Origin of the sequence: Cryptosporangium arvum DSM 44712 (genome assembly GCF_000585375.1) — a bacterium.
GTDB classification, from domain to species: Bacteria; Actinomycetota; Actinomycetes; order Mycobacteriales; family Cryptosporangiaceae; genus Cryptosporangium; species Cryptosporangium arvum.
Genome location: NZ_KK073874.1, coordinates 8,987,467 through 9,042,173 on the forward strand (window position 1 = coordinate 8,987,467; position 54,707 = coordinate 9,042,173).

57 protein-coding genes, 1 pseudogene and 1 riboswitch (2 of these 59 only partly in view) are annotated in these 54,707 nt (G+C 71.0%); of the genes and pseudogenes, 24 read left to right on the forward strand and 34 right to left on the reverse strand.

What is annotated here, in order from left to right:
- Together CRYAR_RS41360 and CRYAR_RS41365 are read right to left on the reverse strand one after the other, a co-directional pair.
- A protein-coding gene (locus tag CRYAR_RS41360; RefSeq protein WP_035859149.1) for a permease prefix domain 1-containing protein crosses the window boundary here: on the reverse strand, positions 1-928 show its 5' portion. The gene continues 47 nt to the left of window position 1, outside the view; only the first 928 of its 975 coding nucleotides appear in the window; its start codon is at positions 926-928; its stop codon lies beyond the left edge, outside the window.
- Entirely contained in the window at positions 925-1,269 is a 345-nt protein-coding gene (locus CRYAR_RS41365; RefSeq protein WP_035869963.1) for a PadR family transcriptional regulator, read from the reverse strand. Before CRYAR_RS41365 ends, CRYAR_RS41360 begins: the two co-directional genes overlap by 4 nt.
- 94 nt (positions 1,270-1,363) lie before the next feature.
- Here CRYAR_RS41365 and CRYAR_RS41370 point away from each other — a divergent pair, with 94 nt between their 5' ends.
- Positions 1,364-2,014, forward strand: a complete 651-nt coding sequence (locus tag CRYAR_RS41370) for a 50S ribosomal protein L11 methyltransferase (RefSeq protein ID WP_169745161.1) — start codon at positions 1,364-1,366, stop codon at positions 2,012-2,014.
- 79 nt (positions 2,015-2,093) lie between these two features.
- A pseudogene (locus CRYAR_RS51155) lies at positions 2,094-2,955 on the forward strand (alkaline phosphatase); the annotation flags it as partial.
- A gap of 43 nt (positions 2,956-2,998) precedes the next feature.
- Here CRYAR_RS51155 and CRYAR_RS41380 read toward each other — a convergent pair.
- From CRYAR_RS41380 to CRYAR_RS41400, 6 genes are all read right to left on the reverse strand, one after another.
- Positions 2,999-3,715, reverse strand: a complete 717-nt coding sequence (locus tag CRYAR_RS41380; RefSeq protein WP_035859154.1) for a hypothetical protein — start codon at positions 3,713-3,715, stop codon at positions 2,999-3,001.
- Positions 3,712-4,203 (reverse strand): RNA polymerase sigma factor, encoded by a 492-nt coding sequence (locus CRYAR_RS41385; RefSeq protein WP_035859157.1) that lies wholly within the window; start codon positions 4,201-4,203, stop codon positions 3,712-3,714. Before CRYAR_RS41385 ends, CRYAR_RS41380 begins: the two co-directional genes overlap by 4 nt.
- Before the next feature lie 51 nt (positions 4,204-4,254).
- Positions 4,255-4,887 carry a class I SAM-dependent methyltransferase gene (locus CRYAR_RS41390; RefSeq protein WP_211247896.1) on the reverse strand — a complete coding sequence of 211 codons (633 nt, stop codon included), beginning with the start codon at positions 4,885-4,887 and terminating at the stop codon, positions 4,255-4,257.
- A gap of 123 nt (positions 4,888-5,010) precedes the next feature.
- Positions 5,011-5,391, reverse strand: a complete 381-nt coding sequence (locus tag CRYAR_RS41395; protein WP_035859162.1) for a PPOX class F420-dependent oxidoreductase — start codon at positions 5,389-5,391, stop codon at positions 5,011-5,013.
- A 19-nt stretch (positions 5,392-5,410) separates the two neighbouring features.
- Positions 5,411-5,539 carry a hypothetical protein gene (locus CRYAR_RS50525; RefSeq protein WP_281174669.1) on the reverse strand — a complete coding sequence of 43 codons (129 nt, stop codon included), beginning with the start codon at positions 5,537-5,539 and terminating at the stop codon, positions 5,411-5,413.
- Positions 5,536-5,913 carry an NUDIX hydrolase gene (locus CRYAR_RS41400; protein WP_035859164.1) on the reverse strand — a complete coding sequence of 126 codons (378 nt, stop codon included), beginning with the start codon at positions 5,911-5,913 and terminating at the stop codon, positions 5,536-5,538. The genes CRYAR_RS50525 and CRYAR_RS41400 overlap by 4 nt, the downstream gene beginning before the upstream one ends.
- 48 nt (positions 5,914-5,961) lie before the next feature.
- On the opposite strand from CRYAR_RS41400, the gene CRYAR_RS41405 reads away from it, so the two are divergent.
- Positions 5,962-6,717 carry a DeoR/GlpR family DNA-binding transcription regulator gene (locus CRYAR_RS41405; RefSeq protein WP_035859166.1) on the forward strand — a complete coding sequence of 252 codons (756 nt, stop codon included), beginning with the start codon at positions 5,962-5,964 and terminating at the stop codon, positions 6,715-6,717.
- Positions 6,718-6,818: 101 nt separating this feature from the next.
- On the forward strand, positions 6,819-7,556 hold the full coding sequence (locus CRYAR_RS41410) for an alpha/beta fold hydrolase (RefSeq protein WP_035859168.1): 738 nt from the start codon (positions 6,819-6,821) through the stop codon (positions 7,554-7,556).
- On the opposite strand, the gene CRYAR_RS41415 is transcribed toward CRYAR_RS41410, so the two are convergent.
- The 3 genes from CRYAR_RS41415 to CRYAR_RS41425 are packed head-to-tail and all read right to left on the reverse strand — an operon-like array spanning position 7,553 to position 9,719.
- Entirely contained in the window at positions 7,553-8,746 is a 1,194-nt protein-coding gene (locus CRYAR_RS41415) for an RNA polymerase sigma factor (RefSeq protein WP_211248078.1), read from the reverse strand. The genes CRYAR_RS41410 and CRYAR_RS41415 overlap by 4 nt on opposite strands.
- Positions 8,743-9,087: a YciI family protein gene (locus CRYAR_RS41420; RefSeq protein WP_035859172.1), complete on the reverse strand. Its 345-nt coding sequence runs from the start codon at positions 9,085-9,087 to the stop codon at positions 8,743-8,745. Before CRYAR_RS41420 ends, CRYAR_RS41415 begins: the two co-directional genes overlap by 4 nt.
- Positions 9,084-9,719 (reverse strand): SRPBCC family protein, encoded by a 636-nt coding sequence (locus CRYAR_RS41425; protein WP_051571745.1) that lies wholly within the window; start codon positions 9,717-9,719, stop codon positions 9,084-9,086. Before CRYAR_RS41425 ends, CRYAR_RS41420 begins: the two co-directional genes overlap by 4 nt.
- 69 nt (positions 9,720-9,788) lie before the next feature.
- On the opposite strand from CRYAR_RS41425, the gene CRYAR_RS41430 reads away from it, so the two are divergent.
- Complete coding sequence (locus tag CRYAR_RS41430) at positions 9,789-10,268, forward strand: cupin domain-containing protein (protein WP_035859173.1); 480 nt, start codon at positions 9,789-9,791, stop codon at positions 10,266-10,268.
- Here the strand turns inward: CRYAR_RS41430 and CRYAR_RS41435 are convergent.
- Entirely contained in the window at positions 10,265-11,686 is a 1,422-nt protein-coding gene (locus CRYAR_RS41435) for a carboxylesterase/lipase family protein (RefSeq protein ID WP_051571747.1), read from the reverse strand. The two genes, CRYAR_RS41430 and CRYAR_RS41435, sit on opposite strands and share 4 nt — an antisense overlap.
- 212 nt (positions 11,687-11,898) lie before the next feature.
- Between CRYAR_RS41435 and CRYAR_RS41440 the strand changes: the two genes are divergently transcribed.
- The gene (locus CRYAR_RS41440; protein ID WP_035859176.1) at positions 11,899-12,270 is read left to right on the forward strand and encodes a hypothetical protein; all 372 of its coding nucleotides are present in this window, start codon (positions 11,899-11,901) and stop codon (positions 12,268-12,270) included.
- Here the strand turns inward: CRYAR_RS41440 and CRYAR_RS41445 are convergent.
- Complete coding sequence (locus CRYAR_RS41445; protein ID WP_035859178.1) at positions 12,257-13,531, reverse strand: DUF1479 domain-containing protein; 1,275 nt, start codon at positions 13,529-13,531, stop codon at positions 12,257-12,259. The genes CRYAR_RS41440 and CRYAR_RS41445 overlap by 14 nt on opposite strands.
- Positions 13,532-13,627: 96 nt before the next feature.
- Here CRYAR_RS41445 and CRYAR_RS41450 point away from each other — a divergent pair, with 96 nt between their 5' ends.
- Positions 13,628-14,908, forward strand: coding sequence for an ROK family protein (locus CRYAR_RS41450; RefSeq protein WP_035869971.1), 1,281 nt, complete (start codon positions 13,628-13,630; stop codon positions 14,906-14,908).
- Here CRYAR_RS41450 and CRYAR_RS41455 read toward each other — a convergent pair.
- Together CRYAR_RS41455 and CRYAR_RS41460 are read right to left on the reverse strand one after the other, a co-directional pair.
- Entirely contained in the window at positions 14,892-15,206 is a 315-nt protein-coding gene (locus CRYAR_RS41455) for a DMT family transporter (protein WP_035859181.1), read from the reverse strand. The genes CRYAR_RS41450 and CRYAR_RS41455 overlap by 17 nt on opposite strands.
- A 14-nt stretch (positions 15,207-15,220) precedes the next feature.
- A riboswitch (guanidine-III (ykkC-III) riboswitch) is annotated at positions 15,221-15,289 on the reverse strand.
- A gap of 18 nt (positions 15,290-15,307) precedes the next feature.
- The gene (locus tag CRYAR_RS41460; RefSeq protein WP_035859186.1) at positions 15,308-15,757 is read right to left on the reverse strand and encodes a MarR family transcriptional regulator; all 450 of its coding nucleotides are present in this window, start codon (positions 15,755-15,757) and stop codon (positions 15,308-15,310) included.
- A 60-nt stretch (positions 15,758-15,817) separates the two neighbouring features.
- Here CRYAR_RS41460 and CRYAR_RS41465 point away from each other — a divergent pair, with 60 nt between their 5' ends.
- Positions 15,818-16,204: a tautomerase family protein gene (locus tag CRYAR_RS41465; protein ID WP_035859189.1), complete on the forward strand. Its 387-nt coding sequence runs from the start codon at positions 15,818-15,820 to the stop codon at positions 16,202-16,204.
- Here the strand turns inward: CRYAR_RS41465 and CRYAR_RS41470 are convergent.
- From CRYAR_RS41470 to CRYAR_RS41495, 6 genes are all read right to left on the reverse strand, one after another.
- Positions 16,194-16,715, reverse strand: coding sequence for a mycothiol transferase (locus CRYAR_RS41470; protein ID WP_157018503.1), 522 nt, complete (start codon positions 16,713-16,715; stop codon positions 16,194-16,196). The genes CRYAR_RS41465 and CRYAR_RS41470 overlap by 11 nt on opposite strands.
- Positions 16,715-17,446 (reverse strand): VOC family protein, encoded by a 732-nt coding sequence (locus tag CRYAR_RS41475; RefSeq protein ID WP_051572391.1) that lies wholly within the window; start codon positions 17,444-17,446, stop codon positions 16,715-16,717. Before CRYAR_RS41475 ends, CRYAR_RS41470 begins: the two co-directional genes overlap by 1 nt.
- 40 nt (positions 17,447-17,486) lie before the next feature.
- Positions 17,487-19,208: a GAF domain-containing SpoIIE family protein phosphatase gene (locus CRYAR_RS41480; protein WP_035859196.1), complete on the reverse strand. Its 1,722-nt coding sequence runs from the start codon at positions 19,206-19,208 to the stop codon at positions 17,487-17,489.
- Between the two features lie 40 nt (positions 19,209-19,248).
- Positions 19,249-20,406 (reverse strand): serine hydrolase domain-containing protein, encoded by a 1,158-nt coding sequence (locus tag CRYAR_RS41485; RefSeq protein WP_035859199.1) that lies wholly within the window; start codon positions 20,404-20,406, stop codon positions 19,249-19,251.
- A gap of 63 nt (positions 20,407-20,469) precedes the next feature.
- On the reverse strand, positions 20,470-21,402 hold the full coding sequence (locus CRYAR_RS41490) for a PDR/VanB family oxidoreductase (protein WP_035859202.1): 933 nt from the start codon (positions 21,400-21,402) through the stop codon (positions 20,470-20,472).
- Positions 21,403-21,404: 2 nt separating this feature from the next.
- The gene (locus CRYAR_RS41495; RefSeq protein ID WP_035859205.1) at positions 21,405-21,872 is read right to left on the reverse strand and encodes an MOSC domain-containing protein; all 468 of its coding nucleotides are present in this window, start codon (positions 21,870-21,872) and stop codon (positions 21,405-21,407) included.
- Positions 21,873-21,922: 50 nt separating this feature from the next.
- Here CRYAR_RS41495 and CRYAR_RS41500 point away from each other — a divergent pair, with 50 nt between their 5' ends.
- The 5 genes from CRYAR_RS41500 (at position 21,923) to CRYAR_RS41520 (ending at position 25,898) form a co-directional block, all read left to right on the forward strand.
- A complete protein-coding gene (locus CRYAR_RS41500; protein WP_051571749.1) occupies positions 21,923-22,606 on the forward strand; it encodes a FadR/GntR family transcriptional regulator in 684 nt (227 codons plus the stop codon).
- A 126-nt stretch (positions 22,607-22,732) separates the two neighbouring features.
- Positions 22,733-23,662, forward strand: coding sequence for an acetamidase/formamidase family protein (locus CRYAR_RS41505; RefSeq protein ID WP_035859208.1), 930 nt, complete (start codon positions 22,733-22,735; stop codon positions 23,660-23,662).
- 17 nt (positions 23,663-23,679) lie between these two features.
- Complete coding sequence (locus CRYAR_RS41510; RefSeq protein WP_051571751.1) at positions 23,680-24,135, forward strand: DUF4396 domain-containing protein; 456 nt, start codon at positions 23,680-23,682, stop codon at positions 24,133-24,135.
- Between the two features lie 3 nt (positions 24,136-24,138).
- The gene (locus CRYAR_RS41515; RefSeq protein ID WP_035859212.1) at positions 24,139-24,756 is read left to right on the forward strand and encodes a hypothetical protein; all 618 of its coding nucleotides are present in this window, start codon (positions 24,139-24,141) and stop codon (positions 24,754-24,756) included.
- On the forward strand, positions 24,753-25,898 hold the full coding sequence (locus CRYAR_RS41520) for a PrsW family intramembrane metalloprotease (protein WP_035859215.1): 1,146 nt from the start codon (positions 24,753-24,755) through the stop codon (positions 25,896-25,898). Before CRYAR_RS41515 ends, CRYAR_RS41520 begins: the two co-directional genes overlap by 4 nt.
- On the opposite strand, the gene CRYAR_RS46630 is transcribed toward CRYAR_RS41520, so the two are convergent.
- On the reverse strand, positions 25,875-27,341 hold the full coding sequence (locus CRYAR_RS46630) for an alpha/beta hydrolase fold domain-containing protein (RefSeq protein WP_051571753.1): 1,467 nt from the start codon (positions 27,339-27,341) through the stop codon (positions 25,875-25,877). The genes CRYAR_RS41520 and CRYAR_RS46630 overlap by 24 nt on opposite strands.
- 90 nt (positions 27,342-27,431) lie before the next feature.
- On the opposite strand from CRYAR_RS46630, the gene CRYAR_RS41530 reads away from it, so the two are divergent.
- Positions 27,432-28,136: an endonuclease/exonuclease/phosphatase family protein gene (locus CRYAR_RS41530; protein ID WP_035859218.1), complete on the forward strand. Its 705-nt coding sequence runs from the start codon at positions 27,432-27,434 to the stop codon at positions 28,134-28,136.
- Here CRYAR_RS41530 and CRYAR_RS41535 read toward each other — a convergent pair.
- Positions 28,085-28,984, reverse strand: a complete 900-nt coding sequence (locus CRYAR_RS41535; protein WP_084701644.1) for a serine/threonine-protein kinase — start codon at positions 28,982-28,984, stop codon at positions 28,085-28,087. The genes CRYAR_RS41530 and CRYAR_RS41535 overlap by 52 nt on opposite strands.
- 165 nt (positions 28,985-29,149) lie before the next feature.
- Here CRYAR_RS41535 and CRYAR_RS41540 point away from each other — a divergent pair, with 165 nt between their 5' ends.
- The 3 genes from CRYAR_RS41540 to CRYAR_RS41550 all read left to right on the forward strand — a co-directional run bounded on the left by CRYAR_RS41540 (position 29,150) and on the right by CRYAR_RS41550 (position 31,697).
- Positions 29,150-29,986: an oxygenase MpaB family protein gene (locus CRYAR_RS41540; protein ID WP_051571756.1), complete on the forward strand. Its 837-nt coding sequence runs from the start codon at positions 29,150-29,152 to the stop codon at positions 29,984-29,986.
- Positions 29,987-30,114: 128 nt separating this feature from the next.
- The gene (locus CRYAR_RS41545) at positions 30,115-30,495 is read left to right on the forward strand and encodes a YciI family protein (protein WP_035859220.1); all 381 of its coding nucleotides are present in this window, start codon (positions 30,115-30,117) and stop codon (positions 30,493-30,495) included.
- The gene (locus CRYAR_RS41550; protein WP_035869991.1) at positions 30,492-31,697 is read left to right on the forward strand and encodes a sigma-70 family RNA polymerase sigma factor; all 1,206 of its coding nucleotides are present in this window, start codon (positions 30,492-30,494) and stop codon (positions 31,695-31,697) included. The genes CRYAR_RS41545 and CRYAR_RS41550 overlap by 4 nt, the downstream gene beginning before the upstream one ends.
- Here the strand turns inward: CRYAR_RS41550 and CRYAR_RS41555 are convergent.
- Positions 31,661-32,722 carry a glycoside hydrolase family 6 protein gene (locus CRYAR_RS41555; protein WP_051571758.1) on the reverse strand — a complete coding sequence of 354 codons (1,062 nt, stop codon included), beginning with the start codon at positions 32,720-32,722 and terminating at the stop codon, positions 31,661-31,663. The genes CRYAR_RS41550 and CRYAR_RS41555 overlap by 37 nt on opposite strands.
- A 1,493-nt stretch (positions 32,723-34,215) precedes the next feature.
- Between CRYAR_RS41555 and CRYAR_RS41565 the strand changes: the two genes are divergently transcribed.
- Together CRYAR_RS41565 and CRYAR_RS41570 are read left to right on the forward strand one after the other, a co-directional pair.
- Positions 34,216-34,935 (forward strand): hypothetical protein, encoded by a 720-nt coding sequence (locus CRYAR_RS41565; RefSeq protein ID WP_035859225.1) that lies wholly within the window; start codon positions 34,216-34,218, stop codon positions 34,933-34,935.
- Between the two features lie 44 nt (positions 34,936-34,979).
- Positions 34,980-35,552, forward strand: coding sequence for an arsenate reductase/protein-tyrosine-phosphatase family protein (locus CRYAR_RS41570; protein WP_035859228.1), 573 nt, complete (start codon positions 34,980-34,982; stop codon positions 35,550-35,552).
- 26 nt (positions 35,553-35,578) lie between these two features.
- On the opposite strand, the gene purD is transcribed toward CRYAR_RS41570, so the two are convergent.
- The 4 genes from purD to CRYAR_RS41590 all read right to left on the reverse strand — a co-directional run bounded on the left by purD (position 35,579) and on the right by CRYAR_RS41590 (position 40,266).
- A complete protein-coding gene (gene purD, locus CRYAR_RS41575) occupies positions 35,579-36,820 on the reverse strand; it encodes a phosphoribosylamine--glycine ligase (RefSeq protein ID WP_035859230.1) in 1,242 nt (413 codons plus the stop codon).
- A 22-nt stretch (positions 36,821-36,842) separates the two neighbouring features.
- Positions 36,843-37,283 (reverse strand): hypothetical protein, encoded by a 441-nt coding sequence (locus tag CRYAR_RS44410; RefSeq protein WP_051571761.1) that lies wholly within the window; start codon positions 37,281-37,283, stop codon positions 36,843-36,845.
- Positions 37,284-37,434: 151 nt separating this feature from the next.
- Complete coding sequence (locus tag CRYAR_RS41585) at positions 37,435-38,769, reverse strand: aspartate aminotransferase family protein (protein WP_035859233.1); 1,335 nt, start codon at positions 38,767-38,769, stop codon at positions 37,435-37,437.
- Positions 38,770-38,781: 12 nt separating this feature from the next.
- The gene (locus CRYAR_RS41590; RefSeq protein ID WP_035859235.1) at positions 38,782-40,266 is read right to left on the reverse strand and encodes a CoA-acylating methylmalonate-semialdehyde dehydrogenase; all 1,485 of its coding nucleotides are present in this window, start codon (positions 40,264-40,266) and stop codon (positions 38,782-38,784) included.
- A 96-nt stretch (positions 40,267-40,362) separates the two neighbouring features.
- On the opposite strand from CRYAR_RS41590, the gene pdxR reads away from it, so the two are divergent.
- Positions 40,363-41,811, forward strand: coding sequence for a MocR-like pyridoxine biosynthesis transcription factor PdxR (gene pdxR / locus CRYAR_RS41595; protein WP_035859238.1), 1,449 nt, complete (start codon positions 40,363-40,365; stop codon positions 41,809-41,811).
- Here the strand turns inward: pdxR and CRYAR_RS41600 are convergent.
- From CRYAR_RS41600 to CRYAR_RS41615, 4 genes are all read right to left on the reverse strand, one after another.
- Positions 41,801-42,859 (reverse strand): hypothetical protein, encoded by a 1,059-nt coding sequence (locus tag CRYAR_RS41600; RefSeq protein WP_035859242.1) that lies wholly within the window; start codon positions 42,857-42,859, stop codon positions 41,801-41,803. The two genes, pdxR and CRYAR_RS41600, sit on opposite strands and share 11 nt — an antisense overlap.
- The gene (locus CRYAR_RS41605; RefSeq protein WP_051571763.1) at positions 42,856-43,920 is read right to left on the reverse strand and encodes a transporter substrate-binding domain-containing protein; all 1,065 of its coding nucleotides are present in this window, start codon (positions 43,918-43,920) and stop codon (positions 42,856-42,858) included. Before CRYAR_RS41605 ends, CRYAR_RS41600 begins: the two co-directional genes overlap by 4 nt.
- A gap of 63 nt (positions 43,921-43,983) precedes the next feature.
- Positions 43,984-45,102 carry a low temperature requirement protein A gene (locus tag CRYAR_RS41610; RefSeq protein ID WP_051571764.1) on the reverse strand — a complete coding sequence of 373 codons (1,119 nt, stop codon included), beginning with the start codon at positions 45,100-45,102 and terminating at the stop codon, positions 43,984-43,986.
- 86 nt (positions 45,103-45,188) lie between these two features.
- A complete protein-coding gene (locus tag CRYAR_RS41615) occupies positions 45,189-46,475 on the reverse strand; it encodes an adenylosuccinate synthase (RefSeq protein WP_035859243.1) in 1,287 nt (428 codons plus the stop codon).
- A gap of 99 nt (positions 46,476-46,574) precedes the next feature.
- On the opposite strand from CRYAR_RS41615, the gene CRYAR_RS41620 reads away from it, so the two are divergent.
- A complete protein-coding gene (locus tag CRYAR_RS41620) occupies positions 46,575-47,405 on the forward strand; it encodes a diacylglycerol kinase family protein (protein WP_211247897.1) in 831 nt (276 codons plus the stop codon).
- Positions 47,406-50,272: 2,867 nt separating this feature from the next.
- Positions 50,273-51,202 carry a MinD/ParA family ATP-binding protein gene (locus CRYAR_RS41625; RefSeq protein WP_211247898.1) on the forward strand — a complete coding sequence of 310 codons (930 nt, stop codon included), beginning with the start codon at positions 50,273-50,275 and terminating at the stop codon, positions 51,200-51,202.
- Here the strand turns inward: CRYAR_RS41625 and CRYAR_RS41630 are convergent.
- The gene (locus CRYAR_RS41630; protein ID WP_051571770.1) at positions 51,167-51,913 is read right to left on the reverse strand and encodes a TetR/AcrR family transcriptional regulator C-terminal domain-containing protein; all 747 of its coding nucleotides are present in this window, start codon (positions 51,911-51,913) and stop codon (positions 51,167-51,169) included. The two genes, CRYAR_RS41625 and CRYAR_RS41630, sit on opposite strands and share 36 nt — an antisense overlap.
- 158 nt (positions 51,914-52,071) lie before the next feature.
- Here CRYAR_RS41630 and CRYAR_RS41635 point away from each other — a divergent pair, with 158 nt between their 5' ends.
- Positions 52,072-53,559, forward strand: a complete 1,488-nt coding sequence (locus CRYAR_RS41635) for an MFS transporter (protein WP_084701656.1) — start codon at positions 52,072-52,074, stop codon at positions 53,557-53,559.
- Between the two features lie 32 nt (positions 53,560-53,591).
- On the opposite strand, the gene CRYAR_RS41640 is transcribed toward CRYAR_RS41635, so the two are convergent.
- Positions 53,592-54,014 (reverse strand): DUF3151 domain-containing protein, encoded by a 423-nt coding sequence (locus CRYAR_RS41640; RefSeq protein ID WP_035859246.1) that lies wholly within the window; start codon positions 54,012-54,014, stop codon positions 53,592-53,594.
- A gap of 158 nt (positions 54,015-54,172) precedes the next feature.
- On the opposite strand from CRYAR_RS41640, the gene CRYAR_RS41645 reads away from it, so the two are divergent.
- Positions 54,173-54,707: the beginning of an LOG family protein gene (locus tag CRYAR_RS41645; RefSeq protein ID WP_157018505.1), read on the forward strand. The gene runs 548 nt beyond the window's last position; only the first 535 of its 1,083 coding nucleotides appear in the window; it begins with the start codon at positions 54,173-54,175; its stop codon lies off the right edge, out of view.

The following is a 54,707-nucleotide window of genomic DNA, read 5'->3' on the forward strand; positions in this document are numbered from 1 at the left end:
GGGCCCGCTCGGCCTTCAGCCCGGTGTCGATGATGTCGAAGCCGGTACCGAAGATCACCGACACGACGACGATCCGGGTGAGCCACATACCGGGGTTGTCGATCTCGCCCCAGTTGAGGCTGTCGATGTACTCCGGGTTGAAGAACTTGTCGCTGGCCAGCAGCCACACGACCGGGACAGCGACGGCCAGCGCGAGGACGGCGTTCACCGCGGTCACCGCATGGGTCCAGGCGGCCAGCCGGTAGACCCAGAACGCGTACGCGATCTCCAGCACGAACAGCACCAGCAGGTACGGCCACCAGAACGACCAGTTCGCCGGATCGAGCACCGGCTCGGCCGTGAACGTGAACTGCTGCAGGACGAGCGCGGCGATGACGAGCACCGGCCACACGATCAACCCGGCCAGCTCCGCGATGCCCATCGAGCGGGGCTCGTACTTCGGCAGCGCGGCCGGCGTCCATTCGTCGGTCGCGAGCTCTTCCCTCCCGACGCCGGTGCGGTCCAGGATCCAGAACACGCCCGTGGTCCAGAACAGCATGTGGGCGGCGATCGTGAGCGTCGCACCGATCGAGGTGCCGATGATCCGGCCGATGTTCGGGTCGGCGACCGCCTGGATGCCGGCCAGGACGACGACGACGATCGGCAGGACGATCGTGTAGAGCATCTTCATGATGCCCCGCCAGACCGGGTACAGGTCCGGGCCGAGCAGGTACTGCGGCCGGTCGGCGTACTGATCCGCCAATCGGCGTGGATCTCCTAACTCCCGCAGGGTGGCATCGACCGCGGCGTCGTGGTCTTCGCCGGCTTCGATGCGGGCGTCGACGGCGTCGTCGATCGAAGCGCGCAGTTCGCGGTCGATGTCGGTGCGCTGCTTCTCCGGGACGTGGCGGACGGCGGTGAAGACGTAGCGGTCGATGAGCGTGTTCATTCGGGGCTCCCGAGTTTGTCGAGGTCGGTGATGGCGGAGTCGAGACGGGACCACTCGGTGCGGAGGGTGTCCGCGATCGCGTCGCCGTCGGAGGTGGTGCGGTAGAACTTGCGCGGCCGGGCCTCGTCGGTGTTCCAGGAGCTGGTCAGGAGCCCTTGGGACTCCAGACGCCGCAGCAGCGGGTAGAGCGTGTTGGCCTCTACCTCGAACCCGGCCGCGCTCAACGTTTCGAGCAGCGAGTACCCGTAGCCCGGCTCCCGCAGGACGGTGAGGCTCGCAACGACGACCGTGCCGCGGCGCAACTCCTGCAGGTGGCTGGAGAGTGTCGCGTCGCTTGTCATGTCACTCACCATAGTGTGTCTCACACACTATTACAACGGGCACTTCGTTTTATCGAGATGCGGCTGCGGACGGGGCTCTGTGAGGATGGCGCCGATGACTCTCTCGATCCTCGACTGGCAGGGCTGGCGAGACGTCGCCGCGACCCTGTCCGTCGCCCCCGGCGTCCATGAACCTTCGGCTTTCTCGGCCCTGCTGGCCAGCACGTTGTCCGACGTCGAGGGCAAGACGCTCGTCGACGCCGGCAGCGGAGCCGGGCTGATCGCGATCGCGGCGCTGCGGTACGGGGCGCGCCACGTCGTCGCGGTGGACTCGGACGCTGCCGCGCTCGCCGTGACGGCCGAGAACGTCGAGCGGGTCGGTGGGCCCGACGCCCGCGCGCGGTTGTCGCTGTGGCAGGCCGACTTCGCCGAGCTGGGGCTGCTGCGCGCCGACGTGCTCGCGGTCAACCCGCCCCAGCGCCCCACCGCGGTGCTGGGCGGCGTCGAACCGGGGCAACGCCACCTGCACGTCGGCGGCGGTGACGACGGGCTGCAGACGATCCGGCTCGTGCTCCGGCACGCCCGCTGCTTCGAAGTACGCACCACCGCGGCCGACGTCCTGCCGGTGACCGCCGCGCTCGCGATCGACGGCTGGGCCCCGCCGGAGCGTCTGACGCAGGCCACGCTGCCGATGCACCCGGCGTGGGAGCCACTCACCGGCAGCCGCGAGGCGCTCGTCAACGTCTGGTCGCTGCCGGCCACATGATTGGTCGGCTCGGTTGCCGCAGGCGTAGTCGTGGCGGTCGGTACGGCCGCCCTCACCACCGGCGCGGCCGACGCCACGCCGGGGCACCGGTCTGGTCACGACCGCGCAGGTCACCGACGCGAGCCCGGCGGCGTGGTTCTCGAACACCGCCGACCGTGGGCAGCAGGACGACATCGCCCGTCAGTACCTCCAGGTCACCGAGCCCGACGTGATCCTCGGTGGTGGCGAGGACTGGTGGCTGCCCGCCGGCACCCCCGGCGCGTTCCCCGACAAGCCCGCCGAGGACCCCACCGAGGCCAGCAAGGGCACGAAGGGCAACCTGATCGAGGCGGCGAAGAAGAGCGGCTACACGTACGTCACTTCGGCCTCCGCGCTCAAGTCCGCCCGGGGTGACAAGCTGCTCGGCCTCTTCTCCAAGGGGGATGTTCCAGCAGAAGGAAGAGGGCAAGGGCGACGTCTACCAGCCGGTCGTGCCGCTCGCCGACATGACGACGAAGGCGCTGTCGACGCTCTCGAAGGACAAGGACGGCTTCTTCCTCTTCGTGGAGGAGGAGGGCGTCGACGAGTTCTCGCACGAGAACAACGGCACGCAGATGCTCAAGTCGATGGCCGAGCTCGAGAAGGCCGTCAAGGTCGCCAAGGCCTATGTGAACGAGCACCCCGACACGCTGCTCGTCATCACCGGTGACCACGACTGCGGCGGCGCCACGGTCGAGGCCGCGGAGGACACCGCGGACGAGTCGGGCGACGGCATCTCCAAGGAAGACGGACCGTTCGCGATCGCCGGCAGCCAGCACAAGTTCGTGATCGACTGGACGACGAGCGGCCACACCGGCGTGAACGTGCCGGTCACCGCGTCGGGCCCGTACGCGTCGTCGTTCACCGGCGAGCACGCGAACACGTACGTGCACGAGGTGCTCGCGAAGATCCTCACCAAGTGACGCCGGGCGGGGCACGCCTTCCGAGGGCCGTGCCCCGCTCCGGTCATCTCGCCGGACCGGGCGCGATCTGCTCGCCATCCCAGCGGACGTTCACCTTCGTCGCGCCGTCGTCGAACTCCAACCGGATGGTCCGGCCATCGAGCGCGAGGCCGGTGAGGTCCTTCGTGTCGCTCGGCTCACTCGTCTGCAGCCCGGGACCGGCAACCGTCAGGTCCGGCAGGTCACCGGTGAGGACCACGAGCCACGCCCGGCTGGTGCCACCGCCCTCTCCGACGCAGCCGAGCTCGGCGACGTAATCGGGGCGGTCGTCACCGGTGACGTCTCCGCGCACCGGCCTCGGGGCGTCGCCGATCCAGTAGCTGAACACCGTGTCCAAGCGGTCGACGAACGCACTGGCTTCCTTGAACGACACGGTCGGACCGCCGCAGCTGTCCTCCGGCAGCGCGGAGAAGTCGATCGTGACGTCGTCGAGCGGGCCGGCGGGTGTCTTGGTGGGCGTCGGCGGGGGCGAGGCACTGCTGGAAGACGGTGCCACCGCGGGCACCAGCCGGTGTTCGGGCTCGCCCCCGCGGAACAGACCCGCACCCAGCGCGACGAGCAGCACGAGCCCGCACGCGATCGCCGCCCGCCGCCGGCGCCGACGCCTCGTGACGATGGCGCGCACCGCCGCCCCGTCCCCGGTCGGGTAGGTCGGCACCGCGCGATACCGGTAGGCCGCGAACTCCGCCGTCATGCGGGTGTCGCTGTCGTCGATGCTCACTGACTCGCTCCTTCCCGCTGGTCGAGTGCCGTGGCCAGACGCGTCCGGCCGCGGTGCAACCACGACTTGACCGTCCCGACCGGCACCCCTTCCCGAGCCGCGATCTCGTCGACGCCGAGGTCGGCGAGGTAGTGCAGAACGACGACGCGGCGATGGGCGTCGGGCAGCGTGGCCAGCGCGCTGACCAGGTCCACCCGGCCGGGATCGGGGGGTGGCACCACCTCGGTCCGGTACCGCAACCGGTGCGTCAGCGCGGTACGCAGCCGACGCCAGCGGCTGATCGCCAGCCGGTGCGCCACCATGTGCACCCACCCGGCCGGGTTGTCGTAGCTCGACACCTGTGACCAGCGATTCCAGGCACGGCAGAAGGCCTCTTGGGCGATGTCCTCGGCCTCGGCCCGGTCACCGAGGTACAGCGCGATCTGCGCGGCGACGATCGCGTAGTGCCTGGTGTAGAACTCGTCGAACTGCTGCTCGGCGGATGCCATACCTCGTGCACGCGTGGCCCGGCGGCCAGGTTGCACCCCGGTGAAAGTTGATCAGCGGCGCGCGAGCGCGTACCGGAACCGATTGTGGAAACGGTAACCACCGGATTCGGTGCGGAACGGCCGCGCCGCTTCGACCACCAGCGGGGCCGAATCCGGGTCCTCCCCGAACAGGATCGCGGCGACCAGCGCGTTCTCGTCCGGCACCTCGAACGGCACGTCGATCAAGCCGGATTCGACGACGTCCGCACCGACGTCGGCGAGCAGCTCGGCCAGCCCGTCCGGCAGCCGCAGCTCACCGTCGATACCGGGCTCGTCGTTGAGCGCGGCGTCGATGGCGTCGAGTTCGTTGCCGGAGCGTTCGGCCCAGTTGGCCACGGCGACCCATCCTCCGGGCGCGGCGACCCGCAGCAACTCGGCCGCGGCGGCGTCCGGGTCGTCGGCGAACTGCAGCGCGTTGATCGCCGTCACCACGTCGAACTCGCCGTCCGGCCACGGCAGCGACTCCGCGTCGGCGAGCCGCACGTCGGCCTCCGGCGCGGCCCGGCGGGCCAGGTGCACCATCCCGTCGGCGGGGTCCACACCGGCCACTCGCACGCCGCGCCCGGCGAGCTCGGTCAAAAACTCACCACTGCCGCATCCGACGTCGAGCACGCGCGAGCCCGGGCCGACGGCAGTGGCACGCACGAACAGCTCCCGTACCGGGGCCGCGAACGACCCCCACCACCGCGCCCATTCCTCGGCAACAGGCGACCAGTCTTCCCCCACCCTTCAGACCTTATCTCCGAAGGCGTAACGGGTTCTCAGGTGTCAGAGCGTAACCACGACACCGATCATCGGCGGGCGCCGCATGCGCACCAGGCGTGCGAACGCGTTGCCGATGCGGGACATCAGGTAACGGTCAGCGAGCAGCTTCCGCGCCCGCGCCGTGCCGGTGTCGTCGAGCAGGCGCGCGGTGCCGGACGCCGTGGGCGCGCCCGGCGCGATCTTGCCCCGCACGTCGCACGCCACGACCTCGACCTGCGGGTTGTTGCGGATCCGCTTGACCTTCCACGACTCCGCCTCGGTGACGATCCACAGTTCACCGTCGTGCGGCACCTGCCAGACCGGGGTCGCCACCGGGGTGCCGTCTTTGCGGTAGGTCGTCAGGCTGATGTGTTTGCTACGCGCGATCTCTTCCGCGGCGGTCATTCCACCAGGGTACGGCCAGTCAGCGCAGCCACCACTGCGGACTCGTCAGCACGATCGGCAACTGCCGGTCGGCCCCGCCACGCCGGTGGCGACCCCGGTAGTGCTGCCGGGCGGCCGCGCGTTTCGCCGCGATCGATCGTCGGGTCACGCCGCCACCCCCGGCACGTCTTCGAGCTGGAACCACACCGGGAGGCCACGGTCGCGTGCGATCGCGACGTCCTGGTCGGCGCCGGTGGAGGCACCGGGGAGACGCAGGACGGCATCGCAGTGCTGCAGGAGGCGCTGCGCGGTCGGGTACATGATCTGCTCGGCGACCGGGTCCAGCGGCCCGGAGCCACCGGCACCGTGCAGAACCGGCAGCGCGACCCACTCGCCGATCATCGGCACGTGACCGGCACGGAAGATCGGCCACGCGGCCTCTTCGAGTTTCCGCAGGTTGGAGGCCATCAGTTCGGGATCGTCACCGGTGCCCGACCGATACGGGCCGGCGATCAGAATGAGGAGTGGCTTGCTCGTCGTCATGAACGTTAAGCTACAGGCAAAAACGTGCAGAAACAAGAAGGAGTCTGAATGCTCGCCGCGCAACGCCAGGAGCTCCTGCTCCGGCGGCTGGAGTCCGAGGGGCGGATCGTCGCCAAAGACATCGCCGCTGAGCTGCAGATATCGGAGGACAGCATTCGACGGGACCTTCGCGAGCTGGCCGCCGCCGGGCTGTGTCAACGCGTCTACGGCGGCGCACTGCCGGTCTCCCCGGCCATTGCCGACCTACAAACACGCACAAACGTGCAACCGGACAGCAAACTTCGGGTAGCCACCCGCGCTGCCCGCCTCATCACGCCGGGCACCACCGCGATCCTCGACGGCGGCACGACCGCGCTGGCCGTCGCCCGGTCCCTGCCGCCGGACCTGCGGGCCACGATCGTCACGCACAGCCCCACGGTCGCGTCCGCGCTCGTCGACCACCCGACCGTCGAGATCCACGTCATCGGCGGACGCATCTTCAAGCACTCCGCGGTCGCTTGCGGAGCCGCCGCTGTCGAGGCCGCAGCGGGCATCAACGCGGACGTGTTCCTGATGGGCGTCACCGGGGTGCACGCCACCGCCGGGCTGACCACCGGCGACGCCGACGAGGCCGCGATGAAGCGCGCGCTGTCCCGGCGTGCGGCCGACACCTACGTGCTGGCCAGCGCCGAGAAGATCGGAGCCGCGTCCCGCTTCGCCGTGCTGGGGCCGGGCGACGTGGCGGGCATCATCACCGACGTGGCCCCGGACCATCCGACCCTGCGCGACCTCACCGCCGCCGGCATCAACGTCCTCACTGCTTAGGAGCGCGACTCGTGGAAGACCCGGCACGACTCGGTACCAGCGTCCTGTCTGACGGCCGCCGACTCGCGTGGAGCGAATGGGGGCCGGCCGATGGACGCCCGGTGCTCCTGTTTCCCGGCGCGGCGACGAGCCGGTGGCTCGGGTTGGCCGCCGGTGTTCCGGATGCGCTGCGCGCCCGCGTGATCTCGATCGATCGGCCCGGTCTCGGCGCCTCCGATCCCGCCCCCGGTCGTTCGCTGCTCGACTGGGCCGACGACGTCGCAGAGCTCGGCCTCGACCGCCCGGTGGCGATCGCGTACTCCCAGGGCGCGCCGTTCGGGCTGGCCTGCGCTCACCGCGGTGTGATCTCGGCGCTCGCGGTGGTCTCCGGTACCGACGAGCTAGCGGCGCCCGCGGTCTGCGATCGCCTGCGGCCCGACGTCCGAACGTTGGTGCGGTTGCCGGAGGCGGAGGCCCGGGAGGCCTTCGCGGTCGTGGCGGACCCCGACACCATGATCGAGATGGTGCTCTCGATGAGCTCCGACGCCGATCGAGAGATCTACACCGAACCGTCGTTCACGGCGGCCTACCGGCGAGCGCTGACCGAAGCGTTCGCGCAGGGCACGGACGGGTACGTGACCGACACGCTGCTGTCGACGACCCGGTGGCCGTTCGACCCCGCGGAGATCCGCGTGCCGGTGACGCTCTGGTACGGCGCCCGCGACACCAGCCCGGTGCATTCGCCGGACTTCGGCGCTTCGCTCGCGCGGCGAATCCCCGGCGCGACCCACCACATGCTGCCCGACGAGGGCGGAGCGCTGCTGTGGACCCGCGGCTGCGACATCGTGGGAAGTCTCTAGCCGAGTTCGCGCTCCAGGAAAGCACGTTCGGCGGCGTTGTCGGTGAGCGTGAGAGCACGGGCGTACTCCTCGCGGGCTTCGGCGTCGCGGCCGCAGCGGCGTAGGAAGTCGGCCTTCGTCGCCGGGAGGTACTGGTACCGCGCGAGTTCGCCGCTCGCCTCGATCGGCTCCAGCGCGGCGAGCCCGGCCGCGGGCCCTGACACCATCGCCACCGCGACCGCCCGGTTCAACGCCACGACCGGCGTCGGCCAGGTTCGCAGCAGCGCGTCGTAGAGCGTCAGGATCTGGGGCCAGTCGGTCTCGGCGTAGGTCGGCGCCTGGGCGTGCAGCGCCGCGATCGCGGCCTGCAGCGTGAACCGGCCGGGTGGGCCCGCCCGGAGCGCGGAGAGGACCAGGCGATCGGCCTCCGCGATGAGCGCGCGATCCCAGGCCGACCGGTCCTGGTCGGCCAGGCGGAGCAGCCGTCCCGCCGCGTCCGTGCGGGTGCTCTCCCGGCTCTTGTGGACGACGAGCAACGCGACGAGCCCGGTGGCTTCGGCCTCGCCCGGCAGCAGCGCGTGCAGCATCCGAGCCAGGTCGAGCGCGCACTCGGCCACGTCGGTCCGCACGAGCGTGTCGCCGGACGGCGCGGTGTGGCCGGTGGTGCCGAGCAGGTGGACGGCGGTCAGCACGTCGTCGAGCCGGGCCGGGAGTTCGTGCTGCTCCGGCACCCGGTACGGGATCCGTGCGGCCGCGATCTTCTTCTTGGCCCGCGTGATTCGCGCGGCCATCGTCGGCTCCGGGACCAGGAACGCCGACGCGACGTCCGCGGTGCTGACCCCGCACACCAGGCGCAGCGTCAGCGCGATCCGTGCCTCGGGCGCCAGCGCGGGATGGCAGCAGGTGAAGACCAGGCGGAGCCGGTCGTCGGACACGATTTCCCCCTCCCGCTCGATCAGCAGGGGCAGCTTCGAACGCAGCGTCTGCTCACGCGCGAGGGCGTTGAGCGCCTTGTTCCGGGCCGCGGTGGTGAGCCAGGCCCCGGGGCGGTCCGGCACGCCGTCACGCTCCCACGCGACCAACGCGGAGACGTACGCGTCCTGGACGCACTCCTCGGCGAGATCGAGATCGCGCGTGACGCGCACCGTCGCGGCGAGCACCCTGGCCCACTCGCGGCGGTGCGCGTCAGCAACGGCGTGCTCGGCTCTCAGTCGAGCACCTGGAAGTCGACCAACGGACGCACTTCGACGCCGCCGGTGACGATCGGCGTGAGCTTCGCCAGCTCCAGCGCGTGGTCGAGGTCTCGGGCCTCGAGGACGTAGACGCCGGCCAGCGCTTCCTTCGTCTCGACGAACGGCCCGTCGGTGAGCAGGCCGCCACGGATGACCGTGGCCGTCGACGAATCCTGGAAACCCAGGCCGGCGACGACCCGGCCGCCCTGGTCGGCGATGCGATCGGGGAGCGTCAGGTGCCCGTTCATCACCTCCGGGGGTAGCTCCTCCGGGGGCACGGCCTCGTAGATGAAGACCGCGTACTGGGGTTTGCTGCTCATGCGGACACCGCCTCGGTGGTGGCCAGGCTGTCGAGCCAGGCGTGCCAGTCGTCGCTCTCGTCAAAAGTGTGGACCGAGACACCGACGGAACCGTCCCAGGCGTCGCGACCGAACACCCGGATGATGACGTCGTCGGCGTGCAGCCCGAGAAAGTGCGTGCTCTCGTAGTAGACCGCACCGCGATCACGCACGCGGGCGCACACCTCGGCGAACGAGCCGGGGACGTCGATCTCCCGGCAGCGGGCCGGCCGTCCGGCGAACCAACGCAGGTAGGCCTCCAGGCTGCGGAGGTAGAACTCGGTGTGCGCCGAGCCCTGGTCGTAGACGACGTCGTCGGCGAGGTCCGGGCTGGTGTGCGTGAAGTGCAGGTGAGTGCTGGTTCCGGCGGCCTCCAGCCGAATTTCGAGCTCGTTGAACCAGCCGTTCTCGTTCTCGGCCCGCGTGCGGAAGTGCCGGCCGGGCAGCCACGCGGTGACGAACCCACCGCCCGGGGTGAGCCCGCGCTCGGTGCCGCCGAGGCGCGGCTCGTAGTCGACCTGCCACTGCCAGGCGGCGGTGTGGCGGGTGATCGCCTCCCAGGTCGTGGTGGCGTCGGCCGGGAGCGTGCCGTCCCAGCGATAGGTCTCGGGCATCTGTCGATCTCCGTTTCGTTCGAACCGTTCCGTCAATGACGACCGACGACGAGGACGAAAATCGACAGCATGAGTTATCCACCTCCGCTGTACGACGGAGAACACGGGGAACTGACCGCGACCTACCGGCGGCCCGACGCGAAGCCGGAGCTGACCTACCCGAACGGCAACACCGTGCACTACCTGGCCACTTCTGAATCGACCGGCGGGCTGTTCGGGCTCTACCGGTGGGACATGGGGCCGGAGCCGAGCGGTCCCGGGCCCCATTTCCACCGATCGATCGCCGAGTCGTTCTACATCCTGTCGGGCCGCGTCCGGATCTACGACGGCACGCGGTGGATCGAAACGTCACCGGGCGACTGGGTGCACGTGCCCATCGGGGGTGTCCACGGGTTCCGCAACGAGTCCGGAGAGCCGGCGTCGATGCTGCTGCACTTCGCGCCCGGCGCACCCCGCGAGGGCTACTTCGAAGGGCTGCTGGACTTCGGCTCGATGTCCGCGGAGGAGAAGGAAGAGTTCTACCGCGAGCACGACAACTTCTGGCTCTAGATCGTCCGCCACAGCTCGCAGTGGTGGTCGGCAGCGCTGCCCGCCAACGGTTCGACGTGCGGATACCTCGGCCAGCCGGGGTCACCGCGGCGGGCGAAGCGGGTCCAGGCGTCGACCATGCGGTCGGACAGTTCCTGCTGGTCCGGCGACAGCCGCGGGCCGGGGAACAGGTAGGCCAGTTCGGTGCCGTGCGCCGCGCCCAGCGGAAACCCGTCGGTGGGGATCCGCTGGGCGTTCGGTGCGGTGCGGTCCCCGAACTCGTAGCCGTAGGCCGCCAGGGCCCGGTTGGCCTCGAGCGTGGTGCACGACCAGCCGGCGTCGGTGAGCAGGGTCGCCCAGGCGAGGGCAGGCGTGGGCTTCGGCGGATAGACGGCACGCACGCGTGGCGCGGCCGGGCCGAACGAGTCCGCGAGCAACTCGTCGTACTTGGCTTCGTCGATCGTGAGACCCGCCGCGAGCGCGGGCGCGACGTAGAAGCGCATCTCGTCGCGGTTGGAACCCTGCAGCACCGGTACCCGGTGGAAGCGCCCGGCCCGGAGCGCGGTCGCCGGATCGTCGCCGACGGCGAAGCCCGGGAAGGAGAACCGGGACATGAGATCGGTGGTGGCCAGCTCGGCCGTGGGCTTGGCGCGCAGACAGGCCAGGTCGCCGCACCCCAGTTGACGTAGCGTCCGCGCGGTCATGGTCGCGACCTGGTCCTTCGGCCACCACGGACGATATGCCGGCACACCCGGCGCGATGCCGTTCCTCGGTATCTCGGTGAGGCACGACCCGGATTCGATTATCGCCTTGTCGAACAGGCCCTCCGAGGCCGGTGAGGTGAGGTGGGAACACACGCTCATCCCGCCTGCGGACTCCCCGAACAGGGTGACGTTCCGCGGGTCGCCGCCGAACGCGGTCGCGTTGGCGCGCACCCACCGCAGGGCCGCCGCCTGGTCGGCCAACCCGAAGTTGCCGCCCAGGAAGCCGAAGATGCCCAGGCGGTAGTTCACGGTGACCACGACCGTGTTGCCCCGGGTGGCCAGGCGGCGTCCGTCGTAGTCGGTGCTGGTGCCGTAGGTGAAGCCGCCGCCGTGCAGCCAGACCATGACCGGGCGGTTCCGGTCGTCGTTGGCCGGCTCGGTGACGTTCAGGTACAGGCAGTCCTCGGAACCGTTCAGCCCCGGGCCACCGGTCTTCGCCTGGGCGCACGACGGCGGCGGCCGGGTGGCGTCGCGGGTGCCGTTCCACGGTCGCGCGGGCTCGGGCGGCTTCCACCGGGTGGGCGGCGCCGCGTACGGGATGCCCTGATAGGTGCGGTGATCGCCGTGGTCGGTGCCGCGGATCATCCCGTGATCCGTGCGGACCACCGGGGCGTCGGGAGTCGCACCCGTGCACGCGGAGAGGGCCAGCAGCAGGACAGCGATTGATTTGCGCATGGATCCGGCTTATCGCGCCACCCGCGGACGACGAATCGGCCGATGCGCGAGACCCGATCCACCTTTGGTCGCAGCGCGGTCGGGGTCGGACGTCCACATACGCCCACGCTTACGGCTTCGGTCGTCCGGTTCCGGCACTACGACCGGCTACGTAGGACGGGATACGACGGCACGCGGACGCCGCCGGACCGCGGGTCCGCCAGCGTGGACGCATGACGAAATCACGGCTTCTCCTCGGCGGCGGCCTGCTCGTGGCGTGCGTCGGCCTGGTGATCGAGTTCTTCGCCGGCGTGGTGGATTTCCCGACGATCCCGCCCGGGCCGTTCATCCTGGGCATCTCCGGGATCATCGTGTTCGCGCTCGGCCGGGCGCGGTGGCCGCTCGTCCTCGGGTTCGTCGCCGCGCTGTTCATCACCGTCGGCGGACTGATCGAAGGCTCGGTGTGGGGGCGCATCGCCGACCCGGGCGAGACCGCCGACTGGATCGGCGTGCTCCTGCAGTGGCCCGGCCAGGTGGTCGCGCTGGTCGCCGGCGCCCTGGCGATCCGGAAGGCCTACCTCCGCCGGCGACTCAGCCGGGTGTGACCGCCAGCCCGAGACCCCGGCGCCCGATGTCGGACAGGTCGTCGGCCTGGAAGCGGTTCGACCAGGACTGCTCGTAGTGCTCCTCGGGGAAGTCGCTCGGGCTCGACCCGGTGAGGAACGCGTCACGCACCTGCGCCGCGTACTGCTCGTTACGCGGGCACCACGGCGCGGCCGGGATGTACATGACGTTGCCCCAGCCCTGCTGGTTTTCCACCGGTGCGACGCTGTGGATCATGTCGCAGTGCCACCAGACCGAGTCACCGGCACCGACGTCCGGGATACCGCTGAGCGCCTCGATCAGCAGCGGGTGCCACTTCTCGCTCGCCGGGAAGACCTGGTTCACCGTGACGCCGCACATGTCGTCGTCGGGAACGTCGGAGAGCAGCGGACGCAGCATCAGGTAGGCCATCGCCGACGGGATCGGCACGGTGTGCAGCACGCCCTGGTCGTGCGCCATGTCGGAGAGGGCCGTCCAGCCCTGGAACGTGCGGAACACCGAGCACATCGTGGAGCCCGGGTACTGCGGGCCGGCGGTGCGGTACGCGGCGTCCCACGGGTCGTACTCCTCGACCGAACCGTCGAACAGGTGCCGGAACGCCTGCTGGTAGGCCCGGGTCATCCACAGGTCGAGCGTTCCGGGGTCGAGGTGCGTGCCTAGCCCGCCGGAGGTGGCGCCCGGCGGGCGGCGGCGGATCCGGTCGGGGTAGAGGGAGTCACGCTCCGGGTCGAACCACTGCGTGCCCTCGGACTCGTGCTTCCACTGGCTGTTCAGGAATTTCTGGACGTTCTGCATGCGGACGCTCTGACGCGCCTGCATCTGAGCCGGTGACCAGTAGATCGGGTAGATCTCGGGCTTCGAGCCGACGCTGCCGAAAAAGTCGTCGCCGGGGCCGCGGTAGTTCTCGAAGAACTGGTTGCTCTCCACGTAGTCGACGATGCTCCGGTCCCAGGCGAGGGCCTGTTCGCGGGGGAAGTGGCCGCGGACGACCAGGCAGCCGCGACGGCGGAGCTTCGCCAGCTCCGCCGCGGTGACCGTGCCGGCTTCGATGTCGGCGTAGTCGATCACCGGCCAGATCGTCTCGCCGCGTTCCTTGGCCGCCGTGATGTCGTCGACCTCGGCTCGCACCTGCTTCTCGACGACGGCGAAGACCTCGTCGACCGAGCGGCCGGACGCGGCGATCCGCGCGCGGAGCGCGGCTTTGACCTGGCGGGTGGCGGCGGCGAGATCGGTCGGCTGTTCTTCCCAGTGCGGCAGGGCCATGGCCGGGCTCCTTCTAGATAAGACTCCTTACTTGTATTAGACGGGTTGACCGAGTTCTAGGCAAGGGCCTTGCCTAGAATCGTCCCCGTGGATCCGATGGAGCTCGTACGTTCGGCAACCGACGAGCACGTGCTGCGGGCGCTCATGCGGCGCCGTCGGCTGACGCGCGCGGAGCTGGCGATCGAGGCGGGGATCTCGAAGCCCACCGCCGGGGAGAGCGTTCGGCGGTTGGTCCTCGCCGGGTTGATCGTGGACACCGGCGAGCGCACTCCCGGCGGCCGCGGGCGCGGGCGGGTGGGGACGTACTACGCGCTGGCCGGCGGAGTGGGCACCGCGCTGGCGGTGAGCATCGCCCCCGAGGGGGTGGTGGCCGAGCGCGTCGACGCCTACGGGGACGTGGTGGCGCGGGCCGAGCACGAGGTTGCCCGCCCGGCCCGCCCAGAATCAGTAGCCAGCGCCCTCCACCACGCCGTCACCCGCGCGATCAGCCCGGACGCCCTCGCGGCGGGTGCCGCGGATACGGCGGGAGCCGCGGATACGGCGGGAGCCGCGGATACGGCGGGAGCCGCGGATACGGCGGGAGCCGCGGATACGGCGGGAGCCGCGGATACGGCGGGAGCCGCGGATACGGCGGGAGCCGCGGATACGGCGGGAGCCGCGCATGCCACGGATGCGGCGGGTGCCGCGGGAGCACGCGCCGCGGTGCGGCTGGCGGTGGTCAGCGCGGCGGATCCGGTCGATCGGGCCACCGGGCGGATGATCCACCTTCCCGACTCCCCGTTCCTGCTCGGCGAACTCGACCCGCTCCAGGTCCTCGCCCCCCTCGTCACCGGCCCGATCGTCGTCGACAACGACGTCAACTGGGCCGCGCGGGCCGAACGGGAACGCTCCGCCGATTTCGCGTACCTGTTCCTCGGCGAGGGCCTCGGCTGCGCGATCGTCAGCGACGGCGAGGTGCGACGCGGCGCGAGCGGCCTGGCCGGGGAGGTCGCACACCTGCTCACGACCGGCCCGGACGGCCGAGCGGCCCGCTTCATCGACGTCTTCGACCCGCTCGGCCTGCGCCGCCCCGATTCGACCGCGATCGACGTCGCCCGGCTCCTCGCGGCCGGGCCGACCGTCCACACGAAGCTGGGCGAGGCGGTCAGCGGCGTGCTCGCCGCCCTCCTGGCGCTGGCCGACCCCGAGTACGTGATCATCGGCGGCCCGTGGGGCACTCACCCGGCCGTACGGGACGCGATCACCGCCGCGATCGACCGCGAACCGCGCCCCGTCCCGATACGCGCACCGAGCGTCCTCGTCGAACCGTCTCTGACCGGCGCGCGTCTGGAGGCGCTGGAACTGCTCCGCACCGCGATCGTCAGTGGAACACCTTGAGCCCGACGACACCGCAGACGACGAGCAGCAGGCACAGGATCCGCGGCACGCTCGCCGACTCACCGAGCGCCGCCATGCCCACCAGCGCGGTACCGACCGCCCCGATACCCACCCACACCGCGTAGCCGGTGCCCACCGGGATCGTCCGGAGCGCATAGCCGAGCCCGGCCATGCTGAGCAGGAGCGCCACCGCGAAGATCCCGGTCGGCCACGCGCGGCTGAATCCCGCGCTCTTCTCCAGGGCGATCGCCCACACCGTCTCCAGGACGCCGGACACGACGAGTACGAGCCAAGCCATGACAACTCACCTCAACGGCGGTCGTCTTGTCAGGCCGGGTACGACACGCATCTCGTCCGGGATCACCGCGTTTGCGGCTTCACGTAACACCGTAGCAACGTTCAGACGCCCTCGGCTGTGACTCCGGTCGCCGCTTCGTAGGCCAGGAACGTGTCGACGACCAGCCGCTGCTCCGCCGGGCTGAGTGGCGCCAACGCGGTGCGCCAGGCCGCGGCGCCCGGCTGCAGCCACGCCTCCACCGCCGGCCGCACGTCGGAGGCGATGTCGACGATGCGACGCCGCCGGTCGGTCTCGTCTTCGCGCCGGTCGAGCACGCCTTTCCGGCTCAGGTCACCGACGAGCAGGCTCACCGTCGTCGGCGCCACCTCGAGCCGGTCGGCCAGCTGGGACACCGTCTGCGGACCGTCGAGCAGCAGCAACGACAGCAGCGAAAGGTGCCGGGGAGCCAACTCGGCGGAGCGGAGCGGCTCGGGCACCGCAATCTTCTTGATGCGACCGATGACCCGCGGCATCACGAGCAGCAGCTCCCGGACGGCGTCATCCGTTGACACTGCCTCGCCTCCTAAATACCTTTGCAAGCAAAGCTAGTTTGTTCTCAAAGGAGTTTGTCGGTGCCCCACCTCCTCGTTCACGCGCTCGACCACGACCTCGACGGCCGCGAAGCCGACCTCATCGCCACGATCACCGACGCTATCGTCGCCGTGTACGGAGACTGGGCCCGAGAGCACGCGGTGGTGCAGCTGATCGGCCTCCCGGCGGGCCGCTGGGGCATCGGCGGTGAGCCGGCGGTGAACCCCGCCCCTCGAGTCACGTTCGGCATCCGCGACGGCGTGTTCAGCCGCCCGGACGCCCCGGACATCCTCGGCCGGCTCGCCGTCGGCGTCACCGACGCCCTCGTGACCGCGATCGGCGAACACGTCCGCGAGGGCACCACGATCGAATTCGTGGGTGCCCCCGACGGCCGCACGGCCATCGGGGGCGTGCTGGTCACGGACTAGGCGGGTCTTCACCGACCAGACCGTCGACGCCTTCGCGGATCAGGTCGGCGTGCCCGACGTGGCGCGCGTACTCCTCGACCAGGTCGGCGAGGACCCGGCGCAGGCTCGGCTGCGCCCCGCTGTCGGACTTCCACTTCGTCAGCTGGTCGACGCCACCCTCGGCCAACGCGGCGGCGACCGCCTCCCGGGACCGGGCGACCGCTCCCTCCCACAGCGCACGCAGGTCCTCGGGCGAGTCGTCGGCCGCCGAGCGCCACTCCCAGCCGTCACCGTCGTAGGACTCCCAGACCGCGGGGTAGTCGCCGCCGCGCAATCGCACGGTGAAGTACTGGTCTTCGACCAGCGCGAGGTGCTTGAGCAGGCCGCCGAGCGTCATCGTGGACGCACCGACGGTCGCGTTCAGGCCGGCCGCGTCGAGACCGCTGCACTTCCAGGCGAACGTGGCCCGCTGCCGGTCGAGCGAGCCGAGCCACGTCTCGGCCTCCGTCCCCGCGATCGGAGGCTCTACCATCACGGCACCGTCAGACAGAAGGGATGCCCGGCCGGGTCGGCGAACACGGTGAAGCCGTTGGCGTCCCGGTTCACCAGCGTCGCGCCCAGCTCGACGACCCTCGGCTCGGCCTCGGCCACGCTCTCCACCGCGATGTCGAGGTGGGCCTGCTGGGGATGCTGCGGATCCGGCCACTGCGGCGGCGTGAAGTCGGCGACCGGCTGGAACATGACGTTGTACTCGACGCCGCGGTGCCCGGCGCCGGTGATCTGCGCGCCGTACTCCCCGTCGTAGGTGACCTCCATGCCGGTGACCGCGGCGTAGAAGGCAGCGAGCGCGGACGCGTCGGGTGCGTCGATCGTCACCGCGTAGAGGTCCATCGCGGGGCCCACTCCGTCGCGCTGACAGATGTCGAACGGGTGCCCGGCCGGATCGGCGATCGTGATCCACGTCGCGCCGTCGGCCAGGTGCGTCGCCCCCAGCTCGACCGCCCGTTTCGCGGCCTGCTCGTACCCGTCGACGAGCAGGTCGAGATGGAACTGCTGCGGACGCTCCTGGCCGGGCCACTGCGGCGGCACGTGGTCGGGCGCCCGCTGAAAGGCGACCTCTTTGTCTTCGGGAGTCCGCATCGCGACCCAGTCGGAATCGGTGCGGACGACCCGCCAGCCGGCGAGTTCCTCGTAGAACGACGCGAGCTTGCCGATGTCAGGCGCGTCGAAGGCGATTACTTCCAGACGTCCCACTCCAGTCATGCCCGCCATCCTGCACTCCCCCACTGACAGAACAAGTCAGCTATGTATCGGGCGTAGCGACCAACAGCAGGGCGACGTCGTCGTGGCCCTGCGCCACGGCCGTCTCGATCAGGAGGTCAGCGAGTTCCTCCAGGGGCGTGTCCACGTGCCTGGTCAGCATCTCGCCGAGACGCTCCAACCCCAGGTCCACCGGCATCGTCCGGCTCTCCACCAACCCGTCGGTGTGCAGCAGCAGGCGTGACCCCGCCGGCAGCCTCGCCGAGTGGTCCCGCCGGGCCAGATCCCGGCCGAGCCCGATCAGCGGATCCGTTCCGGACAGCATCCGCGCCGTCCCCGACGAAACGTGCGTCGGCGGCGGGTGCCCGGCGTTCGACCAGGTCAGGTCGTACCCACCGGTCGGGGCGGGGTCCAGGTACGCGAGCAGGACGGTCGCCAGCCCGGAGGTGCCGAGCGCCATCCCGGTGCGCTCCAGCCTCCGCAGTACCCACGAGGGCGACTCCTGCCGGTCGACGATGAGCGTCCGCAACGTGCTGCGGTACTGGCTCATCGTCGCGGCCGCCTCCACGCTGTGCCCCACGACGTCGCCGATGACCAGCGCGAGCCGTCCACCGTCGAACGCGATCGCGTCGTACCAGTCGCCGCCGACGTGGTTCTCGTGGTGCGCCGGGGCGTACCGCGCCGCCATCTGTACCGGCTCGCACCGCGGTAGCGGGGTGAGCAGCGCTTTCTGCATCGTCGCGGCCGCGGTGCGCCGGTCGTCGAGCACTCCGGCCCTGGTCACGGCGTGGGCCACGTAGCCGGCGAGGGCGCCGAGCATCGCCTGCTGATCGGCGTTCAGGTCGAACGGCCTCTTCCAGACGAACGTCAGCGAGCCGATCGGGCCACGCGGACCCGGAAGGGGCCAGCTCGCCGCGGCCTGCCAGCCGAGCTCGTGGAACGTCGACAGGGCGTCCGGAGTCCGGGCCGCCACCGCGGCGAGGTCGGGCAGCAGCACCACCTCACCGGTGCTCGCGGCCAGCGCCGACGGCGTCCGCACGTCCTCGCTGTAGCGCGACCACCGCTCACCCAGGTGCGAGGGCAGATACTGGGCCGACGCCAGCACCACCTCCCGCCCGGGCGCCAGCTCCGAGATCCCCACGTACGCGGGGTCGAGCATCGTCGTGACCAGCTCGTGCACCGTCGTCGCGACGTCGTCGAGCGTCGTCGTGGCCGCCAGCGCGGACGCGGCGCTCAGCAGCAGCCGGCTCCGGGCGAACGACGCGGCGACGTCGTGCGACGCGATCCGCAGCCGGAGACTGTCGGAACACGCGGCCGCCAGGTCCCGGAGCAGCGAGAGCTCCCGCTCGGTCCAGTCGCGCGGGACCTGGTCGATCGCGCACAGCGACCCCAGCACCTGACCTTCGGCGTCGGTGAGCGGCATCCCGGCGTATCCGATGACGCCCAGATCCTCGATGGCGAGGTTGTCCTGCACCCGCGGGTCCTTGCGGGCGTCGACGACGACGAGCGGCGACGCGCTGGCGACCACGTGCTGGCAGAACGAGTGGCTCAGCGGCGTCTCGCGATCCTGCGCCCAGGGGTCGGCGAGCCCGCACGCGCCCGGGAAGATCTGCCGATCGGCAGTGACCAGCGAGACCAGCGAGACCGGAACGTTGAGCACGGTGCGGACCATCTCGGCGAACCGGTCGAACATCGCATCGGAAGCGGCGTCCAGCCCGGTTCGGCCCAGGGCGTCCAGCCGCCGCCCGGACGAGAGCTCACTCACCGGGGTGACGTATCGCTGAGCAGCGGAATCGTTCGTGGGGTCACCGATCGAGCGCCGCCCAGAAGTCCCGATACAGGCTCGACTGGACCGGCATGCCCGTCCGTTGCGTCAGCAGTATCCCGATCGTCTCCGACGCCGGATCGACCCAGCACGAGGTTCCCAGCCCGCCGTCCCAGCCGAACCGTCCGGACGGGGTCACCGCCAGCCCGAAGCCCCAGCCGTGGTCGGGGAAGAAGTTCGGGAAGAAGCGGGCACCGGCCCGCGCCGCCGGCGACAACTGGTCCGTCGTCATCGCGGCCACCGAACGCCGGGTCAGCAGCCAGTCCCCACCCGCGCGCCCGCCGTGCCGCAGCAGTCGCGCGAACGCCAGCAGGTCGTCGGCCGTGGATACCAGCCCACCCGCAGCCGACGGGTAGGTCGGTCGCTCCCGCCATTCGCTCCCCCACGACCCCGGATCGTAGACGTCCAGCTCCCCGCCGCGCGGATCGCGCGTGTACGCGGGCGGCAACCGGTCGAGCTTCTCCGCCGGCACGGCGAAGCCGGTGTCCACCATCCCGAGCGGGTCGAACACCCGCTCCCGCAGCACCGCGTCCAACGTTTGTCCCGACGCCCGGGACAGGAGAATTCCCAGCACGTCCGCCCCGATGCTGTACATCCAGCCCTCGCCGGGGTGGTGCACGAGCGGGAGCTCACCGAGCCGCCGGAGCCATTCGTCCGGGCTGTCGGAGTGCTCGGGAATCGGCGGGCCGTTCATGACCCGGAGCTCGTTCGCCGCCCGGCGCAGCGGCGCGTCCCCAGCTCCGAAGAACAGGCCGAAACCCCACGTGTTGGTCAGCAGGTGACGCAACGTGATCGGCGTCTTCGCCGGCTCGGTGTCGTCGAGCTCGGCGGTGAACGAACGCAGCACCCGCCGGGAGGCGAGTTCGGGTAGCCAGAGATCCACCGGATCGTCGAGGCCCAGCCGGTCCTCCTCGGCCAGCATCAACGCGGCCACGGCGACGATCGGCACGGTCAGCGCGCCGATCCGGAAGATCGTGTCGCGACGCAGCGGCGTCCGACCCTCGACGTCCGCGGTGCCGGCCACGTCGACGGTCACCTCGTCACCGCGGCTCACCAGCGCGAGCGCGCCCGGAGCCCGCCCAGCCGCGACGTACGCGGCGAGCACGTCGGGCACTTGGATCGTCGTTACCTCCGCCATACGAGACAGCTTCTCAGTTGATCGCCCGATCGCTCACCCCAGTTCGGCGGCGAACCACGAGCGTCACAGCAGCAGACGGAGGGGGCCGTCGCCGCGGGACACGCACGCGAGCATCGACGACCCGCGCTGGGACGCCGAGAGCACCAGGTCCCGGTGGATCGGCGTCCCGGCCACGACCCCCACCCGGCACGAACGGCACAGGCCTCCCTCGCAGGAGCTGTCGACGGTGATCCCGGCCTCGCGCAGGACGTCGAGCAACGTGCGGTCGCCCGGGACGTGCAGGGTTCTGCGGCTGGCCACGAGCTCGACGTCGAACGGCTCACCCCGTTCCGGGGCGGCCCCGACGAACCGCTCCCGGTGGACCGTGCCCTCCGGCCAGTGCGTGGTCGCGGCGTCGACGGCATCACCGAGCGACGCCGGTCCGCAGCAGTACACGTGGTCGCCCGGAGCGCGCTCGGCCAGCAGAGCCGACACGTCGAGCCGCCGTCCCCGGTCGGAGGGGTAGACGGTGACCACGTCCGCGAGCTCCTGGACCTCGGCCAGGAACGCCGCGCGGCGTAGCGTCGACATGCAGTAGTGCAGTTCGGTCCGGGTTCCGGGCGGACGGTCGCGGAGCATGCCGAGGATCGGCGTGATCCCGATCCCGCCCGCGATCAGCACGTGCCGGGACGCGTCGGGAGCGAGCGCGAAGTCGTCCTGCGGGTGGGTCAGGTAGAACTCGTCCCCGACCGCGGCCGCGGTGTGCAGGTACTCGGAGCCGCCGCGGCTCTCGGGTTCCCGCTGCACCGCTACCCGGTACGCCCCGCGGTCCGACGGATCGCCGCAGAGCGAGTAGCTACGCCGGACGCCGTCCGGCAGCCGCACGATCACGTGGGCGCCCCCGCGCCACCGGGGCAGCTCGGACCTCGTCACCGGCACGAACGTCAGCGAGCGGATTCCGTCCGCCTCGTCCCGGACGTCGGCCAGGCGCACCTTCATCAACAGTTTCGGCGCCATGGTCAGACCGGCTCGACGACGTCGCCGGGGCGGACGACGCCGCCGGTGACGATCCGGCAGTTCAGGCCCGACCGATTGATCAGCGGTGTGAACACCGGCTTGTCGAGCAGGTCCTCCAGGTACGTGCACGGGACGTTGAGCCGCCCGGCGTAGAGCACGACCTCGCCGACCCGGAACTGCCTGCCGATCAGGTGGTTGAGCGGGACGTCCCGGGTCAACAGGTTCCGGCGGGTCTCCTCCGGACGCAACGTCAGCTGGTGGTCCCGCTCCAGCGCGTCGAGCGTCTCCTGCTCGATGAGGGTGACCTGCCGATCTTCGTGCGGGAGGTAGGAGTAGTGGCCGCGCCCGGTCGCGTACCGGTCGCCCTCGATGCCGACGCCGGCCAGCAGCCGCGCTTCGGTGCGCTCGGTCATCTCCACCGAAGCCATCTCGGCGGTGTAGATCGCCAGCAGCGTGCCGTGCCAGCTCATCTCGGATCTCCTCGGCGGTCGGGCGAAGGACGCTGTCGTAACCTTGCGACGTGACCGAGGACCGGCAGATCGCGATGCCCACGCGCCGCCTCCTCGTCGATCAGGTCATCGCGAGCCTGCGTGAACTCGTCGAACACGAAGGGCTCTCGGTCGGCGACCGCATGCCGAGCGAACCGCAGCTCGCCGAGCGGCTCGGGGTGGGACGCTCCACGCTGCGGGAGGCGATCCGCGCGCTCTCGCACACCGGCCTGCTGGAGACCCGGCAAGGTCGTGGCACGTTCGTCGCGCAGGATCCGGGGCTCCCGGCGCGGCTGGCCGCGGCCCGGGTACCGGAGGTGTTCGAGGTGCGCCGGGCCCTCGAGGTGCTGATCGCCCAGCTGGCCGCCGCCCGGCGCACCAGCCGGCACGTCGAGCGCCTGCGTAGCGCGCTGGCGGACTGCCGTCGGCACGCCGAGACCGGCGACATCCCGGCGTTCATCGCGGCCGATTCGATGTTCCACCAGGTCACGGCCGAGGCGACAGGCAACTCGGTACTCGTCGAGATGTACGGGGCGCTCCGTCCGCCGCTGGAGGGGGCGCTCGGCGTGGTGGCCGACATCGTCGTTCCCCAGCAGGCGAACGACCGGCACGAGGTGCTGCTCGACGCGATCGAGGCCGGCGACGCCGACGCGGCGGTCGCGGCCACGACCGCTCACCTCGACGAGACCGTCGCGCTCTTCGCCCAGGAGTGTTGACCCCACGTTCGTCCCCCCCGTCCGTCGAGACATCAGGTCATCAGACAAGTTACCCCATTGACAGTGGGAGAACAGGGCGCGGACACTCTCCAGTCATCTGATGACCTGCTGACCCGGGAGTCGCGTATGGCCGTCCACGAGCTCACCGGCCCACCGCACCGACTCTGGTCCACCACTCACGAGCCCGCCCTCACGGTCGCCGACGGCGATTCCGTGCGGTTCTTCATCCAGGAAGCCCTCGGCGGCCAGTTCGACGAGTTGCACACCGGCGATTCGGTGCCCGACCTCGACTGGGACGCGGTCTACCCGATGGCGGGGCCGATCGTCGTCGCCGGCGCCGAACCCGGCGACGTGCTCGAGATCGAAGTCGTCGACGTCACCCCGGTCGACTGGGGCTGGACGGCGATCGTGCCGGGGCTCGGCCTGCTCGCCGACGACTTCCCGGACTCCGCGTTCCACCGCTGGGACCTGTCGTCCGGTACCCACGCCGATTTCCTGGGGGCCGCCCGGATCCCGATCCGGCCGTTCCTCGGCGTCATGGGCGTCTGCCCGGACGTCGTGGAGCCCCAGCCGGTCCTCCCGCCCGGTCACTTCGGCGGCAACCTCGACTGCCGGGACCTGGTCGCCGGTTCGAAGCTCTACCTGCCGGTGCAGACGCCGGGAGCGCGGCTCGCCCTGGCCGATTCGCACGCCGCTCAGGGTGACGGCGAGGTCTGCGTCAGCGCCATCGAGGCATCGGCGCACGGTGAGGTCCGCCTGCGTCTGCACAAAGGTCGCACGATCTCCGGCCCGCAGCTGCGCACACCCGGGCCGCTGCGCGCCGGGCTCGAGGACGCCGGCTGGTTCGCGACGACGGGTGTCGGTCCCGACCTCATGGCCGCCGCGCAGGACGCGGTCCGGGCGATGATCGACCACCTCGGGCACGAGTACGGGCTGGGCCCGGTCGACGCCTACCTGCTGTGCAGCGTCGCCGTCGACCTCAAGATCACCGAGGTCGTCGACGCTCCGAACTGGGTGGTCGGCGCCTACCTGCCGGTGGGGATCATGACCGGCTGAGGGTACCCCCAGGGGGTATGCTGGGCGCCATGGAGACCAATGGTTGGCGCCCGGCGTTACAGGCCACGCTGCACTGCCTCACCGGCTGCGCGATCGGCGAAGTGCTCGGAATGGTCATCGGAACCTCGCTGGGCTGGCACAACGCGGCCACGGTCGTGCTGTCGATCGCACTGGCGTTCGTCTTCGGGTACGCGCTGACGATGCGCGGTGTCCTCGCGGCCGGGGTGTCGTTCCGGCAAGCCCTGAGCGTCGCCCTCGCCGCCGACACGGTCTCCATCGCGGTCATGGAGATCGTCGACAACGGCATCGTGCTCGCGGTGCCCGGCGCGATGGATGCCGGGCTCGGCAGCCCGCTGTTCTGGGGCTCTCTGCTGGTCGCGCTGCTCATCGCCTTCGTGGTGACCACTCCGGTCAACCGCTGGATGATCGGCCGGGGCCGGGGTCACGCCGTGGTTCACCAGTACCATCACTGACTCGTGAACACGAGTCCGCCCGAGGGATGGGTACCGGTCGAACACCGGTTCCTCGGCCTCGATCGCCGTCAGTTCCGTCCCGCCCTGTTCGTCCTCGTCGTAGGCCTGGTGCTGATCTACGGGTTCCAGGGCCTCAACGCTCTGATCCCCTGGGACAACCCCACGAAGGCCGGTGACGTCCTCGCGCTCGGCAACGGCGCCACCGTCGTTCCGCCGGTCGGGTGGCAGCTCGAGGACGGCACGCTCGTCGGCGACGGGCCCGGCAGCACGGACGTCACGCTGGTCAAGGGCGGAGCGACGATCCACCTGCAGGGCGGCGCGTTCACCGGTACCGCGACCGCGTTCCTCGACCAGGTCCGCCGGGTCGAGGAGCGCGCTCCGGCCGTCACCGGCCCACGAGCGTCGTTCACCACCGACGCCGGCCTGGTCGGCGTCGTCCAGACCGAGAGCGGTCCGCGCGGCGAAGGGCTCGACGCGGCCTTCAAGCTGGCCGCTGGTGCCGCCGCCGACACCGCGCCGGCGCTGCTCGTCGAGGTGGCCGCGGCGCCCGGCGAATTCGAGCAGGACCAGGACGAGATCGGCGCGTTCCTGCGCAGCATCAAGCCGGAGGAGCGGGCATGACGGCCAAGGACGCCCAGCTCGACGCCATCGAGCAGTCCGGCTGGGGCGTCCCGTACCGGTTCTTCCAGCCGCACAACCCGGTGTTCTGGGTCTATCTGTTCGGACTCGGCGCGGGCGCCGTCACGATGGTGAAGTTCTTCGGTCCGGCCTTCGGTCCGTACGGGCTGGCCCTCACCAGCGGAATCGTGCTGTTCGGCGGCTATCTGGTGCCGTGGCTGCTGCTGTTGCGCCACCACAACCGCTACACCGCCCAGCCCGCCGGCCTGCTGCTCACCGCGTTCTTCTGGGGCGGCATCGCGGCGCCGTTCTGGATCGCGCTCCCCGCCAACGGCGCGCTGCTGGAGATCTGGTCGAAGCTCCTCGGCCCCGACGGCGCCGGCGACTGGGGCGCCGGGCTGACCGCGCCGATCAACGAGGAGTGGGGCAAGGCGCTCGGCTTGATCGTGCTGATCGGCCTCGCGCCCCGGCTGGTGCGCAGCGCCTACGACGGGTTCATCATCGGCGCCTACGTCGGCCTCGGGTTCCAGGTCTTCGAGGACGTGCTCTACGTCTACAACAACGCCCAGGCGACGTTCGGCACCGACCAACTGGGCTCGACGCTGCAGATCCTGGCGATCCGGGGCGCGGCGGGGATCGTCTCGCACACGCTGTTCAGCGCGATCTTCTGCGCCGGCGTGATGTGGATCCTGGGCCGGACGCCCGGCGACCGCAACGTCGTCCGCGGTGTGCTGACCTGCCTGGTGGCGATGTTCTTCCACTTCAGTTGGGACGACGCCGGTGGCTTGTCGTTCGGCAACCCGATCGTGGCGGCCGCGCTGCCCTGGCTGGTGCTGGTGCCGATCGAGTTGGCCGTGCTGTTCTACGTCCTGCGGCGCGCCGCACGCACCGAACGCGGCTGGACCAGGGACCTGCTCGGCCCCGAGGTCGAATCCGGTGTCGTCGACGCGGATCTGCTCACCGCGGTCAGCGGCCTGCGCCGGGACCGGAAGCGCTACCGCAAACAGGTGCGAGGGGGTCGGCATCTCGTCGAGGCGGTCGGCGACCTCGCCCACGAGCTCGCCGCCGCGCGCGGCGCGGACACGCCCCGGGTGGAGCATGCCCGCGCCGAGGTGCTGCGGCTACGAACCCAGGTACGGGCGTAGGACGCCGGCGGCGTCCAGCTGCGCCTGCACCGAGGCCTGCACGTCGGCGCCGAGGCCGAAGAACGCGTGCGGCACGCCGGTGTAGCGGCTCAGCGTCGTCGGCACACCGGCCTCGGCCAGCCGCGCCGCGAACAACTCACCCTGGTCGCGCAGCGGGTCGCGCTCAGCGGTGACGACATGCGTCGGCGGCATCGCGGCAAGCATCTCGGCCGGCGCCTCCAGCAGCGCGAACCGCGGGTCGAGCGCGTCGGCGGGGTCGGCGAAGAAGTGCGTGAGGAACCAGTCCAGCGTGGGCCGGTCCAGCAGCGCCGCGTCGGCCGAGTCGTACATCGACGGGGTGTCCTGGGTGGCGGTGGTCAGGGGCGTGAGCAGCAACTGGGCCACCGGCTTCGGTTCGCTCGCCGCCGCCGCCGACGCCACCAGGTTGGCGCCCATGGACTCGCCCGCCGCGATCACCCGGGCCGGGTCACCGCCGAGCTCGCCCGCGTTGACGAGCACCCACTCCAGTACCGCCCGGACGTCGTCGTGCCCGGCCGGGAACGGGTGCTCCGGCGCGAGCCGGTAGTCGACGCTGACCACGAGGCAGTCCAGTTGATCGCAGAGCGCCTGCGCGGACGTGTTCGCCGCCGCGCCCACCACACCGCCGCCGCCGTGCGCGAACACGACGACCGGGAGCACGGTCTCCACCCCGGCCGGCCGGAACAGCAGCGTCGGCACGCCGGCGATCGTCCGCCGCTCGGCCGGATCGGGCGCCGCCACCGAGACCGCGTTGCGGAACGTCGGCTGTTCGCGGGCCTCTTCGGGCGTGAGCGTGTCGAGCGGGCGCGGCTGGAGGTTCGCGAAGGCGTCGACGACCCGCTGAGCGTCGTGGTCGAGCAGGCCGGACGCGTCGGTGGCCAGCCGCTCGACCCGGCCGGACGACCGGTCGAGCAATCCGTCGATCACCGAGGTGACCGCCGCGACGATCTTCGAGGCCCCCGGCGACGTCGGTGCGTCGGGGTGCGCGTGGCTGGGGGCGTGGCGGCGGGCCGCCAGGTAATCGTCGCCGAGCGCGCGCAGGTTCGCACCGGACGCGCGCAGCGCGGGAAGCAGGTCACCCTCGACCTCGGCGGCGTGCAGCCGCGTGCCTTCGATCAGCCGCAGCAGCGCCTGCTCGAACTCGGCCTCTCCGGGCTCGGCGGCCTCGATCACGGCCAGCCGTTCCTTGGCCGAGTGCTGGGCGCTCATCGCGTCGTCGACCGCGGCGTGCTCCTTGAACGCCGGGAAGACGACCTGCTCCAGCCCTGCCGAGAGCGACGTGTAGCGGTGCACCAGCTGATCGGCGAGCGTCCGCCGGTCGCCGGCGACGTTCTCCAGGTGGTCGAGCAGGCGAAGCACAACGGCGAAGTCGTCGGCGACCGCCCGGTCGACGTCACCGGGGAGCGTGGGGTAGGGCAGAGCCATCGCTTCCTCTCCTGATGCAAGGGGTTGACGCTTCGCTACCCGTTCCGACCACCAAACATGTGTCGCCCATCTACGGGGTAAGCGCTCGGTATGGCTTCCGTGGTCGTGGCGACGTTCAACATCCAGCACGGGCGGACCGAGGCGGGCGCCGTCGAGCCCGGTCTGCTCGGCAAGGCATGCGCCGAGCTCGGCGCCTCGGTGATCGCACTGCAGGAGGTCGACCGGTGCACGACCCGGTCGGGCGGCACCGATCTCACCGCGCTCGCCGCCGAGGAGACCGGCATGCAGTCGTGCTTCGGCGCCGCGATGGAGATGGAGGGCGGCGAGTACGGCAACGCGCTGCTCGTCGACGGTGACCTGGGTGATCGTGAGGTCGTGCTGCTGCCGCAGACGTCTCGCTACGAGGGCGCGGAGCAGCGCGTCGCGATCCTGGCGCACGTGCACGCGGCCGGTGAGACGTTCTCGGTCGGCGTCACCCACCTGGACTTCCGGCCGGCGCTGGCCGAGATCCAGCTCGCGGCCGTCATCGACGTCCTGCGTCGCCGCCCCGGCCCGCACCTGCTGATGGGAGACCTGAACCTGCCGCCGTCGGTGGTGGTTCCGGCCGTGGAGGCGGCGGGCTGGAGCGCGACGGCGGGGCTCGAGACCTTCCCGCTGCGCCACCCCGACCGCACGATCGACTACGTGATCACGCAGGGGTTCACGGTGGAGTCACTGCGTACGCAGATCCTGCCGGTGGGTGATCACCGGGCGCTGGTGGCGACCGTGACGCCGAGCGGTGCCGCCCCGGAGTGACCACGGCGGCGGAAGCAGGTCCGCCGGGGCGGCAACCGCAGCGCGGCCTGGACCTGTTCCAGCGTCGGGCGGTCGGCCGGTTGCCGCGCCATCATCCGCAGCAGCATCGCCCCGAGCGAGCCGGCTCGTCTCGGCCGCCGGGGCGACTCGAACTGCGGCGCCATCAGCGTGGCCCAGGCGTCGTCGCCGCTGAACGCGTGCTCGCCCTCGACCGCGTAGTACAGCGTCGCGCCGAGCCCGAAGACGTCGACGCCGGGCTCGGGCGGATCGCCGCGCACCTGCTCGGGCGCCGCGTAACCGGCGCTGCCCTTGGCCGCGCGGGAGATGATCGCGAGGTCGTCCCCGACGGTGGCCGGCGCCTCGTCGGCCGGTACGCAGCTACGGGGCTGCGCGATGCCGAAGTCGACGAGCCACGGGTGGTCGTCCCGGGCGAGCATCACGTTCGACGGCTTCACGTCGCGGTGAACGATCCCCTGCCCGTGCGCGGCGTCGAGGGCCGACGCGAGGCTCACGCCGATCCGGGCGACAGCGTCGGGCTCGAGCGGCCCGTCGCTCTGCACCCGCTGCTGGAGCGTCGGGCCCTCGATGGCCAGCATCACGATCCACGGCCGACTGCGGTACTCCACCACGTCGTACACCGGGACGATGTGGGTGTGGTTGAGCGCGGCCGCGGCCCGCGCCTCCTGGAAGGCCGCCGCGGTCAGCTTGGTCGCGCCGGTCGCCGCCAGGCGGATCTCCTTGATCGCCACCGGCCGGCCAAGCACCTGGTCCCGGCCGAGCCAGACGGCCCCCATACCGCCGGCGCCCAGCTCTTTCTGCAATTCGTACCGTCCTGCGATGAGCCGCATCGGCTTCCCCCACCGGATACCAGGGCCCGCTCTTGTCGCTAATCAACGGTAAACGGCGTCGGCCAATGCACCAGGACCCGAATGTGGAGTTCACGCTGCTACTAGATTGTTTTAAAGAACGGCATTTCGGCAGTTGATTCGCGTCACTCGAGTCACGGAGGTCCCATGGCGCTACCGGAGCCGTTCGGACCCGACTCGCTGATCTGGCAGCACTTCGGCTCCCGGCTCGGGTACCTGCACGGCGCCGCCTACGGCATCCTGCAGAACATGTACCCGGCGCTCGGCGCCGGCGTCACGCAGCACTCCGACGTCTACGACGACCCCTGGGACCGGCTGATCCGGTCGCTGCCGCAGATCCTCGGCGTGGTGTACGACGGGCCGGAGGCGCACGCCACCGCCGAGCGAATCCGCCGCTACCACGAACCGATCGGCGGCCTCGACGACCAGGGTCGGCGCTATCACGCGCTCGACCCCGACACCTATTACTGGGCTCACGCCACGTTCGTGCGGGCGATCTTCTTCGGCATCGAGATCGGCGGCACGATCCTGACTCCGGAACAGAAAGAACAGCTCTATCGCGAATCCGTCGACTGGTACGCGATGTACGGACTCACCATGCGCCCGGTGCCGGCTGATTACGCAGCGTTCTTCGAATACTGGGATCGGACGTGCGCTTCGGTCTTGGAGCCGACGCCGGCCGCGCTCCGCTTGCTCGCGCTGTTCGACCACTTCGGGGACGTGACCTACCCCGGCGTGCCGCGGTGGATCTGGCGCCTGGGCGCGCCGCTGATCGCCCCACCGCTGCGGTGGCTCAACTACGGTGTGTTCCCGCCGGTCGTCCGGGAGAAGCTCGGCATCACCTGGACCGCGCGCGACCAGCGTCGGTTCGAACGCGTGATGCGGACGATGAGCGTGGTGTGGTCGCGGATGCCGCCGCGGATCCGGTGGATCTCCCGGGCGTACGCGGCGATGTCACGCGAGCGGCAGACGGTGCTGAAGTAGGCCGTCGCCCTCCATCGTGTTCCGGGGTCCGGCGCGCGCATCACCGACATGAACCGCGTGTGGGTGAGACTGTCGATTCCGCGCTGCCTCGTTCGTACAGCGGGCAACTACTCGGATCGGAGGCCACCATGCCGCAGTACTTGCTCAGCGTGTACCAGCCCCAGGGCACCCCGCCGGAGCCCGACGCCCTCGCGGCGATCATGGAGCGCGTCACGCAGAACGAACAGGAAATGAAGGACGCGGGCGTCTGGCTGTTCTCCGGGGGGCTGGAGGCCCAGGAGACCGCGACCGTGGTTCGGGCGACCGGCGGGCTGCAGCCCGACGGGACGCTCGGCAATGACGACGTGCTCGTGACCGACGGCCCGTTCGTCGAGGCCAAGGAGTACCTCGGCGGTCTCACGATCATCGAGTGCGACGACCTCGACGAGGCGCTGCGCTGGGGACGACGCACCACGCTCGCGACCGGGCTCCCGATCGAAGTCCGGCCGTTCTACTGGGCGAAGTCCTGACCGAGGACAGCCTCTCGGCGATTTTCCGCGCCGAGTACGGCCGCGCGGTGTCGGTGTTGGTCCGCGTCTGCGGCGACATCGACACCGCCGAGGAGTGCGTCCAGGACGCGTTCGCGGCCGCGGTGCACCGTTGGCCGTCCGAGGGGGTGCCGCCGAGCCCCGCCGGCTGGCTCATCACGACCGCCCGGAACCGGGCCATCGACCGGGCCCGCCGGGAAAGTACCCGGGACGCCCGGCACGCCGAGGCCGCCCAGCTCCACCAGACCGAACCGCCGGAGGAGGTGGGCCCCGTGCAGGACGACCGGCTCCGACTCGTCTTCACCTGTTGTCACCCGGCGCTCGCCCCCGCCGCGCAGGTCGCGCTCACCCTGCGACTGCTCGGTGGCCTCACCACGCCCGAGATCGCGCGGGCGTTCCTGGTGCCCGAAGCGACGATGGCCGCCCGCATCACCCGGGCCAAGAAGAAGATCGCGGCGGCCCGGATCCCGTACCGCGTCCCGCGCGACGCCGATCTCCCCGACCGGCTCCGCGCCGTGCTGGCCGTCGTCTACCTGGTCTTCAACGAGGGCCAGCTGACGCGGGCCGAGCTGGCCGCGGAAGCGATCCGGCTCGGCCGGCTGCTGGTCGAGCTGATGCCCGACGAACCCGAGGCGCGTGGGCTGCTGGCGCTGATGCTGCTGGCCGAGTCACGACGCGAGGCACGGATCGCCGCTGACGGGTCGCTGGTGCCGCTGACCTCGCAGGACCGTTCGCGATGGGACCGGTCGCTCGTGGACGAGGGGCGCGCGCTCGTACGTCAATGCCTGCGACGGGGGCAGCCCGGGCCGTACCAGGTGCAGGCCGCGATCAGCGCCGCCCACACCGACGGGCCGCCGCCGGACTGGGCCCAGATCCGCCAGCTCTACGACCTGCTGCTGACGATGACGCCGACGCCGGTCGTCGCGCTGAATCGGGCGGTGGCCATCGCCGAGCTGGACGGGCCAGCGGCCGCGCTGGCGCTCGTCGAGGAGTTGCCGCTCGAGAACTACTACCTCTTCCACGCGGTGCGCGCCGATCTGCTCCGTCGGCTCGACCGGGCTCCGGAAGCGATCGCCGCTTACGAAGCAGCTCTGGGCTTGACCACCAGCAACGTCGAACTCGTCTACCTGCGCCGACGCCTGGCCGACTACCAGCGGGCCCGGGAGGCCAGGCCAAGGGCGTAGGACTGCCACCAGACGCCGGCCTTGGGGGCACCGGTGCGACAGGCGCCGTCGGACAGCCCGATCGTCTTGATCCACAGCGACGCGTCGAGCAGCGGATCGCGGGTCGACGTCGTGGGGCGCGCGCCCAGCGCCCGCCCCGGCGGGTTGCACCAGCTCTGCGTACCGGTCCACGGCCCGTAACCGTTGCGGCTGACGTCGACGACGAAGTGCGCGTCGTCCGCGAGCGCCGAGACCTGCCGTCCGTACGCGAGTTCGTCGGCAGTGGCGCGGAAGTTCGCGACGTTGAGCGCGAACCCGGCCGCGCGGTCGACCCCGGCCTGCTCGAGCCGGGCCGCCATGGTCTGCGCCGGTTTGAACGCGCTGTGCCCCGCGTCGATGTAGACCGCGACACCGGACGTGTTCGTCAGCCGGGTGACCGCGTACCGCAGCAGCGCCAGCCGGGCCGCTTGCCGGGAGGTCGTGAGGCAGTCCAGGTGCGGCAGGGCGTCGGGCTCGAGAATCGCGACGACCTTGCCGCCGGCCAGCCCCGCCGCGACCTGGTCGATCCAGGACCGGTACGCGGTGTCGCTCTTCGCGCCCCCGGCCGAGTAGCCGTGGCAGTCGCGGAACGGAATGTTGTAGAGCACGACCGGCAGCAGCTTGTTGCCGCTCTTGGCCGCCTTGACCAGGGTCGTCGCCTGCGAACGCGCCTTGGCCGGGGTGAGCCAGTCACCGAGCCAGACCGCTTGCGGCTGCCCGGCGATCTTGCTGAGCAGCGCGCGGGTCGAGGTCTGCGAGCGCGGTGTCTTGGCCAGCGCGACGGCGGCCGCGGACCCCGGGGCGGTGTAGAGCGGACGGGCGCGCACGAGCATCTGCTGGGTGTCCGGGCTGGCCCCGGCCGCGGCCACGGTGAGCGGGGTGCCGGGAGCATAGAGAGAGCCCTCCAGCCTCGCCGTGGTGCGTTCCCCGGCGGTGAGCGTGGCAAGGCCGAGCGCGGTGGCAGCAAGAACCGCCACGCCGCGGTGCTGTCCGCCAAGCGTCCGCATGTGGAAATGATCGGTTGGAGGGGTGAGGTCCTGACGGTTTCGCGGCGGTGGGCTGGGGGTTTGTCGGCGCGTCAGGAGGCGGTGGGGTTTTCGACGGCGGGACAGGAGGCGGCGGGGGTCGGTCCGCTTTTGTTCTGGGCCGAGAGGGGGCGGTTGGCCGCGGGACGGGTCGCGCTCTCGTGGCGGGGCGCGGGCCTCGGGACGGGGGGCGGGCGTCGGGACGATGTGGTCAGCCTCCGGCGAGGCGGTCAGCACCGGGGAGAGGCGGTCAGCCTCGGGCGGCGCGGCACGAGGCAGGGCGGCGCGGGGCAGGGCGGCGCGGGGCAGCGCAGCGGCGGCGCAGCGCAGCGCGGGGGCGGCACGGGGCGGCCTTCGGGCGAGGCGAGGCGCGGCCTCCCGGTGTGGGCAGCCAGCCTGGCCGCGAGGGGCTCACTTGATCGGCGCGGCAGGAAGCGGCACGGGAGCGAGTCCGCCTTCTTCCCGGCCCGAGAGGGAGCGGTCGGCCTCGGGCGCGGTCGGCGCGGTACCGCGCAGGGCGGCACGGCGCGTGGCGGCACGGCGCGTGGCGGCGCGGCACGGCGCAAGGCGGCGCGGCACGGGTGGCGCGGCACGGGTGGCGCGGCACGGGTGGCGCGGCACGGGTGTCACGGCACGGGTGGCGCGGCACGGGTGGCGCGGCACGCAGTGGCGTAAGGCTGCGCGGCCCCAAGGCGGAAGCAGCCAGCCCGAAACGGGACAGCAACTGGGCCGCGAGGGACTCGCATGATCGGCGCGACAGGAAGCGCTCGGCCTCGGCACCGGAGCGAGTCCGCCTACCTCCCGGCCCGAGAGGGGAAGGTCGGCCTCGGGAAGGGCCGCTCGGCCTCAGAGCGGGGCGGTTATCCCCGGCTCGGCGCAGGCAACCTGGCGCGGGAGGGCGCGCTTCATCGGCGCGTCAGGAGGGGGTCGGCTTTCTGGATGGCGCGGTAGGAGCGGTCAGCCTCGATACGGGAGCTAAGGTCCGCTTTCTTGCCAGCGCGAGAGCAGGCGATCGGCCCCCGCACAATCCGACGCCGCACAATCCGGCGCCGCGGGGCGGCGCGGAGCGGGGGCAGCACGACGCGGGGCGGCACAGCCCGGCACAGCCCGGGGCGGCACGGGCGCGGCAGGGGAGGCAGCGCGAGACGCGGGGAGCGGGAGCCAGCCCAGGGCGAGAGCCGGCCAACCCCGGCGCGGGAGCAACCCGCCCAGCGCGAGAGAACCCCGCCCGGCACGAGCAGGCCCCCGGCACGGGGTAGCCAACCTCGGCACGGGGTGGCCAACCTCGGCACGGAGCAGCCGACCTCGACACGAGCAGCCGACCTCGACACGAGCGGCCGGCCTCGGCGCGGAGCGGATAGAAACGGCTTCGGGTTTGGTGCGGGACGGGAGTGGTCGGCCTGAATCGGTGGCGCTCGGGCCGCCGACGCCGACTCCACAGGTGCCGCCCCGTCTGTTCCAGGAGAGCCGAGCCGATGACCGCACCCGGTACCGAGCCGACGCCCGCCGTCGACTCCGGTCTGACCCCCGCCGCCTCACCGCCGTTCCACGTGGAACCCGGCTCGGAGGCGCCGGTCTCCCCGGCGATCACGCTTCCGCCCTCGGTCTCCCCGGCCGGCGTGCCCGCAATGGCCGGCGCGGAGGCCTGGAGCCGCGGCGCGGCGTCGATTCCGACGGGCTACAGCCCGCCCCCGAGCTTCGACTCCCCGGGTTACGGCTACGGCTACTCGGCGGCTCCGGTCTGGGGTCCGGCCATCACCGGCCCCAAAGCCTGGCCGGTTGCCGTCTTCACCGTGCTGTTCGGCATCTTCGGCGCCATTTCGGCCGCCCGACGCTCCGGCGACGCCCGCGCCCTGGGTCTACCGGGCGGCCGCTACTGGGGCGTTTTCGCCGGTGCCCTGGTGGCTAGCTTCGCCGTCTGGACCTTGGTGCTCGGCATCGTCATCGCCATCACCGTTCCGCTCTACCTGAGCGCCACGTCCACGGTCATGACCACCTCCGCACTCGAGCAGGCTCTGGTGTCGACGCCCTCCGCCGACGGATCGGTCGTCGAAGCGACCTGCGTCGAGAGCGCGGTCGACCCGGTCGGCGTCGGCACGTACGAGTGCCTTGCGCATTTCGACAACGGCACTGACCTGTCCTACCGCGTCACCGTGAGCAGCGACGGCAGCTGGGCGGCGTCCGCCATCGACTGAATTCTGCTAGAACGAGGTCCCACGGACAGCGAGGTGGAGACAGCTTGGGCGGGATTCTGTTCGTCTGCACCGCCAATCAGATCCGGTCCCCGTTCGCCGAACGACTGATGCGCGAGGGCCTGCACGCTCGGTTCGGTCCGGTGGCCGACGCCGTCGCGGTGACGAGCGCGGGCACCCACGCCACCCCCGGCCGACCGATCTGGCCGGAAGCCGCCGCCGAGCTCGCCCGGCGAGGCGTCTCGGCGGCGGGCCACACCTCGCGCCAACTGATACGGACGATGATCCGGCGCGCGAACGTGGTGCTCGCCGCCGAACGAACGCACCGCGACCAGGTGACCGCCCTCTGGCCGGAAGCGTTGAACCGCGCCTACACCCTGCGCGAGTTCGCGTGGCTGCTCGACTCGTGCACAGCCGCCGAACTCCCCGGCCGGCGAATCACCGAGCGCGTGGAGTTGCTGTCGGCTCTGGCCCGCAGCCGCCGCGGGGTTCTGGGCCCAGTCCCGCCCGACGCGATGGACATAGCCGACCCGGTCGGCGGCACCAAGGCCGACTTCGCCCGAGCCGCATTCGAAATCGAACAGGCCGTGGCCGTTCCGCTGCGGGTGTTGTCGCCCTGACCCACCGGCCGGCCCAGCCGACAGAATCAGACCTTGATCGCCTGGGCCTCGGCCTTCGCCGCGATATCGGTCCGGAACTGCGCACCGTCGAAGCTGACCCCCTCCAGCATCGAATAGGCAGCAGCCCGAGCCTCGGCCAGATCCCCACCGACCGCCGTCACCGACAGCACCCGCCCGCCGCTGGTGACCAACTCCCCAGCCTCGTTGCGTGCGGTAGCCGCATGCATCACACCGGGCTGATCCGCGCCCGTGATGACGTCGCCGGTTCGAGGGGTGCCGGGATACCCCGCCGACGCCATGACCACGGTGATCGCGGAACCGTCCCGCCACTGCAGCGGGGCGTGCGCGGCGAGCGCGCCGGTGGCCGCGGCGTGCAGGAGGCCGGCCAGCGGGGTTTCCAGCATCGCCAGCACGACCTGCGTCTCCGGATCGCCGAAGCGCGCGTTGAACTCGATCACCCGCGGGCCGCGTGACGTGATGGCCAACCCGACGTACAGGACGCCGACGAACGGCGTGCCGCGGCTCGCGAGGTCCTTGAGGGTCGGGTGCACGACCGCCTTCATGACTTCGTCGACGCACCCGCTGGGCAGCCAGCTCAACGGTGTGTAGGCACCCATACCACCGGTGTTGGGGCCGGCGTCGTCGTCGCCGAGGCGCTTGAAGTCCTGGGCCGGCAGCAGCGGCACGGCGGTGCTGCCGTCAGTGACGACGAACAGCGACACCTCGGGGCCGTCGAGGTACTCCTCGATCACGACGCGACCGCACTCGGCCGCGTGGGCCAGCGCGACCGCGCGATCGTCGGTGACGACGACACCCTTACCGGCGGCCAACCCGTCGGCCTTGACGACGTAGGGCGCGCCGAAGAGGTCGAGCGCCGCCTCCACCTGGGGACGGTCGTCGCAGGTGCGTGACTCGGCCGTGGGCACTCGGGCCGCGCTCATCACGGCCTTGGCGAACGACTTCGAGCCCTCGATGCGAGCGGCCGCGGCATCCGGGCCGAACACCGGGATGCCTTCCTCACGCACCATGTCGGCGACGCCGGCCATCAGTGGCGCCTCCGGCCCGACGACGACGAGTTCGGCGTCGACCTGCCGGGCCAGCGCCGCGACGGCGTAAGGGTCGGTCGGCTTGACCGGCTCGATCTGGGCGACCGCCGCGATCCCGGCGTTGCCCGGGGCGCAGACGAGACGCTCGACGGACGGATCTGCGGCCAGTGCCGTACACAAAGCGTGTTCGCGGGCACCGGATCCGATAACGAGGACGCGCACGGCGACGAGCCTAGTGGCGCGCTCAGTCGCCCGATGCCCCGCCCGGCCCTCCTGTGGACAACCGGACGATCGAGCCGACTGAACGACGACGGGTGACCCCCCGTGCGGGGGTCGACCGACGGACGGACGGCGCGGCCGTCAGACGTGCCATCGATCGAGGTCCGCGCGATCCGCCCCGGGCTCCGGCGTGCGTGAGCGCGGTACGCGCCCGAGGTCTGCGTGCGGTCAGCCACCGCTGCACCTCGGCACTGCGCCACAGCGTCCGGCCGGCGAGCGCGGCCATCGGGATCGTGATCAGGTCGGCGCTGGTCAAGCCGTGCTCGCTGTCGAGCGTCCAGAGCACGTGGCCCTCCATCGGGCCGTTCGCCAGGATCCAGACGACGCCGAGAACGGCGAGCGCCGACGCGCAGCGGCAACTACCCCGTGCCGCGCCGATCGCCGTTCCGATGGTCAGCGTAAGCACACACAGCGGTAGAGACACCCTTTGAGTAGATCATGCCGATTGCAGTTGAGTTGTACCGTTTCATTAACTCGCCGTTACCGAGTCACTACTCCCTGGTATGGACGCGAAGGGCCGGCCGCAAACGCGACCGGCCCAGCTCACGAGCGTCGAACTAATTTTTGTCGTAGTGCCGGTCTAGAAGTGTGAACACCTCATCGAGGATCGCGAGGCCTTCTTTGGCCTCACCTTCGCTGACCGTGCAAGGGGGCACGACATGCATGCGGTTCATGTTGACGAACGGGATCAGGCCACGGCTCTTCGCCTCGGCGAGCAGCTCGGCCATCGGCGCGTTGTCGGCACCGGACGCGTTGTAGGGCACCAGCGGCTCGCGTGTCTCGCGGTCGCGAACCAGGTCCAGCGCCCAGAACACACCCAGGCCACGCACCTCGCCGATGATCGGGTGCCGGTCGGCGAGCTCACGAAGGCCGGGTCCGAACACCTCCTCGCCGATCCGGGCCGCGTTGGCGACGATCCCCTCGTCCTCCATCGCGTTGATCGTCGCCACCGCGGCCGCCGCCGCGAGCGGGTGCCCGGAGTAGGTCAGCCCACCCGGGAACGGGCGCTCGGCGAACGTCGCCGCGATCTCGTCGGAGATGATCACGCCACCCATCGGCACGTACCCGGAGTTCACGCCCTTCGCGAACGTGATCAGGTCCGGCGCGACGCCCCAGTGGTCCACCGCGAACCACTCGCCGGCCCGCCCGAACCCGGCCATCACCTCGTCGGCGACGAACACGATGCCGTACCGGTCGCACAGCTCACGCACCCCGGCCAGGTACGCACCCGGCGGCACCAGGATGCCGGCGGTGCCGGGGATCGTCTCCAGCACGATCGCGGCGATCGTCGACGGCCCCTCGAGCTGAATCGTGGCCTCGAGGTGCGCGAGCGCGCGGTCGCTCTCCTCTTCCTCGGTGGTCGCCCAGAACGGCGAGCGGTAGAGGTAGGGCCCGAAGAAGTGGTGCACGTCGGTGGCCACGCCGTCGTTCGGCCAGCGCCGCGGGTCGCCGGTCATCTGGATCGCCGCACCGGTGTTGCCGTGGTAGCTGCGGTAGGTGGTCAGCACCTTCCGGCGCCCGGTGTGCAGCCGGGCCATCCGTACCGCGTTCTCGTTGGCGTCCGCGCCGCCGTTGGTGAAGAAGACTTTGTTCAGGCCTTCCGGAGCCCGTTCGACGATCAGCCGCGCCGCTTCGCTCCGGACGTCGTTCGCGAACGCCGGAGCCACCGTGCACAGCCGCGCGGCCTGCTCCTGGATCGCGGCGACGACCTTCGGGTGCTGGTGCCCGATGTTCGTGAACACCAGCTGCGAGGTGAAGTCCAGGTACCTGGTGCCTTCCTCGTCCCACACGTAGGACCCCAGCGCGCCGTCGATCACCATCGGCTTGATCAGCGACTGGGCCGACCAGGAATGGAAAACATGGGCACGATCGAGCTCGTAAGTACGAGACATCGTGGTTGCTCCTTACTTGTTCTGCGGGAACCCGAGGTCGACACCACGGTGCGAGGGATCCGGCCAGCGGGTCGTCACGACCTTGCCGCGCGTCCAGAACCGCACGCCCTCCGCCCCGTACATGTGCACGTCGCCGAAGAGCGAGTTCCGCCAGCCACCGAAAGAGTAAGTGGCCACCGGCACCGGGATCGGCACGTTGATGCCCACCATGCCCACCTCGACGTCGAGCCCGAACTGCCGGGCGACGCCGCCGTCACAGGTGAACAGCGCGACGCCGTTCGCGTAGGGGTTGCTGTTGACGAGGTCGAGCGCCTCGTCGTACGTCTCGGCCCGCACGACCGACAGCACCGGGCCGAAGATCTCGTCGGTGTAGATGGTCTGGTCTTTCCGCACGTGGTCGAAGAGCGTCGGGCCCACCCAGTAGCCGTCGCCCTCGACGTCGACGTTCCGGCCGTCGGTCACCAGCGTGGCGCCGGCCGCCTCACCGGCGTCGATGTAACCCCGCACCTTGTCCCGGTGCTGCGCGGTGACCAGCGGCCCCATCTCGGCACCCTCGGAATCGCCCGGCCCCACCTTCACCGCGGGGATCCGCTCCGCGATCTTGCCGACGAGCTCGTCGCCGACCGCGCCCACCGCGACAACCACCGAGATCGCCATGCAGCGCTCACCGGCCGCGCCGTACCCCGCGCTCACCGCGGCGTCTGCGGCCAGGTCCAGGTCGGCGTCGGGCAGCACCACCATGTGGTTCTTCGCCCCGCCGAGCGCCTGCACCCGCTTGCCGTGCGCGGTGGCGGTCTCGTGGATGTACTTCGCGATCGGCGTCGAGCCGACGAAGCTCACCGCGGCGACGTCCGGGTGGGTCAGCAGGCCGTCGACGGCCACCTTGTCCCCGTGCAGCACGTTGAACACGCCTTCGGGCAGCCCCGCCTCGGCCCACAGCTCGGCCAGCCGCACCCCCGCCGACGGGTCCTTCTCACTGGGCTTGAGCACGAACGTGTTGCCGCAGGCGATCGCGATCGGCGACATCCACAGCGGCACCATCACCGGGAAGTTGAACGGCGTGATCCCGGCGACCACGCCCAGCGGCTGGCGCACCGAGAACGAATCCACACCTGTCGACACGTTCGGCGATTGATCACCCTTGATGTGCTCGCCGATACCGCACGCGAACTCCACGATCTCCAGGCCCCGGGCCACCTCACCCTTGGCGTCCGGAACCGTCTTGCCGTGTTCGCGGCTGATGATGCGGGCCAGCTCGTCGGTGTTGCGGTCGAGCAGCTCGCGGAACGCGAACAGGATGCGGGTGCGGTTGGCGAGGCTGGACTTCTTCCAGGTCCGGAACGCTTCCTTCGCGGCGCCGACCGCGTCGTCGACGTCGCTCGGCGCGGCGAACGCCACCGTCGCGATCTGCGTGCCGGTACTCGGGTCGAACACCGGCCCGCCGTCGGTCGTGCCTTCGACGGGCTTGCCGCCGATCCAGTGCGGGACGGTGCGCATGAGTGGCTCCTCCGGTCAGGGGGCTGCGGCAACAACTGCTCCGGCTACCGTGACTCGGATCTGGACCACTCACAAGATCCAGTTCATGCTGACGTAATGAGTCCAGTTTCGTTGCGACGGACCAGCGGTGTGCCGCTGTACCGGCAGCTCCGAGCCGCTCTGGAAGCCGAGATCCTGGCCGGTCGCCTCGGCGCCGAGGGCCGGTTGCCGTCGTCGCGCGAGCTGGCCCAGACGCTCGGCGTCTCACGAAACACGGTGGTCACCGCCTACCAGGAGCTGATCGCCGAGGGCTACGTCACGCCGCTCCCGCGGTCGGGGCTGGCCGTCAACGCCGAGCTGCGTCCCTCGTCCGCGGCCGCGTCGCCCGCCGTCCCCCGGTTCGATTGGGACGCTCGGCTGGCCCCGGTCCTCGACGGTGACCTTCCGATCTCCCACCGCCCCCGCGATTGGCAGCGCTACCGCTACCCGTTCCTCTCCGGGCAGCCCTCGGCCGACCTGTTCCCGCACCGGGCGTGGCAGCGGTGCCTGCGGGCCGCGCTCGAAGGGCCGTCGTTCTGGCCCAGCCTCTCCGACCTCGGCGACGCCGACGATCCTCTGCTGGTCGAGGCACTGTGCCGGCACATCCTGCCCGCCCGAGGCATCGACGCCGACCCGTCGCAGGTGCTGGTCACGCTCGGGTCCCAGCAGGGGCACGCGCTGGTCGCCGGTGAGTTGCTCGGGCCGGGGCGCCGGCTCGCCGTGGAAGATCCCGGTTACCCCGACCTGTGGCACATCGCGGTGCGCACCGGGGCGTCGCTGGTGCCGTTCTCCGTCGACGGAGGTGGCCTGGTCCCGGTCAGCGCGCTGGCCTCGTGCGACGCGGTGGCCGTCACCCCGTCGCACCAGTACCCCACGAACGTGACGCTGACGGTCGGGCGTCGCCGCCAGCTGCTCGACGCCTCCCCCGATCTCGTCATCGTCGAGGACGACTACGACGCGGAGTTCCGGTACGCCGGCAGCCCGACACCGGCGTTGAAGGCTCTGGACCGGCGCGGTCAGGTCGTCTACCTGGGCAGCTTCTCGAAATTCCTGGCTCCGGGCCTGCGCCTCGGGTTCCTGGTGGCCGACGCCCGCCTGGTCACCGCACTGCGCGAGCGGCGCCGGTTCCAGGTCCGGCACGCCCCCGGCCAGCAGCAGCGAGCGCTCGCGCTGTTGATCACCTCCGGGGACTACGCCCGCGCGCTGCGCCGGGCGCGCACGATCCTGCGCGACCGCTGGCGCCGCACCGTGGCCGCGGTGGAGACGCACTTGGGCTGGGGCCCCGCGTTCGGCGACACGTTCCCGGCGGGCGGCACCGCTCTGTGGGTGGTGGGGCCGCCGGAGCTGAACAGCCGGGCGTTGGCGGCCGCGGCGAGGGGCCGCGGTGTGCTGGTCGAGCCCAGCGACACCTACCACCTCCGCGAACCCCGGCGCACCAACGCGGTCCGCCTGGGGTTCGCCAGCATCCCCACCGACTTGATCGAGGAGGGCATCACCGAACTCCGGAACGCAGCGGTCAGCGGGTGACCGGGCGGCCCAGGCAGCGGGGGTCGGTCGGTTCGCGCACCGAACGGCTCGGCGCCAGCCAACTCAGCATCGCCCGCTCCACCTGCCACCCGTGCACGGCCACCGCGCTGTAGGGCGGGTCCAGCGGGTCGGGGCAGAGCACCTGGCTGATCACCGCCGTGTTGGGTACGAACGCGACCTTCCCGCCCGTCTCGAGCAGCGTGGTCGAGCGGTCGTCGACGGTGATCACCTGCCCGCGCACCACGGTGACGTCGGACTCCCCGACCACCACCTCGTCGGCGTTCGGCGGGAGCCCCGCCGCGTCCCGTTTCAGCTCCACGGCCACTTCGGGCAGCACCGGAGCCTGGACGAAGATCGCGGCCACCAGGATCGGACCGATCACCAGACCCCCCATCGCCACCCAGTGCGTGACGAGCATCGCGGTCGGCGCCGGCACCGGCCCGGTGAGGAACGGTAACGCCAGCACCGGCGCGAGCAGCAGGAACGCGGTCTCGGGCTCCGCCACCCGCAGTGCGTCGACCGCGGCCGGCCCGAACAGCAGCAGGCCGAGCAGCGAGAGCGTGACCGGTACCGCGATGCACGCGATCATCACCAGCTGCGGATAGTCCTCGTACCGCAGCCGGATGTCGAGCGCGAAGATGATGACGAGCAGCATGACGAGTGTCGGCAGGAAGCGCAGTTGCCAGGTGACCGCGGCCACCGCGAACGCCGACAGCACCACCCAGCCCGGGGTGCGACCGGCCGTCCGGGCCAGCCACGAGCGGCCCGCGTCGATCGAGCTGACGAGCAACAGCCCGCCCAGCGCCCGCCCGACGAGAATGAACACCGGCGGCGCCCACACCAGCGTGATCAGCAGCGAACCGATCAACCCCAGCGGGCTGACGTTCTGCACCAGCAGCAGCATCGTCTGCAGGTCCTGACGGCTCAGGTACCAGAGCCGCAGCACGAGCAGGAGCAGCGGGAACGCTGGGAGCGCGGTCAGCACCCACTGCTGGTCACGACCCCGGCGACGGCGGCCGAGCAGGATCGGCTGCGGGCGATCGGTCACGGCTCGGTCTCCCAGGGCCAGATGCGCACCCGGGGCCGATCCACCTCGGGCTGCTGGGCGACCGCCACCTGCTGCGGCATCGCGTCGGGCTGCTCGACGCGCAGGCAGTCGTCGTACGCGGTCTCCCAGCGGCGATCGGTGGGCTCGGTGTAAGAGCGGTACAGCGAGAGGTTGACGAGCGTCTGCAGTGCCTTGTTGCGGCCGACGTTGATGCCGTAGAGCTCGCTGCCTTCGGCGCCGATGTCGTGGATCGTGAACTTGCCGGGGTTCACGTGCACGAAGCCGGCCAGGATCGCCGCGTCGGTGGACACCGCCTCGTACGCGCCGGATTCCAGGCCCTTCACGCACTCGCTGATCTTGTTCTTGCCGACCGGCTGCACACCGGCTGCGCGCAGGTTCTGCGCGGACGTCGTCGTGTTGAGCGTGCAGACCTTTTCGCCGGCCAGGTCGGAGAGCGCCTCGTACCTGTTCGTCGTCTTCCGCGTCAGCACCGACTGCTCGGTGCGCAGGTAGGGCGCGGAGAACATGACGTCCGGGTCGTCGATGCGTGCCTTCGTGATGCTGAACGTGGCGACGACCAGATCGACCGTGACGATCTTGTTGCTCTTGACGTCCAGGGCCTGGCGTCGGGCGCGGTCCTCGCTCTCGATCGTGAGGAAGCGCACGTCGTCCGGGGCGAAGCCGAGGTCGGCGGCGACCAGGTACGCGATCTCCACGTCGAAACCGCGGTAGACGCCGTTCTCGCGCAGGCTCATGCCCGGTTGGTCGTCCTTGACGCCGATCAGCAGCTGCCGCTTGTCGAGGAGGCCGGCTTCGCGGCGCAGATCCTCCTCGGAGGGCGGTCCGAGACCCGCGATGGTGACCGTCGCGACGACCACCGCGCCCACCAGCAGAATGACGACGGCGCAGAGCCGCGCGACCCGGGCGGCCAGGCTCATGCCGTCGAACTTGGAGAACGTCCGGCCGCCGGAAGCCCACCGCGGCGGGAGGCGGGGCGGTAACTCGGTGATGGGAGGAGGAGTCGCCTCGTCACCCCCGGGAGGGGCTTCCTCGTCCGCCATCGTCACCGCCCTTCGTCGCTACCGCCGTTATAGCTGCACCACGCAGAGTACGCAGACCCGGCACTAGCCCTCAGGCGCGAGGAACGCATCTGACACCAGCGTGGCAACCAGCACCGCGAACACCACCGCTAGTTCCGCCGCACCGGCGATCTCGTGCCCGACCGGGATCGCCGCCAGCACGACGACCGCGCCCGCGAACCGGTTCCACGTCCCCGGCAGACCGAGCGAGAGCCGGAACAGACCGTGCCCGAGCAGGTACAACGCCACCCCACCGGCCAGCACGATCGCCGCGAACCAGTGCAGGTGCTCGGTGGGGTGACCGATCGACTTCTTCACCCCGGCGGCGAGCAGCACGACACCGAGGAGCATCGGCGCGAGCGCGTAGAAGTACGAGTTGAGCGCCGGACGGGCCCGCCGGTCTTCCGGCAGCGCCTCGAGCCGCTGCTCGGCCCGTTCGTCGTCGCCGGTGTAGTACGCCCACCACAGCGCGGCGGTGACGCCGAGCGCCATGATCGCGGTGATCACCAGCGGGAAACCCAGGTGCAACCCGCGGGCTCCCACGCCGATCGCCAGGATCGACTCGCCCAGCACGATGATCAGCAGCAGCCCGTAGCGCTCGACGAAGTGCGTCGCCTGCACGCGGAACATCGCGATCGGCGCCAGGAACGGCGTGAACACCAGCAGCACCAGCGACACCGCCCACAGCGTGTACGCGACGCCCCCGCCGACGAACCCCGCCACCAGCAGAAGTACGGCCGAGAGCAGGTTGAACGGCGCGACCCGGAAGATGCCGGCCACCGAACTGGTGTTGGCGCTCCGGAGGAACAGCGCCGTGTGGACGACGACCACCAGCAGGTAGCCGATCGCGAACGGCACGCCGCCGTCGTCGAACGCGGTGGGGATGGCCAGCCCGATCAGCAGGAAACCGGCCATCCCGAACAGTAAGAGCAGCCGCCGGACGGCCCGGTCGGGCGCCACCGCGTTGGCGAGCCAGACGTAGCCGCCGTAGATCCACTGGATCACGCCGAACATCAGCACGACCTGCGCTACCCCGCGCCAGCTCGGCTCGTCGACGAGCACGGTGGTCAGCTGGATGATCGCGAAGACGAAGATCAGGTCGAAGAAGACCTCGAGGGTGGCGACCCGGGTGATCGGCTCGAACTTCTCGGCTGTGGACGTCACGCGCTCATTCTGGGGCCCCGCCCCGACAGTTCGGGGCGGGGCTGTCCACAAGGCTCACCGGACCGCGGTGTCCTTGGGACGAGCGGTCAGATCAGGTCGCGGACGACCACGTTCTGCTCCCGGCCGGGGCCGACGCCGATGACGCTGATCTGCGTGCCCGACAGCTCTTCCAGCCGCGACACGTACGCCTGCGCGTTCTTCGGCAGCTCCGCGAACGTGCGGATCTCCGACAGGTCCTCCCACCAGCCGTCCATGTACTCGTAGATCGGCTTCGCGTGGTGCAGGTCGGTCTGGGTCATCGGCATGTCGTCCATGCGCTCGCCGTCGACGTCGTACGCGACGCAGATCGGCACCTGGTCGAGCCCGGACAGCACGTCGAGCTTCGTCAGGAAGATATCGGTCAGGCCGTTGACCCGGGTGGCGTACCGGGAGATCACCGCGTCGAACCAGCCGGTGCGCCGGTTGCGCCCGGTGGTGACACCGATCTCGCCGCCGACCTTGCGCAGCCGCTCGCCGTACTCGTCGAGCAGCTCGGTCGGGAACGGACCGGAGCCCACCCGGGTCGTGTAGGCCTTCAGGATGCCGATCACCTTCGTGATCCGCGTCGGCCCGATGCCACTACCGGCGCAGGCCCCGCCTGCGGTCGGGTTCGACGAGGTCACGAACGGATAAGTGCCGTGGTCGACGTCGAGCAGCGTGCCCTGCGAGCCTTCGAGCAGGATCGTCTCGCCGCGTTCGAGCGCCTTGTTGAGCAGCAGGCGCGTGTCGGCGATGTGGTCCTTCAGCCGTTCCGCGTAACCGAGGTACTCGTCGGCCACTGCTTCGGCGTCCAACGCCTTGCGGTTGTAGACCTTGGCCAGGATCTGGTTCTTCTCGGCGAGCACGGTGTCGAGCTTGCGGCGGAGGATGCCCGGGTCGAGGAGGTCCGCGACCCGGATACCGATACGAGCAAGTTTGTCGCCGTAGGCCGGGCCGATGCCCCGCCCGGTGGTGCCGATCCGCGCCTTACCGAGGTAACGCTCGGTGACCTTATCCAGCGCGCGGTGGTGCGGCATGATCAGGTGCGCGTCGGCCGAGATCTTGAGGTTCTCGACGCTGACCCCGCGCTCGATCAGGCCGTTCATCTCGCCGATGAGCACGGCCGGGTCGACCACGACGCCGTTGCCGATCACCGAGGTCGTGTTCGGCGTCAGGATGCCCGACGGGATCAGGTGCAGCGCGTACTTCTCGCCGTCCGGAGTGATCACGGTGTGACCGGCGTTGTTGCCGCCCTGATACCGGACTACCCACTGGACCGAACCGCCGAGAAGGTCGGTGGCTTTACCCTTACCCTCGTCGCCCCATTGGGCACCGACGAGCACGATCGCGGGCATACGGTCCTCCATCAACCCAGGAATGGATTACATGTCAGGCTAACCAACGTGGACGTGCTGCTTCTCGCCCCGGGTCCTGGTGTCGCTACCCGGGTACCCGTGTTGTCCTGTCGTGATGCCCTGCGCAAGGGCGCGGACGTCGAAGTGCTGGAGTTGGATTCGGACACCGACGTCGATGCGGCGGTGAAGCGCGCAGCCGTCGACGGTGCGCGCCTGGTCGTCGCCGGCGGCGATGCTCAACTACGTGCGGTGCTGCGCCGGATGGTGCGGCAGTCCCTGCCGCGGGGCGGCGAGCGCCCCGCGGATCTGCCCAGCGACCGCACGGTGCCCGACCTCCCCGCCATCGGGGTCCTGCCACTGGATGCCGGTGACGACGTCGACCTGGCCGCGAAGTTGGGTCTGCCGCGTTCGCCCGGGGACGTGGCCGCCGCGGTGCTGGGCGGGGAGTCACGCCGCGTCGACTTGCTGCGCCACGACGGCGGCTCGGTGACACTGCACGGCGCGATCATCGGCGGCGGCGACGAGAGCGGCCGCCCGGTGCCGTGGTTCGCCCGGATCGACGTCGACGACACGCTCCTGAGCGACGGCAGTGAGTCGCTGCTGGCCTGCGCGGTCGCCAACGCGGACGGGTACGGCTCGCTGGCGGGCCTCCCGCTGGTCGTGAGCGCGGACCCGGCGGACGGGGTGCTCGAGGTGGGCCTGGCCCTGCCGGCCGCCCGGCCGCGAGGTCTGTTCGGCCGCAAGCGTGCGCACGGCGAGGTCGAGGTGCGACGGGCCCGCGGGCGCGCGGCGCAGTTCACGATCGTTTCCCAGAACAGCGACACAGCGGAGGACGGCGTGCCGGTGGCCGACGACGGCATCGCGGGCACCCTGAACAAAAAACGGACCTGGTGGATGGAGCGCGACGCCTGGGGTGTGTACATCCGCTAACCGGCGTTATAAACCGTCGGTGGGTACCGGAAGGATGGATACTGGGCAAAGGTCCAGATCGAGAAGTGCTCCGGCCAGAAACGTTGGGGGTTCGAACCGTGCAAGGCACCGGCCAGAGCAACGGTGAGGCCAACGGACGTCCAGACCTCGAAGTATCGGGTGAACCGTCCGCGATCGGGTGGCCCTCCGCCGAGTCCCCGACGTCCGACACGCCGACGAACGGCACCCCAGCGGCCGCGCATCTGCAGTCCGGGTCGGGATGGGTCGAGTCGAACACGGGCACGAACGGGGTCGTGCGGCTCCACGAGACGCCGGAGGTGCCTGCGCAGCCCGGTCCGGACGCGTCGACCTCCGCGCCGCCGGTGACGCCGGTGACGCCGCAGTGGCCTTCTGCGGACAGCCCGGTTTCGGGGCCGGCACCGGTGGTCGATCCCCATGCGCCGACCGTGCCCGGGATGGCGTCCGGTGAGCAGTGGCAGCCGCCATCGGCGCAGGGGTGGCCAGGCGCGGAACCGAGCCAGGCTGATCAGCAGTGGCTCCGTGAGCAGTCGGGTGCGGCCGAGCCGCAGGTGCCGTGGTCTCCGCCGGGTGAGTGGCCCGGCCAGGGAGAGCAGTGGCTCCGGCAGGGTGAGCAGTGGCCTTCCCAGGCGCAGACGTCGGGTCCGGCGCAGCAGCCGGGGCCGGGCCAGCCAGGGGTGGGGCAGCAGTGGCCTGCGCAGGATGCGGGGTGGCCGGGCCAAGGTTCGGGCTGGCCCGCGCAGGAAGCCGGGTGGCCTGCGCAGGGTTCGGAGTGGCCTTCGCAGGGTTCGGAGTGGCCGGTGCAGGAGCAGCAGTGGCCGGTTCAGGAGGGGCAGGTTCAGCCTGGGTCGGACCAGGTTGGGCCGGGTCCGGCGGGCCAGGATCAGGGTCATTCGGGGCCGGGTCAGACGGGGCCGGGTCAGTCCGAGCCGGGGCCGGGGCAGCCGTTGGAGGGCCAGGCGGTCTGGCCTGCGCAGGGTCAGCCGGGGTGGCCGGCGGCGGAGCAACAGTGGCCGGCGCAGCAGCCGTGGACCGGGCCGGAACAGCAGCAATGGCCGCCGAACGGTGGGTGGCCCGCGCAGCCGCAGTGGCCGGCGCCGGAGCAGCAGTGGCCGGGCCAGGAGGGCCAGTGGCAGCAGCCGTGGCCCGGAGCCGAGTCGCAGCCCCAGTGGCCGGCGCAGGAACAGCCGCAATGGCCGGCGCAGGAACAGCCGCAGTGGCCCGCCCAGCAGCCCGGCGTTGAGCAGACCGGCGGCCAGCAGCCCGGCGGCCAGCAGTGGCCGCCGCAGCCGGAGCACCAGTGGTCACCCCAAGCTCCGCCTCCCGGCCAACCTGCTTTCCACCAGCCCGTCTCCGGACAACCCGGCTACAACGAGCCAGTGTCCGGCCAGCCCGATCCCAGCCAGTTCGATCCGGGCCAGTTCGATCCGGGCCAGCCTGATCTCGGCCAGCCCGTGTCCGGACAGCCCGTGTCCGGACAGCCCGTGTCCGGACAGCCCGTGTCCGGACAGCCCGTGTCCGGACAGTTCGTGTCCGGACAGCCTCTGTTCGAGCAGCCGTTGTCCGAGCAGCCGACTGCGGGGCAACCGGTGTTCGAGGCCCCGATTTTCGACCAACCCGTCTCCGGTCAGCCCGATCTCAACCAGCCAATATCCGGCCAGCCGCTGTCGGCTCCCCCGCTGTCGGGTGCGCCGGTATCTGGGCTGCCGGTCTCGAGCCAGCCGCTAGCCGGGTCTCCGATACCCGACGAGCCGACGCCCGGCCAGTCGGTGTCTGGACAGCCGATCTCCGGGCTGCCGGTGTCTGGACAGCCGATCTCCGGGCTGCCGGTGTCTGGACAGCCGATCTCCGGGCTGCCGGTGTCCGGAGCCCCGATCTCGGGGCTGCCGACTTCGGGGCAGCCGCACTCTGAGATGCCTGTGTCGGGGCAGCCGTTCTTTGACCAGCCGGTGGCCGGGCAGTCGGCTTCGGATCAGCCTGTCTCGGGGCAGCCGACGTCGGGGCAGCCGAGTGACGGCGGCGAGCCTGACCCGTTGACCGCGCCGCACTGGCCGGTGGAATCGGGTGAGCCGACCTCGGGCGCTCCCGGGGCCGCGCCATGGAGCAACGAGTGGCCGACCGCTGCGGGTGCCGAGCAGCCGCAGTCCTTCGATTCCCAGCCGGGCGCCCACACCGCCGGTGGTTATCCTCCCGGCCCGCACGGGTACGACCCGAACGCTCCCTACGGAGCCGGTGCGCACGGAGCGGGCCCCCAGGCCGCCAGCCCGTACGCGCCCGGCCCGTACGCGCCCGGCCCGCAGGGTCCTGGCCCGCAGGCCACTGGGCCGTACGGAACCGGCCCGCACGACGCAGGCCCGTTCGGAGCAGACCCGCAGGCCGCCGGGCCTTACGCACCCGGCCCCCAAGGAGCAGACCCGCACGCCCCCGGTCCGTACGGACCCGGCCCACACGGAGCGAGCCCACAAGGACCCGGCCCACAAGGACCAGGCCCGCAGGCCGCCGGCCCCTACGCGCCCGGCCCCTACGCACCCGGCCCGTACGCACCTGATCCCCAGGCCCCCGGACCCCACGGGCCCGGACCGCACGCCGCCGGTCCCCAGGCACCCGGTCCCCACGCACCCGGTCCCCACGCACCCGGACCACACGGCACCCACTCCCAATCACACCTGCCGCATGCGGCACAGGGCATGCCTGCGCCGCCGGCGCCGCATGATCTTCAGCGGCCGCCGGACCACTACTCCTACCGTCCGGCGCCGGATGCCGCCCAACCCCAGACCGCGGACCCGCGCCCCCACCCCCAGCAACCCGACTGGCGCGGTACCAGCAACGAAAGCTTCGACCAACCAGCTGTGCCTCCCACCGCCGAGGAGTTCGCGGCCCGTCGGGCGCACCGGCCGCGTCCGCCGGAGCCCACCATGGGCGTGCCGGCGTTGATCCGGCGCGTCACGTTCGGCACGGTCTCCCCGGCTCTGTCCAAGCGCGAGATCGACTTCCGGGACGCGGTCGCGAAGGTCCGCCGGAACTTCGGTGGCCTACGCCAGGTGACCGTCGTCAACCCGAAGGGCGGCGCCGGCAAGACCGTCGCGGTGCTGATGACCGCGATGACCTTCGGTCAGAACCGTGGCGGTTACGTGCTGGCCTGGGACAACAACGAGACCCAGGGCACGCTGGGCATGCGCTCCCAGCAGGACTACCACGTACACACGGTGCGTGACGTTCTTCGTGCACTGCCGGGCTTCCAGCACAGCGGCAAGGTCGGCGATCTGACGCCCTTCGTGCGGTCGCAGGGCGAGGCGATGTTCGACGTTCTGGCGTCCGACGAGTCCGCTACCGCTGGTGAGATGCTCACCGCGAAGGCGTTCGTCGACATCCGTGAGGTCGTCAGCCGGTTCTACAAGCTGATCGTGGTCGACACCGGCAACAACGTGCGGGCCGAGAACTGGCAGGCGGCGATCGACGCCACCGATCAGCTCGTCATCACGATGTCGGCGCGCGGCGACTCGGCCGAGACCGCGGCGCGGATGCTCGACCACCTCGACCAGACGGGTCGGCACGAGCTGGTCAGGCGTGCGGTGAGCGTGGTCGCGATGCCGGCGAACCGTAAAGACGTCGATCTCGAGGCGATCCAGCGGCACTTCGCCGCGCGGACCCGCTCGGTGCTGCTCGCACCGTACGAGCGACTACTCGACTCGGGTGAGCCGATCCGCTACGGCGAGCTGTCCTCACGCACCCGGAACGCATGGCTACGCATCGCCGCCGCGATCGCCGAAGGCCTCTGACCCCTCCGACACCCCGGGCCCAGACACCCCGGGCCCAGACGCCCCCCTGGCCTCGGCTGCCTTTGCCTCCAACCCGGTAAGAAGCACGTCAAGACCGAAGTCGAAGCGCTCGTTACCCCCACCCGTGGTGAGCGTCTTCGCCATCCCGACGATATTGGGGAACCGCCCGGGCGGCAGCGACGCGAAGTACGTCCCGAGACCCTCGAAGTACTTCGCGCTCCCCTTCTCGTCGCCGAAGTTCGACGCGTACAGACTGCCTTCGTACGCGTCCGCGGTGATGTAGTCGAAGATCAGCGGACCGGCCCAGGCGACCAGCTGATCCGGTAGGCCCCTGTCCCGGAACACGCCGTAGACGTGGTCGGCCAGGCGCAACGCGTTGGCGCCGGTCGGTACCCGGCCCCAGAGCACTTTGGCGATGTCGCGGTGGGCCTGCAGCGCGCTCCGGGTCGCGTAGGCGAGGCGGACGAAGTCCTCACGCCAGTCGCCGGTCGGGGCGGGGATGACCACCTCGGCGAAGACCCGGTCGAGGACGGCGTCGATCAGGTCGTCCTTGTTCTGGAGGTGCGCGTAGAGCGACGCCGCACCGGTGCCGAGTTCCTGGGCGACCCGCCTCATGCTCATGCCGTCGACACCTTCGGCGTCCAGGACGACCATCGCCGCGTCCACGATCTGGTCGTAGCTGAGCGGGCGCCGGGCAGCCCAGATGGACATTTTGCGCTCTCGCCAGGGCGGAACCGGCATGTCGTCCAAAGATGCCTCCTCGGTGCGGCTTCGAACACTGTACTTGACTCGAACGCCGTTCGACCGTAGAACTCTGTTCGGTGACGAACAGCGTTCGTCCATGGAACACCGTTCGAAGGAGATCAACAATGACTGGCTATCGAGCCGGCGGCCGACGAGCGTGGGCGGTGCTGGCCATCGTCCTCGTCGCCGAGGTGATGGATCTGCTCGACACCACGATCGTGGGCGTCGCGTCGCCGGCGATCCGGGACGACCTCGGCGGCACCTATTCGACGATCCAGTGGATCGCGGCCGGCTACACGCTGGCGTTCGCGGTCGGGCTGATCACCGCGGCTCGGCTCGGCGATCTCTACGGCCGTAAGCGGCTGTTCGTCATCGGCGTCGCCGGGTTCACGCTCAGCTCGGCCGCGTGCGCGCTCGCGGCCTCACCCGGAATGCTCATCGGCTTCCGGATCGTGCAGGGCGTTTTCGCCGCGCTCCTGATTCCGCAGGGCTTCGGGCTCGTCCGGGCCGCGTTCCCGCCCGAGCAGCTCGGTAAGGCGTTCGCGCTGTTCGGCCCGGTCATGGGGTTGTCCGCGGTCGCCGGACCGGTGCTCGGCGGAGCGCTCGTGGACGGAGACCTCTTCGACACCGGCTGGCGGATGATCTTCCTGATCAACCTGCCGCTCGGGCTGATCGCGCTGATCGGGGCGATCGTCCTGCTGCGTGAGGATCGTTCGCCGGACGAGGGCGGCCTCGATCCGATCGGCGCCGGGTTGGCCACGGCCGGTGCGTTTCTGCTGGTCTACCCCTTGGTGCAGGGCAACGAGCTGGGCTGGCCGGCGTGGATCTTCGGGTGCTTGACGCTCGGAGTGTCGCTGTTCGTAGCCCTCGGGTGGCACCTCGTGCGGCGGTCCCGATCCGGGCGGACGCCGCTGGTCATGCCGAGCCTGTTCGGCAAGCGCAGTTTCAGCAGCGCGCTCGTCGTCGGTGTGCTGTTCTTCGCCGGGATGAGCGGCCTGATGTTGGCGCTCACGCTCTACCTGCAGATCGGTCTGGGCTTCAGCGCACTGCGCGCCGGGCTGACGTTCGGACCCTGGCCGCTCGGCATCGCGCTCGGCGCGGTGATCGCGATGGGCGCGTTGGTGCCGAGGTTCGGCCGGTACGTGATCATCGGGTCCGCGCTGGTGATGGCCGCCGGTATCGCCGGGGTATGGCTCACGCTGGAGCGGGCCGGTTCGTCGGTGAGCAGCCTCGACTTCGCGCCCGCGCTGTTCGTCTCGGGCCTCGGCATGGGCGGGGTCGTCTCACCGTTCTTCGACATCGCGCTGGGGGATGTCGACGACGACGAGGTCGGCTCGGCCAGCGGGCTGCTCAACGCGATCCAGCAGCTGGGTGGTGCGCTCGGGGTGGCGGTGCTGACGAGCGTGTTCGTGTCACTGCTCGGCGACCTGGCCCCCACACCCGAGGTGTACACCGAGGCGGCGCAGAAACTGCTTCTCCTCGACGCGGGGCTGATCGTCGTGCTCGCCGGGCTCTCGTTCCTGTTGCCGCCGAGGGCTCGACCGGAGTCCGCGGTGCCCGGCACTGCACCGGACCTCGAAGGTGCCACCGCCTCGGCGTCGGCAAAAGCATGAAAGGCGGGCGCCGACGACGGCGCCCGCCGATCTCACATGCGGTCGGCCGCCGACGGGTCGGAGTCGCGGAGGAACTGGGCGCAGCGGGCGGACTCGTCGGACTCGCCGATCTCCAGCGCGGCGCGAGCCAGCGCGTTCAGCGCGCGGAGGAAGCCCTGGTTGCCCTCGTGCGAGAACGGCACCGGGCCGTGGCCCTTCCAGCCGTTACGGCGCAGCGCGTCCAGGCCGCGGTGGTAACCGGTGCGGGCATAGGCGTACGAGGCGACCGCGTCGCCCTTCGCGAACGCCTGGTCGGCGAGCACCGCCCAGGCGCCGCTGCTGGTGGGGTAGCGCGCGGCGACGGCCGCCGGGTCCTGCTCGCCGGTGGCGGCGTCACGTACGGCCGCCAGTTCCTCCGGGTCCTCCGGCAGGAGCGTCGCGGGCGGCTGCGGGAGGAGGTCTCGAGGAAGGCTCATGGGGTTCATCCTGACGGGCTCTGGCACGCGGCGGACCGGCGCGCCTTGCAGGTGTGGGCAGTATTACGCGACGCGACGGCGCCGCTAGCGTGCACTAACAAATCCGGGGCGGAAACCATGCCCCGGGAGCGCAAGAAACCATAGGGCACCATGTCGGCGTGGACGCGACACCGGACGAAATCGAATCGCTGGCCGAGCTGCGCACGTGGCTGGACAAACGCACGCTGGCCGGGCTGGCCGTTCAAGGGCTCGACCTGACCGGAGTGTCATTCGTCGACGTGGCGGTCGACGACGCTCTGTTCATCGGGTGCCGGCTCTCGTCGGTCGCCGCCGCGGACCTGGTGGCGCGGGGTGCGTCGGTCGTGCCGGAACTGACGCACGCCCCCTACCCGACGCACCCCTCGGCGCTCTACACACCAGCCGCGCTCTCCGCGGGGTTCGAGACCGGCGCCATGTACGACACGGTCGTGTACGAGCACTTCGTCGCGCACGGCGGGCCGTTGCCGCCGATCCGGGAGGCGCTCTCGCAGCGTCTGCACGACCACGGCATCGACAACGCGCTGGGCGACGCGCTGGCCTCGTGGGTCGGCGGCCCGATCGTCGGAGTGATGGGGGGGCACGCCGAGCCGCGGGGATCCGCGGCGTATCGCGCCGCCGCCGAACTGGGGTTCTCGCTGCGGCGAGCCGGGGCGT

Excerpts from the sequence above, each read along its gene's own strand:
- CRYAR_RS41365 (WP_035869963.1), bottom strand. The coding sequence starts at position 1,269 with ATGACAAGCGACGCGACACTCTCCAGCCACCTGCAGGAGTTGCGCCGC.
- CRYAR_RS41370 (WP_169745161.1), top strand. The coding sequence starts at position 1,364 with ATGACTCTCTCGATCCTCGACTGGCAGGGCTGGCGAGACGTCGCCGCG.
- CRYAR_RS41385 (WP_035859157.1), bottom strand. The coding sequence starts at position 4,203 with ATGGCATCCGCCGAGCAGCAGTTCGACGAGTTCTACACCAGGCACTAC.
- CRYAR_RS41395 (WP_035859162.1), bottom strand. The coding sequence starts at position 5,391 with ATGACCGCCGCGGAAGAGATCGCGCGTAGCAAACACATCAGCCTGACG.
- CRYAR_RS41400 (WP_035859164.1), bottom strand. The coding sequence starts at position 5,913 with ATGACGACGAGCAAGCCACTCCTCATTCTGATCGCCGGCCCGTATCGG.
- CRYAR_RS41405 (WP_035859166.1), top strand. The coding sequence starts at position 5,962 with ATGCTCGCCGCGCAACGCCAGGAGCTCCTGCTCCGGCGGCTGGAGTCC.
- CRYAR_RS41420 (WP_035859172.1), bottom strand. The coding sequence starts at position 9,087 with ATGAGCAGCAAACCCCAGTACGCGGTCTTCATCTACGAGGCCGTGCCC.
- CRYAR_RS41425 (WP_051571745.1), bottom strand. The coding sequence starts at position 9,719 with ATGCCCGAGACCTATCGCTGGGACGGCACGCTCCCGGCCGACGCCACC.
- CRYAR_RS41430 (WP_035859173.1), top strand. The coding sequence starts at position 9,789 with ATGAGTTATCCACCTCCGCTGTACGACGGAGAACACGGGGAACTGACC.
- CRYAR_RS41435 (WP_051571747.1), bottom strand. The coding sequence starts at position 11,686 with ATGCGCAAATCAATCGCTGTCCTGCTGCTGGCCCTCTCCGCGTGCACG.
- CRYAR_RS41440 (WP_035859176.1), top strand. The coding sequence starts at position 11,899 with ATGACGAAATCACGGCTTCTCCTCGGCGGCGGCCTGCTCGTGGCGTGC.
- CRYAR_RS41445 (WP_035859178.1), bottom strand. The coding sequence starts at position 13,531 with ATGGCCCTGCCGCACTGGGAAGAACAGCCGACCGATCTCGCCGCCGCC.
- CRYAR_RS41450 (WP_035869971.1), top strand. The coding sequence starts at position 13,628 with ATGGAGCTCGTACGTTCGGCAACCGACGAGCACGTGCTGCGGGCGCTC.
- CRYAR_RS41455 (WP_035859181.1), bottom strand. The coding sequence starts at position 15,206 with ATGGCTTGGCTCGTACTCGTCGTGTCCGGCGTCCTGGAGACGGTGTGG.
- CRYAR_RS41470 (WP_157018503.1), bottom strand. The coding sequence starts at position 16,715 with ATGGTAGAGCCTCCGATCGCGGGGACGGAGGCCGAGACGTGGCTCGGC.
- CRYAR_RS41475 (WP_051572391.1), bottom strand. The coding sequence starts at position 17,446 with ATGACTGGAGTGGGACGTCTGGAAGTAATCGCCTTCGACGCGCCTGAC.
- CRYAR_RS41485 (WP_035859199.1), bottom strand. The coding sequence starts at position 20,406 with ATGGCGGAGGTAACGACGATCCAAGTGCCCGACGTGCTCGCCGCGTAC.
- CRYAR_RS41490 (WP_035859202.1), bottom strand. The coding sequence starts at position 21,402 with ATGGCGCCGAAACTGTTGATGAAGGTGCGCCTGGCCGACGTCCGGGAC.
- CRYAR_RS41495 (WP_035859205.1), bottom strand. The coding sequence starts at position 21,872 with ATGAGCTGGCACGGCACGCTGCTGGCGATCTACACCGCCGAGATGGCT.
- CRYAR_RS41505 (WP_035859208.1), top strand. The coding sequence starts at position 22,733 with ATGGCCGTCCACGAGCTCACCGGCCCACCGCACCGACTCTGGTCCACC.
- CRYAR_RS41510 (WP_051571751.1), top strand. The coding sequence starts at position 23,680 with ATGCTGGGCGCCATGGAGACCAATGGTTGGCGCCCGGCGTTACAGGCC.
- CRYAR_RS41520 (WP_035859215.1), top strand. The coding sequence starts at position 24,753 with ATGACGGCCAAGGACGCCCAGCTCGACGCCATCGAGCAGTCCGGCTGG.
- CRYAR_RS46630 (WP_051571753.1), bottom strand. The coding sequence starts at position 27,341 with ATGGCTCTGCCCTACCCCACGCTCCCCGGTGACGTCGACCGGGCGGTC.
- CRYAR_RS41530 (WP_035859218.1), top strand. The coding sequence starts at position 27,432 with ATGGCTTCCGTGGTCGTGGCGACGTTCAACATCCAGCACGGGCGGACC.
- CRYAR_RS41535 (WP_084701644.1), bottom strand. The coding sequence starts at position 28,984 with ATGCGGCTCATCGCAGGACGGTACGAATTGCAGAAAGAGCTGGGCGCC.
- CRYAR_RS41540 (WP_051571756.1), top strand. The coding sequence starts at position 29,150 with ATGGCGCTACCGGAGCCGTTCGGACCCGACTCGCTGATCTGGCAGCAC.
- CRYAR_RS41545 (WP_035859220.1), top strand. The coding sequence starts at position 30,115 with ATGCCGCAGTACTTGCTCAGCGTGTACCAGCCCCAGGGCACCCCGCCG.
- CRYAR_RS41555 (WP_051571758.1), bottom strand. The coding sequence starts at position 32,722 with ATGCGGACGCTTGGCGGACAGCACCGCGGCGTGGCGGTTCTTGCTGCC.
- CRYAR_RS41565 (WP_035859225.1), top strand. The coding sequence starts at position 34,216 with ATGACCGCACCCGGTACCGAGCCGACGCCCGCCGTCGACTCCGGTCTG.
- CRYAR_RS41585 (WP_035859233.1), bottom strand. The coding sequence starts at position 38,769 with ATGTCTCGTACTTACGAGCTCGATCGTGCCCATGTTTTCCATTCCTGG.
- CRYAR_RS41590 (WP_035859235.1), bottom strand. The coding sequence starts at position 40,266 with ATGCGCACCGTCCCGCACTGGATCGGCGGCAAGCCCGTCGAAGGCACG.
- pdxR (WP_035859238.1), top strand. The coding sequence starts at position 40,363 with ATGAGTCCAGTTTCGTTGCGACGGACCAGCGGTGTGCCGCTGTACCGG.
- CRYAR_RS41605 (WP_051571763.1), bottom strand. The coding sequence starts at position 43,920 with ATGGCGGACGAGGAAGCCCCTCCCGGGGGTGACGAGGCGACTCCTCCT.
- CRYAR_RS41615 (WP_035859243.1), bottom strand. The coding sequence starts at position 46,475 with ATGCCCGCGATCGTGCTCGTCGGTGCCCAATGGGGCGACGAGGGTAAG.
- CRYAR_RS41630 (WP_051571770.1), bottom strand. The coding sequence starts at position 51,913 with ATGTCCATCTGGGCTGCCCGGCGCCCGCTCAGCTACGACCAGATCGTG.
- CRYAR_RS41635 (WP_084701656.1), top strand. The coding sequence starts at position 52,072 with ATGACTGGCTATCGAGCCGGCGGCCGACGAGCGTGGGCGGTGCTGGCC.
- CRYAR_RS41640 (WP_035859246.1), bottom strand. The coding sequence starts at position 54,014 with ATGAGCCTTCCTCGAGACCTCCTCCCGCAGCCGCCCGCGACGCTCCTG.